The organism is Acinetobacter sp. BIGb0102 (genome assembly GCF_003815055.1).
GTDB classification, from domain to species: domain Bacteria; phylum Pseudomonadota; class Gammaproteobacteria; order Pseudomonadales; family Moraxellaceae; genus Acinetobacter; species Acinetobacter vivianii.
In genome coordinates, this window is sequence record NZ_RKQE01000015.1 from 1 (window position 1) to 57,671 (window position 57,671).

The 57,671-nt window shown below is 41.7% G+C and carries 62 protein-coding genes (1 of these 62 running past the window's edge); 31 read left to right on the forward strand and 31 right to left on the reverse strand.

Features of this window, described 5'->3' with window-relative positions; all coding sequences use genetic code 11:
- Positions 1-387: 387 nt before the first annotated feature.
- From EC846_RS14560 to EC846_RS14570, 3 genes are read right to left on the reverse strand one after another with little or no spacing between them, the layout of a single operon-like run.
- Positions 388-1,446: a DUF6670 family protein gene (locus tag EC846_RS14560; protein WP_123775610.1), complete on the reverse strand. Its 1,059-nt coding sequence runs from the start codon at positions 1,444-1,446 to the stop codon at positions 388-390.
- Positions 1,447-1,463: 17 nt separating this feature from the next.
- Positions 1,464-2,297, reverse strand: coding sequence for a CDP-diacylglycerol--serine O-phosphatidyltransferase (gene pssA, locus EC846_RS14565; RefSeq protein WP_004774322.1), 834 nt, complete (start codon positions 2,295-2,297; stop codon positions 1,464-1,466).
- Between the two features lie 38 nt (positions 2,298-2,335).
- Positions 2,336-3,193 (reverse strand): 23S rRNA (adenine(2030)-N(6))-methyltransferase RlmJ, encoded by an 858-nt coding sequence (locus EC846_RS14570; RefSeq protein ID WP_004774321.1) that lies wholly within the window; start codon positions 3,191-3,193, stop codon positions 2,336-2,338.
- Between the two features lie 382 nt (positions 3,194-3,575).
- Here EC846_RS14570 and EC846_RS14575 point away from each other — a divergent pair, with 382 nt between their 5' ends.
- Positions 3,576-4,187: a 2OG-Fe(II) oxygenase gene (locus tag EC846_RS14575; protein WP_123775611.1), complete on the forward strand. Its 612-nt coding sequence runs from the start codon at positions 3,576-3,578 to the stop codon at positions 4,185-4,187.
- Positions 4,188-4,251: 64 nt separating this feature from the next.
- Complete coding sequence (locus tag EC846_RS14580) at positions 4,252-4,779, forward strand: hypothetical protein (protein ID WP_004774318.1); 528 nt, start codon at positions 4,252-4,254, stop codon at positions 4,777-4,779.
- Positions 4,780-4,804: 25 nt separating this feature from the next.
- Here EC846_RS14580 and EC846_RS14585 read toward each other — a convergent pair whose 3' ends face one another.
- The 4 genes from EC846_RS14585 to EC846_RS14600 form a co-directional block, all read right to left on the reverse strand.
- On the reverse strand, positions 4,805-5,047 hold the full coding sequence (locus EC846_RS14585; protein ID WP_005255278.1) for a DUF2789 family protein: 243 nt from the start codon (positions 5,045-5,047) through the stop codon (positions 4,805-4,807).
- A 157-nt stretch (positions 5,048-5,204) separates the two neighbouring features.
- Entirely contained in the window at positions 5,205-6,191 is a 987-nt protein-coding gene (locus tag EC846_RS14590; RefSeq protein WP_004655942.1) for a malate dehydrogenase, read from the reverse strand.
- Between the two features lie 167 nt (positions 6,192-6,358).
- On the reverse strand, positions 6,359-7,045 hold the full coding sequence (locus EC846_RS14595) for a ribonuclease I (RefSeq protein ID WP_047431178.1): 687 nt from the start codon (positions 7,043-7,045) through the stop codon (positions 6,359-6,361).
- 26 nt (positions 7,046-7,071) lie between these two features.
- The gene (locus EC846_RS14600) at positions 7,072-8,979 is read right to left on the reverse strand and encodes a lytic transglycosylase domain-containing protein (protein WP_171248599.1); all 1,908 of its coding nucleotides are present in this window, start codon (positions 8,977-8,979) and stop codon (positions 7,072-7,074) included.
- A 299-nt stretch (positions 8,980-9,278) separates the two neighbouring features.
- Here EC846_RS14600 and miaB point away from each other — a divergent pair, with 299 nt between their 5' ends.
- The 4 genes from miaB (at position 9,279) to EC846_RS14620 (ending at position 12,709) form a co-directional block, all read left to right on the forward strand.
- Positions 9,279-10,730 (forward strand): tRNA (N6-isopentenyl adenosine(37)-C2)-methylthiotransferase MiaB, encoded by a 1,452-nt coding sequence (gene miaB, locus EC846_RS14605; RefSeq protein WP_123775612.1) that lies wholly within the window; start codon positions 9,279-9,281, stop codon positions 10,728-10,730.
- Between the two features lie 40 nt (positions 10,731-10,770).
- Positions 10,771-11,847: a PhoH family protein gene (locus EC846_RS14610; protein ID WP_032863741.1), complete on the forward strand. Its 1,077-nt coding sequence runs from the start codon at positions 10,771-10,773 to the stop codon at positions 11,845-11,847.
- A 65-nt stretch (positions 11,848-11,912) separates the two neighbouring features.
- A complete protein-coding gene (ybeY, locus tag EC846_RS14615; protein WP_069579924.1) occupies positions 11,913-12,398 on the forward strand; it encodes an rRNA maturation RNase YbeY in 486 nt (161 codons plus the stop codon).
- A gap of 11 nt (positions 12,399-12,409) precedes the next feature.
- The gene (locus EC846_RS14620; RefSeq protein WP_123775613.1) at positions 12,410-12,709 is read left to right on the forward strand and encodes an antibiotic biosynthesis monooxygenase family protein; all 300 of its coding nucleotides are present in this window, start codon (positions 12,410-12,412) and stop codon (positions 12,707-12,709) included.
- A gap of 148 nt (positions 12,710-12,857) precedes the next feature.
- Here EC846_RS14620 and EC846_RS14625 read toward each other — a convergent pair whose 3' ends face one another.
- Positions 12,858-13,745, reverse strand: coding sequence for an energy transducer TonB (locus EC846_RS14625; protein ID WP_123775614.1), 888 nt, complete (start codon positions 13,743-13,745; stop codon positions 12,858-12,860).
- 244 nt (positions 13,746-13,989) lie between these two features.
- Between EC846_RS14625 and EC846_RS14630 the strand changes: the two genes are divergently transcribed.
- The 3 genes from EC846_RS14630 (at position 13,990) to EC846_RS14640 (ending at position 16,235) form a co-directional block, all read left to right on the forward strand.
- Positions 13,990-14,670, forward strand: coding sequence for a hypothetical protein (locus EC846_RS14630; protein WP_005255299.1), 681 nt, complete (start codon positions 13,990-13,992; stop codon positions 14,668-14,670).
- 196 nt (positions 14,671-14,866) lie between these two features.
- Complete coding sequence (locus EC846_RS14635) at positions 14,867-15,571, forward strand: DUF3108 domain-containing protein (RefSeq protein ID WP_123775615.1); 705 nt, start codon at positions 14,867-14,869, stop codon at positions 15,569-15,571.
- An 88-nt stretch (positions 15,572-15,659) separates the two neighbouring features.
- Positions 15,660-16,235: a xanthine phosphoribosyltransferase gene (locus EC846_RS14640; protein WP_004774302.1), complete on the forward strand. Its 576-nt coding sequence runs from the start codon at positions 15,660-15,662 to the stop codon at positions 16,233-16,235.
- A 50-nt stretch (positions 16,236-16,285) separates the two neighbouring features.
- On the opposite strand, the gene EC846_RS14645 is transcribed toward EC846_RS14640, so the two are convergent.
- On the reverse strand, positions 16,286-17,110 hold the full coding sequence (locus EC846_RS14645) for a YwqG family protein (protein ID WP_123775616.1): 825 nt from the start codon (positions 17,108-17,110) through the stop codon (positions 16,286-16,288).
- Between the two features lie 171 nt (positions 17,111-17,281).
- Between EC846_RS14645 and thyA the strand changes: the two genes are divergently transcribed.
- The 5 genes from thyA to msrA all read left to right on the forward strand — a co-directional run bounded on the left by thyA (position 17,282) and on the right by msrA (position 20,961).
- A complete protein-coding gene (thyA, locus tag EC846_RS14650; protein WP_004774299.1) occupies positions 17,282-18,124 on the forward strand; it encodes a thymidylate synthase in 843 nt (280 codons plus the stop codon).
- Between the two features lie 20 nt (positions 18,125-18,144).
- The gene (locus EC846_RS14655; protein ID WP_004774297.1) at positions 18,145-18,654 is read left to right on the forward strand and encodes a dihydrofolate reductase; all 510 of its coding nucleotides are present in this window, start codon (positions 18,145-18,147) and stop codon (positions 18,652-18,654) included.
- An 18-nt stretch (positions 18,655-18,672) separates the two neighbouring features.
- The gene (locus EC846_RS14660) at positions 18,673-19,728 is read left to right on the forward strand and encodes a DUF4105 domain-containing protein (RefSeq protein WP_123775617.1); all 1,056 of its coding nucleotides are present in this window, start codon (positions 18,673-18,675) and stop codon (positions 19,726-19,728) included.
- Between the two features lie 126 nt (positions 19,729-19,854).
- Positions 19,855-20,331, forward strand: a complete 477-nt coding sequence (locus tag EC846_RS14665) for an META domain-containing protein (protein ID WP_123775618.1) — start codon at positions 19,855-19,857, stop codon at positions 20,329-20,331.
- Positions 20,332-20,436: 105 nt separating this feature from the next.
- The gene (gene msrA / locus EC846_RS14670) at positions 20,437-20,961 is read left to right on the forward strand and encodes a peptide-methionine (S)-S-oxide reductase MsrA (RefSeq protein WP_123775619.1); all 525 of its coding nucleotides are present in this window, start codon (positions 20,437-20,439) and stop codon (positions 20,959-20,961) included.
- A 51-nt stretch (positions 20,962-21,012) separates the two neighbouring features.
- Here the strand turns inward: msrA and EC846_RS14675 are convergent, their stop codons facing one another.
- The 5 genes from EC846_RS14675 to EC846_RS14695 form a co-directional block, all read right to left on the reverse strand.
- Positions 21,013-21,417 (reverse strand): ExbD/TolR family protein, encoded by a 405-nt coding sequence (locus EC846_RS14675; protein WP_004774290.1) that lies wholly within the window; start codon positions 21,415-21,417, stop codon positions 21,013-21,015.
- A gap of 1 nt (position 21,418) precedes the next feature.
- The gene (locus EC846_RS14680; protein WP_004774288.1) at positions 21,419-22,039 is read right to left on the reverse strand and encodes a MotA/TolQ/ExbB proton channel family protein; all 621 of its coding nucleotides are present in this window, start codon (positions 22,037-22,039) and stop codon (positions 21,419-21,421) included.
- 43 nt (positions 22,040-22,082) lie between these two features.
- Positions 22,083-22,838 carry an energy transducer TonB gene (locus EC846_RS14685; RefSeq protein ID WP_123775620.1) on the reverse strand — a complete coding sequence of 252 codons (756 nt, stop codon included), beginning with the start codon at positions 22,836-22,838 and terminating at the stop codon, positions 22,083-22,085.
- A 208-nt stretch (positions 22,839-23,046) separates the two neighbouring features.
- A complete protein-coding gene (purU, locus tag EC846_RS14690; RefSeq protein WP_123775621.1) occupies positions 23,047-23,910 on the reverse strand; it encodes a formyltetrahydrofolate deformylase in 864 nt (287 codons plus the stop codon).
- 84 nt (positions 23,911-23,994) lie between these two features.
- The gene (locus EC846_RS14695) at positions 23,995-24,693 is read right to left on the reverse strand and encodes a TetR/AcrR family transcriptional regulator (protein ID WP_004655980.1); all 699 of its coding nucleotides are present in this window, start codon (positions 24,691-24,693) and stop codon (positions 23,995-23,997) included.
- Positions 24,694-24,814: 121 nt separating this feature from the next.
- On the opposite strand from EC846_RS14695, the gene EC846_RS14700 reads away from it, so the two are divergent.
- The 4 genes from EC846_RS14700 (at position 24,815) to EC846_RS14715 (ending at position 28,817) form a co-directional block, all read left to right on the forward strand.
- Positions 24,815-26,269 carry a coniferyl aldehyde dehydrogenase gene (locus tag EC846_RS14700; protein ID WP_004774283.1) on the forward strand — a complete coding sequence of 485 codons (1,455 nt, stop codon included), beginning with the start codon at positions 24,815-24,817 and terminating at the stop codon, positions 26,267-26,269.
- Between the two features lie 200 nt (positions 26,270-26,469).
- Positions 26,470-26,706, forward strand: coding sequence for a 50S ribosomal protein L28 (rpmB, locus tag EC846_RS14705; protein ID WP_004649871.1), 237 nt, complete (start codon positions 26,470-26,472; stop codon positions 26,704-26,706).
- A 12-nt stretch (positions 26,707-26,718) separates the two neighbouring features.
- Complete coding sequence (gene rpmG, locus EC846_RS14710; protein WP_003654787.1) at positions 26,719-26,874, forward strand: 50S ribosomal protein L33; 156 nt, start codon at positions 26,719-26,721, stop codon at positions 26,872-26,874.
- 227 nt (positions 26,875-27,101) lie between these two features.
- Positions 27,102-28,817 carry a cation:proton antiporter gene (locus EC846_RS14715; protein WP_123775622.1) on the forward strand — a complete coding sequence of 572 codons (1,716 nt, stop codon included), beginning with the start codon at positions 27,102-27,104 and terminating at the stop codon, positions 28,815-28,817.
- A gap of 55 nt (positions 28,818-28,872) precedes the next feature.
- Here the strand turns inward: EC846_RS14715 and EC846_RS14720 are convergent, their stop codons facing one another.
- Positions 28,873-29,151 carry a hypothetical protein gene (locus EC846_RS14720; RefSeq protein WP_004774280.1) on the reverse strand — a complete coding sequence of 93 codons (279 nt, stop codon included), beginning with the start codon at positions 29,149-29,151 and terminating at the stop codon, positions 28,873-28,875.
- A 112-nt stretch (positions 29,152-29,263) separates the two neighbouring features.
- Positions 29,264-29,767: a DUF6586 family protein gene (locus tag EC846_RS14725; protein ID WP_004774279.1), complete on the reverse strand. Its 504-nt coding sequence runs from the start codon at positions 29,765-29,767 to the stop codon at positions 29,264-29,266.
- Positions 29,768-29,852: 85 nt separating this feature from the next.
- Here EC846_RS14725 and EC846_RS14730 point away from each other — a divergent pair, with 85 nt between their 5' ends.
- Positions 29,853-30,179: an EF-hand domain-containing protein gene (locus EC846_RS14730; protein WP_069577080.1), complete on the forward strand. Its 327-nt coding sequence runs from the start codon at positions 29,853-29,855 to the stop codon at positions 30,177-30,179.
- 11 nt (positions 30,180-30,190) lie between these two features.
- Here the strand turns inward: EC846_RS14730 and EC846_RS14735 are convergent, their stop codons facing one another.
- The 9 genes from EC846_RS14735 to EC846_RS14775 form a co-directional block, all read right to left on the reverse strand.
- Positions 30,191-30,568 carry an ASCH domain-containing protein gene (locus EC846_RS14735; RefSeq protein ID WP_123775623.1) on the reverse strand — a complete coding sequence of 126 codons (378 nt, stop codon included), beginning with the start codon at positions 30,566-30,568 and terminating at the stop codon, positions 30,191-30,193.
- 6 nt (positions 30,569-30,574) lie between these two features.
- Positions 30,575-30,820, reverse strand: coding sequence for an RNA recognition motif domain-containing protein (locus EC846_RS14740; RefSeq protein WP_032810903.1), 246 nt, complete (start codon positions 30,818-30,820; stop codon positions 30,575-30,577).
- A 65-nt stretch (positions 30,821-30,885) separates the two neighbouring features.
- Entirely contained in the window at positions 30,886-32,865 is a 1,980-nt protein-coding gene (locus EC846_RS14745) for an ATP-dependent helicase (protein WP_123775624.1), read from the reverse strand.
- Positions 32,866-32,982: 117 nt separating this feature from the next.
- Positions 32,983-33,555 (reverse strand): HdeD family acid-resistance protein, encoded by a 573-nt coding sequence (locus EC846_RS14750; protein WP_004774274.1) that lies wholly within the window; start codon positions 33,553-33,555, stop codon positions 32,983-32,985.
- A 171-nt stretch (positions 33,556-33,726) separates the two neighbouring features.
- Positions 33,727-34,485, reverse strand: coding sequence for a hypothetical protein (locus EC846_RS14755; RefSeq protein WP_123775625.1), 759 nt, complete (start codon positions 34,483-34,485; stop codon positions 33,727-33,729).
- Between the two features lie 89 nt (positions 34,486-34,574).
- Positions 34,575-37,214 (reverse strand): type I DNA topoisomerase, encoded by a 2,640-nt coding sequence (gene topA / locus EC846_RS14760; RefSeq protein WP_047431237.1) that lies wholly within the window; start codon positions 37,212-37,214, stop codon positions 34,575-34,577.
- Positions 37,215-37,247: 33 nt separating this feature from the next.
- A complete protein-coding gene (locus EC846_RS14765) occupies positions 37,248-37,697 on the reverse strand; it encodes a hypothetical protein (protein WP_004774271.1) in 450 nt (149 codons plus the stop codon).
- Positions 37,698-37,787: 90 nt separating this feature from the next.
- Positions 37,788-38,609, reverse strand: a complete 822-nt coding sequence (locus tag EC846_RS14770) for a hypothetical protein (protein ID WP_123775626.1) — start codon at positions 38,607-38,609, stop codon at positions 37,788-37,790.
- A gap of 17 nt (positions 38,610-38,626) precedes the next feature.
- Entirely contained in the window at positions 38,627-38,872 is a 246-nt protein-coding gene (locus EC846_RS14775; protein WP_004774270.1) for a SlyX family protein, read from the reverse strand.
- 32 nt (positions 38,873-38,904) lie between these two features.
- On the opposite strand from EC846_RS14775, the gene EC846_RS14780 reads away from it, so the two are divergent.
- The gene (locus tag EC846_RS14780; protein WP_123775627.1) at positions 38,905-40,818 is read left to right on the forward strand and encodes an ATP-binding cassette domain-containing protein; all 1,914 of its coding nucleotides are present in this window, start codon (positions 38,905-38,907) and stop codon (positions 40,816-40,818) included.
- 59 nt (positions 40,819-40,877) lie between these two features.
- Here the strand turns inward: EC846_RS14780 and EC846_RS14785 are convergent, their stop codons facing one another.
- Positions 40,878-41,405: an O-acetyl-ADP-ribose deacetylase gene (locus EC846_RS14785; RefSeq protein WP_123775702.1), complete on the reverse strand. Its 528-nt coding sequence runs from the start codon at positions 41,403-41,405 to the stop codon at positions 40,878-40,880.
- A gap of 133 nt (positions 41,406-41,538) precedes the next feature.
- The gene (locus EC846_RS14790; protein WP_123775703.1) at positions 41,539-42,081 is read right to left on the reverse strand and encodes a DUF4334 domain-containing protein; all 543 of its coding nucleotides are present in this window, start codon (positions 42,079-42,081) and stop codon (positions 41,539-41,541) included.
- Positions 42,082-42,291: 210 nt separating this feature from the next.
- Between EC846_RS14790 and EC846_RS14795 the strand changes: the two genes are divergently transcribed.
- Entirely contained in the window at positions 42,292-43,227 is a 936-nt protein-coding gene (locus EC846_RS14795) for a hypothetical protein (protein WP_004774266.1), read from the forward strand.
- Between the two features lie 62 nt (positions 43,228-43,289).
- Here the strand turns inward: EC846_RS14795 and EC846_RS18235 are convergent, their stop codons facing one another.
- Complete coding sequence (locus tag EC846_RS18235; RefSeq protein ID WP_148087539.1) at positions 43,290-44,870, reverse strand: PT dipeptide repeat lipoprotein; 1,581 nt, start codon at positions 44,868-44,870, stop codon at positions 43,290-43,292.
- A gap of 134 nt (positions 44,871-45,004) precedes the next feature.
- Between EC846_RS18235 and EC846_RS14805 the strand changes: the two genes are divergently transcribed.
- From EC846_RS14805 to EC846_RS14815, 3 genes are read left to right on the forward strand one after another with little or no spacing between them, the layout of a single operon-like run.
- Complete coding sequence (locus tag EC846_RS14805; RefSeq protein WP_123775628.1) at positions 45,005-46,246, forward strand: cupin-like domain-containing protein; 1,242 nt, start codon at positions 45,005-45,007, stop codon at positions 46,244-46,246.
- Positions 46,247-46,295: 49 nt separating this feature from the next.
- Complete coding sequence (locus EC846_RS14810) at positions 46,296-47,177, forward strand: DUF6502 family protein (RefSeq protein WP_123775629.1); 882 nt, start codon at positions 46,296-46,298, stop codon at positions 47,175-47,177.
- Positions 47,178-47,179: 2 nt separating this feature from the next.
- Positions 47,180-47,890: a hypothetical protein gene (locus EC846_RS14815; protein WP_123775630.1), complete on the forward strand. Its 711-nt coding sequence runs from the start codon at positions 47,180-47,182 to the stop codon at positions 47,888-47,890.
- Between the two features lie 341 nt (positions 47,891-48,231).
- On the opposite strand, the gene EC846_RS14820 is transcribed toward EC846_RS14815, so the two are convergent.
- The gene (locus tag EC846_RS14820) at positions 48,232-49,341 is read right to left on the reverse strand and encodes an endonuclease/exonuclease/phosphatase family protein (RefSeq protein ID WP_123775631.1); all 1,110 of its coding nucleotides are present in this window, start codon (positions 49,339-49,341) and stop codon (positions 48,232-48,234) included.
- 188 nt (positions 49,342-49,529) lie between these two features.
- Between EC846_RS14820 and asd the strand changes: the two genes are divergently transcribed.
- From asd to truA, 5 genes are all read left to right on the forward strand, one after another.
- Positions 49,530-50,648, forward strand: a complete 1,119-nt coding sequence (asd, locus tag EC846_RS14825) for an aspartate-semialdehyde dehydrogenase (RefSeq protein WP_004774257.1) — start codon at positions 49,530-49,532, stop codon at positions 50,646-50,648.
- Between the two features lie 141 nt (positions 50,649-50,789).
- Entirely contained in the window at positions 50,790-52,253 is a 1,464-nt protein-coding gene (locus EC846_RS14830; protein ID WP_123775632.1) for a FimV family protein, read from the forward strand.
- A 61-nt stretch (positions 52,254-52,314) separates the two neighbouring features.
- Positions 52,315-53,556, forward strand: coding sequence for a FimV domain-containing protein (locus EC846_RS14835; protein WP_123775633.1), 1,242 nt, complete (start codon positions 52,315-52,317; stop codon positions 53,554-53,556).
- 44 nt (positions 53,557-53,600) lie between these two features.
- Positions 53,601-54,569 carry an asparaginase domain-containing protein gene (locus tag EC846_RS14840; protein ID WP_171410039.1) on the forward strand — a complete coding sequence of 323 codons (969 nt, stop codon included), beginning with the start codon at positions 53,601-53,603 and terminating at the stop codon, positions 54,567-54,569.
- A 15-nt stretch (positions 54,570-54,584) separates the two neighbouring features.
- Positions 54,585-55,382: a tRNA pseudouridine(38-40) synthase TruA gene (gene truA, locus EC846_RS14845; RefSeq protein WP_123775634.1), complete on the forward strand. Its 798-nt coding sequence runs from the start codon at positions 54,585-54,587 to the stop codon at positions 55,380-55,382.
- A 67-nt stretch (positions 55,383-55,449) separates the two neighbouring features.
- Here truA and EC846_RS14850 read toward each other — a convergent pair whose 3' ends face one another.
- Positions 55,450-56,457, reverse strand: a complete 1,008-nt coding sequence (locus EC846_RS14850) for an AraC family transcriptional regulator (RefSeq protein ID WP_004774248.1) — start codon at positions 56,455-56,457, stop codon at positions 55,450-55,452.
- A gap of 230 nt (positions 56,458-56,687) precedes the next feature.
- Between EC846_RS14850 and infA the strand changes: the two genes are divergently transcribed.
- Entirely contained in the window at positions 56,688-56,909 is a 222-nt protein-coding gene (gene infA, locus EC846_RS14855) for a translation initiation factor IF-1 (RefSeq protein ID WP_001284370.1), read from the forward strand.
- A gap of 72 nt (positions 56,910-56,981) precedes the next feature.
- Here the strand turns inward: infA and EC846_RS14860 are convergent, their stop codons facing one another.
- Positions 56,982-57,353, reverse strand: a complete 372-nt coding sequence (locus EC846_RS14860) for a lysozyme inhibitor LprI family protein (RefSeq protein ID WP_123775635.1) — start codon at positions 57,351-57,353, stop codon at positions 56,982-56,984.
- 152 nt (positions 57,354-57,505) lie between these two features.
- Between EC846_RS14860 and EC846_RS14865 the strand changes: the two genes are divergently transcribed.
- Positions 57,506-57,671, forward strand: the 5' end (the start) of a protein-coding gene (locus EC846_RS14865) for a hypothetical protein (protein ID WP_123775636.1). The gene runs 224 nt beyond the window's last position; 166 of the gene's 390 nt are visible here — the first part of the coding sequence; the start codon lies at positions 57,506-57,508; its stop codon lies beyond the right edge, outside the window.

Below are 57,671 nucleotides of genomic sequence, written 5' to 3' on the forward strand. Positions count from 1 at the left end.
ACAAATCTTGGCTCATCAATTTTCTGACTAAAAATTCGCTCAAATAAACTTCGAGAAATTTCTACCATTCAATCAATGAAATATTTTCGATTGATTAACCAGTAAAAATCCACACAAGTTGTTCTTCTGTTCTCTTAATGATCTTCTCGATGATTCGTCATCATCAAGCTAGGTCGGCTATATTACTCTAAATTTCTTCAAAGTCAACAGGTAATTTCGATATTTTTAAAACTTATCAATCAACCCAAGAATCCAACCTATTTAGCCAAATCCTTGTTTCTCAACAAGTTTTTATCTGCATCACCGCCGATGGATGTGCATTCTACAGCATTCCCAACCCAATGCAACACCCTTTTCCAAATTTATTGGAATTATCTTACCGAGTGTTTATTTTTTACACAAATAAGGCTGAAAATGCGGAATTTGGTCGATTATTTGCTCAGTTTTATTCTTTTCTTGCCAGTGTAATGGTCGACAATCGATATATTCACAGTATCCAGAACCCTCATAGTTTTTATTTTTCCATACAAGTCGGTAATTAAAACTACCTACATAGCCTGCAGCGAGACCAAATTTATAATCCCCCCTGCTCTTGGCTTGTAACTGAAAAATCACCTCTCCTTTTTCTTGATACTGCCAAATGAACTCTCGTGGCAAATACATTTCACGTCCATTCGGTGTTTTGACTTTCGGATAAACCCGTGTGATATCCAGAACAACTTGCTGCTCATAGAGAATAGCAGCCGCTTTTGTTTGTATTTCTATCCGTGAAAAAATGATGTTATTCCATTGATTCCTGAGCTCAGACAAAATAATTTGCAAGTCAGCGTTGATCTGAATAATTTGGTAAGTGAAGAAATGGAAAGCAATGAATGGGAAATAAATTGCTCTGGCGTGTTTTAAAACGCCTGATGCTTCGATTTGGTATTTTTGTTTTTTATAAATGATTTCACCTTCGCACTGGCAAGAAACATACCAGTAGTCAGCTATTCCCCATTGCAGAGCCGAATGATTTTCAATGTCGGTGCAGATTTTCACTTTGAGTTGGCAACTGAGTTCTTCATCATCACGCTTAAAATAATAGTTGGGAAAATCGGCTTGAATATGATCGACATCAAGAAACTGATAGCGATCTACTTCTAATTGACATTGTTCTTTTGCACTATAACTTTTGAGATGCCCCACAGTTGATGCGCTGCTACTGACCAAAACAGTAGCTGTATCAATCGCGGTTGTGGTAATGGCACTGGCGTTATAGCAAATCGGAATACGAGGCTGCCCAATCAGGCTAATAAAATTGAAATAATGAAAAGGCTCAGGCAAATTTGGCAGGATCAAGGCCTGATAAACAATTTTAAAAAGGCCTTTAGGCGGGTGAAAAGTTAAAGCATCTGACTTATTGAGGTTCAGCTGCTTTAATTGATTATTACTCATCAATATTGGCATACTGAACCTCCTGAATTTTAAGTTGTTATTTTTTCATCATTCTTTTTGGCAAACAAGGTCGTTACAAATCCAGAAAGTACATAGAGAATACATACAATCAGGATCCCTACAGGAATGTTGTACGTGATTGCAGCAAAAATCAAGACTACAGGCAACATCACGACAAAAGGTACACGTTTACGATCCATTTGTTTAAATGAATAGTATTTGATGTTTGAAATCATCAATAAACCAACGGCAACCATCACAACAGCATTGATGACCTGAATTACAATATCTCTTAAATCAAAGATAAATGGGAAATCACGACCGACCCATACCAATGAAATCACGGTGACAGCAGCAAGCGGGCTGGCAATTCCAATAAAGTAACGCTTATCTACAACACCAATCTGTACGTTGAAGCGAGCCAAGCGGAATGCAGCACAAGCGGTATAAATAAAGCAACATGCCAAACCAATACGCCCAAGATCGTGCAGACTCCAGCTATACATCAAGATTGCAGGTGCGACACCAAAGGCCAACAAATCAGAAAGTGAATCATATTGTTCACCAAATGCACTTTGTGCACCAATTGCACGTGCAACTCGACCATCTAAACCATCAAGCAATGCAGCCAAGAAAATTGCATAGATCGCTTGGTTAAAATTGCCATTCATGCTCGCAATAATTGAGTAGAAACCAGAAAGAAGTGCGGCTGTTGTAATTAAATTAGGCCACAAATAAATGCCACGACGTTTCACTTTTTGTCCTTCGTGCGTATGCTCTTCTTCTTCTACTTCAAAAGTGATGCCATCAAAAGAATGAGCATCTTTATTTAAATCAGAATCAGGTTTAAGAGAATTTGTCATTATTTTCAATTCCTCGAGAATCTTTGGACGTTGATGGGTTATTCACCCACCAACCAACGCACTGCAGCATGTCCACCATTTTCACTCATGCGCAAATGTGGAAATAACCATTGTAATGCTTGATCCGCATCTTCCGAGAATTTCCAAGGTGGATTAATTACCAATAAACCACAACCATTCAAACCAACTGGTGTGTCATCTGGCCATACGCAAATTTCACAAATCAATTGACGGCGGATACCAGTTTTAAACATTTTCTTTTCAAAACGGTCAATCATCGCGCGATCTTTGATTGGATACCAAACAGCGAATACACCTGTTGGCCATTTTTTATGTGCTGTTTGCAGCAATTCAACCAACTGCGGGAAATCTTTACGCTCGATTTCATAAGGTGGGTCAATCATGACCAATCCGCGCTTTTCTTTAGGCGGAATGACACCCATCAGGCCTTCATAGAAATCACGCTCATGCAAGCCCGCACGTTTATCGCGAATATTAAAATATAATTGTTGAAACACATCACGCTGCATTTCAAACACAGTCGCTTTATCCATTTCACGCATGCCTTCAAGGGCAAACCACGGTGAACCTGGATAAGCACCTTTACCCGAACCCGCACGCATATCTTCAACAATTTTAAGATATTGCTTTACACCTTCAGGCGCATTACGTTTAATCGAATCGTCAAGTTTAACCAAACGATGGATACCCGTTAAGAATTCACCTGATTTTTGTGCTTCAGAAGTCGATAAATCATATTTACCGGCACCACCATGGGTATCTATATAACGATAAGGTTTATCTTTAGCATTTAAGCGAGCAAGCAGTTGAAGCAAAAGTACATGCTTCATAACATCGGCAAAGTTACCTGCATGGAAATGGTGACGGTAATTCATGTTGACAATTATTCCTCAATTCAAAGGATAGTTTAACATGAAAATAGGGGCCGATGACATTTCACAGATGCTTGCGACTGTTGACATTTTTTAGCTGATACAAGGCATGGTTTTCGAAATTTAGCATTCTAAATGAAAAAAGCATAACGCCGAAGCAGCAAAAAATGTCGCAGTCCCGAAGGGTTATAGCTAAAACTGCCCTAAACTTCGTTATGAAACTTGACAAGGGGATCGCCATTGCCTACGTTCCATGCCTCGTTTATGTCGTTTTAGCTTATAACGCAAGGCATGGTTGAAATATCAGCGACCCCTCAACTATTCTTTAGCGTTGATGTGATCATCTAAAATCATACTGCAATCTAACCAACAGAACTGGAGTTCTATGCAACGAACCTCTCTTGCTGAATCATGGAATCTAGACCAAATTCTGGATGATTTAAATGAATTTGGCTTTGCCTTAATTGATGATGTCTATTCAAATGAATATATACAATCTCTTGTTCATGAATGCACCTCTCATCTTGCTGAATTCAGAGCAGCTGGAGTACAAAACGGCGTTGTCAGTCATATTCGTAGTGACCATATTCTCTGGATTGATGGTCAATTACCGATTGCCCAACAACACATCAAAGCTTTAGAAGAGTTCTCACAAGCTTTAAATCAAGCGTTTTATCTTGGGATCAAAGAAGTAGAAGCACATTTTGCCTGCTATAACGCCGGTGAATTTTATGCTTTACATCGTGACAATCCTCAACAAAAAAATGACCGGATGATTTCCACCGTATTCTATGTGCATGAAAGCTGGCAAGAAGATTGGGGCGGTCAATTACGTTTGCAGGATAAAAATGGTCAATGGCATATTATCCAGCCCTCGCCTAATCGTCTGGCGATTTTCCAAAGCGATTTATTGCATGAGGTTCTACGCTCAAAACAACAGCGCTTGTCGATTACTGCATGGTTACGTAGTGGAGGCTCGATCTGGAATCAAGGCTAAGCCCTTTAAATTCCTGAAAACAGCCTTATATACCTAGGCATAACTGACGATTCTGGATCAATACATGTCGAACGAGACGAAACAAGTCATTGCACGAATTGGTGAAACTGACCAACTCTTTTTAGAGAATAATAGCCCTGAACTTGCTTTAGAGCGTGCAGACCTGCGTTTACAGCTGGTCGTACTCAGTCATGTGCGTCAGGAACAATTACACTTCTTACAGGAAGCAATCGTACTGCTGGAACAAGCACGAATTGAATATGACGAAATGCCATTAAGCCTGTATCTCAATCTGTCGTTATATTTGGCCAAAGCCTATATGATTTATTTCGAGCTGACCAAAGAGCAACGTTTTGCCCTCATTACTCAGCAGATCTTAAAGCCTTTGGCATATACAGAACACTTAGATATTTATTTCTTCTTGGCTTACGCTTCGGCCTCTAAGCAAGAACTCGCATTAACACGACATTGGCTAACGAAATACGTATCTTGCTTGGATCATGATTTAGAGTTATTACAACTCCACCCTGCTTTTAATCAAGCACGTCAAGAAGACTGGTTTGCAGCCCTTATAAAAAATAAAGCTCACTGATGTGAGCTTTATTTTTATTGAATCATTACTTGGTACTGTCTACATGCAACTGTTGATTCAGTTCATCAATCACAATGGCCCATTCATCATCTTTGTCCCAATGACTTTTTAGAAAATCTCGCTGACCCGCACTCCAGAATTCAGCCTCATGCAATTTCTGATCCGCACTAAGCTGATGTGCTTTCACAAAACTTTCAATTGCTGCTTCATCTGCCCCAAGCCCAAGTTGCTCAAATAAAAGTTCTAATGTGGGTTGCTGTTCAAACATTGTTATTCTCCATACAGTGCTTCCGATCAAAATAATTTATCAGTAAACGCATCGAACATGCTTAGGTATGTCTATATTTTCTTGTTGTTTTTTGTGTGCTATGTATAAAAAAAGCACTCTCAGGGAGAGTGCTTTTTCAATTTATCAAACTGATAAATTATTTTACCATGTCAGCAATTGCTGCACGTTCTTCTTCAAGCTCATTCAGCGTGAAGTTGATACGCTCACGGCTGAATTCGTCAATTTCTAAACCTTGAACGATTTTGTATTCACCGTTTTCAGTTGTTACAGGGAAACCGAACATTACGCCTTCTGGAATACCATAAGAACCATCAGATGGAATACCCATAGTTACCCATTTGCCGTTTGTACCAAGCGCCCAGTCACGCATATGGTCAATTGCAGCATTCGCAGCTGAAGCAGCTGAAGACAAACCACGCGCTTCGATAATCGCAGCACCACGTTTACCAACAGTTGGAAGGAACACATCTTTGTTCCAAGCCGCATCGTTGATTTTGTCTTTTAAGCTTACGCCATTTGCAGTTGCAAAACGGTAGTCAGCATACATTGTTGGAGAGTGGTTACCCCAAACAGTCATATCTTCGATGTCAGAAACTGCAACACCTGCTTTTTGAGCAAGTTGAGTCAACGCACGGTTGTGGTCAAGACGTAACATTGCTGTGAAGTTTTTCGCTGGAAGATCTGGAGCAGATTTCATTGCGATATAAGCATTTGTATTTGCTGGGTTACCAACAACCAATACTTTAACGTCACGGCTAGCAACTTCGTTCAATGCTTGGCCTTGGCCAATAAAGATTTCGCCATTTACTTTTAATAAGTCAGCACGTTCCATACCTGGACCACGTGGACGAGAACCAACTAATAACGCATAGTCAGCATCTTTAAATGCAACTTTAGGATCATCAGTCCCGATCATGCCTGCCAATAATGGGAAAGCACAGTCATCAAGTTCCATCATCACGCCTTTAAGCGCTTGTTGAGCTTTCTCAAAAGGAACTTCAAGCAATTGTAAAATGACTGGTTGATCTTTACCTAACATTTCACCGCTTGCGATACGGAATAATAAGCTATAACCAATTTGACCAGCAGCGCCTGTAACGGCAACACGAACGGGTTGCTTCATGTGATATTCTCCAATGAGATGCGTTAGCACGATTGAACTTTATTGTTATTCAACCGAATTATCATAAACGGCAAAGATTGTACTCTAAAGCGAATGCATATGCATGTAAAAGAGAATGAATTTCAACGAAAGTCTAATAGAAAATACAAATCAAACTAGGTAAAAGCCTAATAACTGCCTTTAATCGTAAACTCACTTGGGCAGCCTGTCACAATATGGCTAGCACATTGTTTATATTGACCATTTTTCTGATAACAGACGCGAATTTCAGTCAAAACCGAATTAAATTTTGAAGATTGGCAGGTAAAACGAATGCCATTTGGCGGCAACGATGGATTAAGCTTGGTAAATTGCTGTCTAAGACTTTCTTTTTGTACTTCAATGGTATTTGGACTGGTCAAATCAGCTGGTATTTTCAAGCGTTCAGCAAAATTAATAATCGTTCTAAAATATTGGCTGGCATTCATTGGCATACAACCGCCAACATCTTGCCACAATTGCACCCGTGCATTTTCATCAGGCATGACCCGTGCAACTACTTTCGCTTGCAAAGGAGATAGTCTTGCAGATGTTTTAGTGGAACAATCCCGATTTGGAGATACTTCGGGCAGTAAACTGGCAATGGTAAGCGAATAACCTTCTAGACATTTACGTTGTTTTTGTCTTGATGAATCAAAGGAACAAGCAGCAGGTGTCATTTGCACATGCATGACGTAACCTGCAACATCCTGTTTATCAGCTGCATATAATGGTGCAGCGAATGATAGAGCCAGATAACAGATCAATGCCTGTATAGCTCTTTTCCACTGCCCTTTAAATAAGTCGACTGCTTTCATCAAATGCAAAAACTTCATTATCTCAATTAAACATCTTCGTGTGTTTAAGGACTATTGCGAACAGGAATTGTACTCATCCGTTTTTCTAACGACTGTGCACCCTGCCCCAGCACCACACCATAATGTGTCGCATTGGTCATGACATGTTTCACATAGTCACGTGTTTCCAGTAACGGAATGGTTTCGGTGTACTGATCTGCCGCCATGGTCTGGATATCAGGCTGCCAACGGCGTGCACGATTCGGACCTGCGTTATAGCCAGCAGTTGCCAATACTGAGCTACCACTCAATTGACTCTGGATCATTGAAAGGTAATAAGTACCGTAACGAATATTGGTATTCATTTCACTTAATGCCGCAGGGTTATAGGTTTCACCCATTTGTCGTGCAATCAGTTTTGCGGTGTTTGGCATAATCTGCATTAGGCCACCTGCACCCACATGCGAACGAGCAGAAGTCACAAAACGACTTTCTTGGCGCATTAAACCATACGCCCAAGCGGGATCAATACCAGCATTGTAACTATGGCTGGTGACATTGCTGCGATGCGGTGTTGCATAACGATAAGTGTCATTATGACGAGAGGTGGTGCGGTCAGCTGCATAAATGGCACGATCATACCAGCCCATATCATGCGCGCGTTTTGCAGCCGCAAGTAACAAGCCATCATCGTGTTGCAAATAAGCCTGTCGAACAGCCCAGTTCCACTCACGGTTGGTATACGTTGCAGGTGCATTAACATTTCTTAGCGCAAAGGCACGTCTAAAGTGAATATTTTGATTGAGACGCTGAGTATCTTGGGCACTCGGCTGTTCATTATAAGGCTGATGGTTATAGCGTTCGCCGATACGGTCTTTGGCTAACAAATTATGATAATCATCGCCACCTTGTGCGAGCTTACGATAAATCTGCTGAGCAGCCTGCTTTGAGCCACCATCTGAACGTTGCTCAGATGCACGCGCTAACCAGTATTGCCAACGATCTTCCTGCTTTTGTGTCACCGACATCGCATCAATGGCACGAATCAGACTTTCCCAAGCCCCGAAACGAATCGCTTGACGCGCATAAATTTCAGCTTCTTCCGGGCTAAACGGATAACCATAACTTTGATCGAAAGCATTGAGTACTTCCCGGTTAAAACCATTTTTCATCACGGTCGTACCGCCAACATAGCCAATGGTACGGTATAGATATTTCTGTACCGGTTGAGGCACATCCTGTACAACGCGTTGCACATTTCCCAACGCATTGGTTAGGTCACTATCTGCCACACGGCCTAAAGCAAAAATCAGATAAGCATAATCAGCATCATTGGACTTAGGTGCACTCCACAAATAGCCCAATGGATTGGCCTGAATCTGGTTAAACTGAGCCAGTGAAAGATTTAAACCCATGGTTTGGGCTGTTGCAACGGCCTGACCAGACTGTCCTGCACGTAATTGTCCCCACAAACGTTGTTGACGATCCTGTGACGTCATGAGTGGGCTAGACAACATTAAGCGACCTAAGCCATTACATGATTCAGGTTGAGTATTGGTGGTTAACCAGATGTCTTTATATTCAGCAAAAACCAGACTATCGCCAGTCTTGGCGCGTACTTGTGCCACGGCACAACTTTCTTCCTGATCTGGATTCGTGACATAGCTCAATACAGGCTTGGCATCGGCAAAGCTGGCCTGTTTGACTTTTTCTTCGACATAATCGGCCGCAAGTTTTTCAGCCATCGCTGATTGCGGGTAACGCTGAGCAAAACTGATAATGGATGTGGCAGGCTGAAAGCCGAGATTGGTATTGAGTTTCCAGTATTCTGGATAATAACCTAATGCATCATTCTGCATTTCATATTGATATTGGTCGAGCAGAGCCGTGTTACCCGAATTGGCAGCACGTAGAGCATCATTGAATTGTTCATCCAAAGCATAGACCGATGAGCAGGCAATCATTCCACTCATGGCAATAAAACGACGGAAACTGTTCTTATTATTCGATTTACGTCTTCCTGTTGTTATTAAATCACACTGCTTTTTCATCTTCATCAATATCTATGCCCAATTTTGCCTGCTTACATAGTGTAATAAGTCTAGCTTCTCACTATTGTTGTGTTATGTAAATTACTGATTCATATTCATTAAAATTCACACAATTTTATTCACAAACTGTCCATTTTTGTCAGTTTTTTATTCTCTGCGCGCAACTAAAAATACTGCTATAATCCGCGGTTTATTTAAATCCACCTTGTTTAGGAGCCTGCATGACGGTTCAAACATTCATTCCCAGTGCTGTAAAAGCTGCCTCAGAAAACACTGTTACCCAGCCAATGCACACCGCTGATGTTTCAATTAAGAAGTTATATATTGAAACTCAAGGGTGTCAGATGAATGAGTATGACAGTCATCGTATGGCAGATTTGTTAGGTGATTCACATGGTTATGTGCTCACTGACAATCCTAATGACGCTGATATTCTGCTCATGAATACCTGTTCGATTCGTGAGAAAGCGCAAGAGAAGGTTTTCAGTGGTTTAGGACGCTGGCGCAAGCTTAAGGAAAAAAATCCTGATCTCGTCATTGGTGTCGGTGGTTGTGTTGCCTCTCAAGAAGGTGACAACATTCAAAAACGCGCACCTTATGTCGATATGGTTTTTGGTCCGCAAACCTTGCACCGTTTGCCACAAATGCTGGATCAGCATAATGAGCAAGTGGAAAAGCCAAAGAAAGAAAAAATCAAACTGGTTGATATTTCTTTCCCAGATATCGAAAAGTTCGACTTCTTACCTGAACCACGCGTAGAAGGCTTTAAGGCATTTGTCTCTATCATGGAAGGCTGTTCTAAATACTGCTCTTTCTGTGTGGTTCCTTATACACGCGGTGAAGAAGTTTCGCGTCCACTCGATGACGTGTTGGCTGAAATTGCAGGCTTAGCTGAAAAAGGCGTACGTGAGATCAGCTTGCTCGGTCAAAACGTGAATGGTTATCGCGGTGAAACCTTCGAAGGTGGCATCTGTACCTTCCCTGAATTATTGCGCTTAGTTGCAGAAATTCCTGGAATTGGTCGTCTACGCTATACCACCTCTCATCCGCTTGAATTTTCAGATGATCTGATTCAGTGCTACCGTGATTTACCACAAATGGTTTCGCATCTACATTTGCCAGTACAAAGTGGTTCGAACGATGTATTACAAGCAATGAAGCGTAACCACACTATTGATGTTTATATTGATAAAATTACCAAGCTACGCAAAGTACGTCCGGATATGCATTTATCAAGTGACTTTATTATCGGTTTCCCAGGTGAAACTGATGAACACTTTGCTGAAACCTTGCAATTCATTAAAGATTTAGATTTCGATCATTCTTATAGTTTCGTTTATTCAAAACGTCCGGGAACACCTGCATCAGACTTACCAGACAGTACACCTGAGCAAGTGAAAAAAGATCGTCTTGCACAAGTACAAGAAGTGATTAAGAAATCAAGTATCGATAAAACGGATGCCATGCTAGGTAAAATTGAGCGTGTCTTGATTGAAAAAGTATCTGATAAAGATCCAAATGTTTTAATGGGTACAGCGGATAATACACGTTTAGTGACATTTATCGGTGATGCAACGTGGGTTGGACGTTTTGCAGAGATTGAGATCACTGAAATTAAAACTTTAAATTTAGTTTACGGAGAACTCTTGAATCTTGAACCTGACGTGGCGTAATGTAAGGGTTATTCCTACAAAGCAACAAAAAGGGTTTATCTTGACTGCAGCGATTCGACGTACAGTAACGTTCCCTGAAATTCCATTGGAACGATTGAAAAGCATGCTCGGTGCGTATAACGGGCATTTAAAACAAATCGAACAACGTTTAGATGTCAAAATTACTCACCGCGGCGATGCCTTTTATCTCGATGGTGATATGGAAGCAGTCGAAAGAGCCGAAGCACTATTGCAACGGCTCTATCAAGAATCAGAAATTTCCTCACAAATCAGTGCCGATGTGATTCATTTGATGATTCAGGGTTCACAGACCGACCGTGAACTCATGGATGATTCAGAACAAGAGCATACTGGCCTTGATAGTGTTTGGTTGCAGACCCGCAAAGGGCGCATCAACCCACGTGGCGCCAATCAAAAACGCTACGTACAACGTATTCTACAAAGTGATATTTCATTCGGTATTGGCCCCGCAGGGACAGGTAAAACTTATCTGGCGGTCGCTGCTGCGGTTGATATGCTGGAACGTAATGAAATTCAGCGGATCCTGCTGGTTCGTCCAGCAGTTGAAGCAGGTGAAAAGCTCGGTTTCTTACCGGGCGATCTTACCCAGAAAATCGACCCTTACTTGCGCCCACTTTACGACGCCCTGTATGAAATGCTGGGCTTTGAAAAAGTGGCTAAACTGATTGAACGCCAAGTGATTGAAGTTGCTCCCCTCGCTTATATGCGTGGACGAACCCTCAATCACTCTTTCGTCATTTTGGATGAAGCGCAAAATACCACGCCTGAGCAGATGAAAATGTTCCTCACCCGCTTAGGTTTTGGTTCTCGTGCCGTGATCACGGGTGACGTTACTCAGGTTGATTTACCACGCGGTCAGCAATCTGGTTTGGCTCATGCATTACGTGTACTTGAAAATGTACATGAAATTCATATCACCCGTTTCCACTCGCGAGATGTGGTTCGTCATCAACTGGTACAAAGAATTGTTGAAGCTTACGAAGGCTGGGACAGCGAACAGCAACGCTTGTCAGCAGAAGCCCGTGCCGAACGCAAAGCAAAACAAGAAGCACTGATTGCAGAAAATGATTCTGCGGCAGATGCGCAACACTCTTAGCAAAATCTCCAATCCACCTGCGGTGCTTTAGTCGCATCTCAGGTGGATGATTTTAAGGATCTATTTTGAAAATCAATTTAAGTCTTCAACAAGACTTTCAAGCTGCTGAATTGCCACTCAAACGTGGTCAAATCAAAAAAAATATTGAAACTGCACTCCGTCATGTCGGTTTCGATGTCAATTGTGAAATTGGGATTGCCTGTGTTGATCTCGCAGAAAGCCATGAACTCAATTTACAATATCGTGAAAAAGACAAACCCACCAATGTCTTGTCTTTCCCAAGTGATATCCCAGAGGAAATGCTCAGCTTACTTGATGCAGAGCCACTCGGTGATTTAGTGATTTGTATTCCTGTGGTTTTACAAGAAGCTGCTGAACAGCAAAAAACGCCAAATGATCATTTCACTCATTTACTGGTTCACGGCGTTTTACATTTACTCGGTTATGACCATGAGACCAGTGAAGCCGAAGCTGAAGAGATGGAAGCTTTGGAAATTGAGATTCTGAAAAAACTGGGTATCGCCAATCCTTACCAAGCTGATGAAAGCTAATCCAAGGTTCTATGTATATCGTTATTTTTAAAGCCACGATCAAAGCACTCGATACAACTTATTCAGAAATGGCACAAAGGCTCAGAAATAAAGCCTTAAGCCAATTTAACTGTGCCAAGTTTGAAGCATGCAGTGAAAATGGTTTTGAAATAGCCCTGTCTTACTGGCATAGCCTTGAAGATATTAAACTTTGGCAACAAGATGCAGAGCATCAAGTGGCTCAGCGCCTGGGTAAAGAGAAATGGTATCAGGACTTTAGTGTTGAAATCTGTAAGGTTGAACGCGCCTATTCCAGTCAAAAGGAATTGTGAATAAATACAAACTTATCCACAAACCTCTTAAAAAAAACGGCTAAATCTAGCCGTTTTTTTATTATTTCTTCTCTAACCGTAGATAAGGAATAACATTTTATTCAGTATGTTACTCATCTAAAGATCATTAATGCACTTCTAAAGATCATTAATGCACTTCAAATTCTGCATCGACTGGGTCAAAACGCCAAGTCCGTATAATTCGCAACTCGGAAATATCCTTTTTCATTGCTGCATCAAATACTCCAAATGGTGCACCACGCCGTACTGACGCTTTAGCAGCTTCATCCAAAACGGAATGCCCCGAACTTTCGATTAAACGAATCGCCCGAATCCCACCCTCTGCATTCAGAATCACCATTAAACGGACTTCCCCCACTAAACGCTGCTGTTTTGCTTCATCAGGATAATAACGGTTGCCATACAATTCGACTTTCTGACGGAACTTATCCAGATAAGCCGCAGATGCATCTTGTTTGGCCTGAATACCATCTACTGTTTTAATGCGTTGTTTACGGCTAAAATTTTGCTGACGTTGTAAATATTGCGCCTCTAAACTAGCCACCATTGCGGCTTTGGCCTGAAACTGGCTTTGTAAATCATCCAGAGTCTTTTTTCGTTCGCTTTGTTCTGCCTGTTTTTGCCAGCTTAAAACGGTCATCAACACTTTTTCTTCAAACTTGAGCTCACGTTTTTGCTGAACTTTTTCCAGACTTTCTAGCTCAGCCTCCCCTGTTGTCGCATCTGCTTGCATGGGAGCAGGCATATCGCTCGCCATACGATGCGCTTGACGGAAATCCCCCGAACCGTGTTGATCTGCCTGTGCCAGAAAATCAGCATCTTTAACTTTATCCGTACTTGGACGCACAGTGACTGCAATTTCTTTGGTTGAGGTGTCTGAAGGAGATGGCATAGTAAAATGAATAGCCAACACAGCTCCATGCAGCAGCATTGCCAAAGCAACTGCACCCACAAAAACTGGATCTTGCCACCAATAAGGAGACAACGCTGAACGAAAATTTATTTTATTCCACATGGTATTAAAGCGACAAAAAATGTCCCATCCCCAACGGTGATAACCGTATAAAAACCAAAACAATATTCAAAATTTTACAAAAATGTGATCCACTTATAGTTACAGTGTTTCCATACCATCATTTTATGAAAATGTAGCAATTAATTTTGCTACACTGCAAGTTAGAAATTTATTTTTATTTTTTAGTTAATACAAAGATCGTGGCATTGCATGACCTATCAATTCACTTTCTGGAACAACTTTTATGCAAACGCTAATCTCATCCGTTTTTAAACGTCTACGTAAAGTTTACCAAAAAGCAGAAGAATTCATCGAAGAAGAAAGAGAATTTTCGCTTTCACAAGTTTTTGTGAATGCAACCATGGAACGTTATGTCACCGAAAATGTCGACATGATGCAAGACCTGCATGCCGATTTATATGATGGCTGGTTACGCTTATATACGACACTGGATGTGAAAGGCTTACATACCACCCTTTCGGTCGACTTGAAACTGATTCAGATGGAAATGAATCAAAACGTACAACTAATGGTGTTTGAGCAGATCAGCAATACTCAGGTGATTGAAGCAAAATTTAAGAATATCTTTCAAAAATGGGGCTTTTACATTGCCATCTGGTATTACCAGAAATTCCGTGAAGAAGATCCACTAGGTAAAATTCTGGAACATTTTGACATCGTAAAGGTTAAAGATGACTTACTTTATCTGGACCTCAACCGTTGGCTAGGCAAGAAAGCAAGTATTATCGAAACGCTGAGCAAAGTGCATGTGAATCGTGCCCGTGTTCGCCCAGCAGAACTTATTGTGTGGGGCAACGTCAATCTAGCCGCAATTCTGTCACCGTCAAACGATGATGACTTTGATGAAGACAGTCTGGAAGATACTGAAGTCACTCCAATTCAACAAAAAGCCCCAAACAAATAGCAAATCGATTGCTCGGTGGTATGTTGTACCATAACGCATACCACGCATATACACAACTTCATGATTTATACGAAAAATTAACAAGCGCTTAGTAAAAAGCCTGATCTTTTCTTCACAATCTACAAGCATAATAGTCTTAAATCGTAGTGATAATTGAGTGATTGACTTATCAAGGTCACTCAGAGGATAGAATGTTATGACCAAGAAATTATTGAAAGTAGCGGGTATTACCTCTGCGGCCATTCTAAGTGCAAGCTTATCTAGTCATGCATTGGCAATGGCTCCTTTTCAGGCCAGCTATCAATTTAGCTACAACAATAAGAATTTAGGTTCTGCAACACGTACCCTTTCTCAACAAGGCAATAACTGGACGTATAAATTCAGTGCCAAAGCGGGTGCGATTGCATCAGCCTCTGAAACAAGTCAGTTTAATTTTGCCAATAACAAAATTACCTCACAAAACTTTAGCCGTAGCAGCAAGATCCTGATTCACAGCAATACGATGAGTATTAACTTTAATCCAAGCAGTAAAGTTGTGAATACCAAGAAGGATGATCAGACCCGTTCATTTGCATGGCAGGCAGGCGCGCTGGATGAGCTCAATGCCGAGTTGCAAATCCGTGAAGATTTGAAAAATAACTCTCTGAAAAGTAAATATTTGATCGCGGATGCCAAAGCGCTGGATGAGCGCCGTTTTGTGAAGCAAGGGACCGAAAGTGTCAAAACACCTTATGGCACATTTAATACCATTAAAGTAGTTATGCAGCACGATAAACCTGAACGTAATACCGTATTCTGGTTAGCACCAAAACTCGACTATCTGCCAGTAAAAATGGCACATAATGATGGAAAATCGTCATACGGATTGTTATTAACAGGCTATTCGGGCAAAACAAACTAAGCAACTGGTCAATTTTGGCTTGCATTTTTTTTGATGCTTTTTAAAATATGCCTTTGCTTGAATAAGCATCCGTTTAGAGGATTCTCCCGTGTACGCTTTAGAACAGAAAATCTTAAATGAAGGTATCGTTCTATCTGATCAGGTTTTGAAAGTTGATGCTTTCTTAAACCACCAAATCGATCCTGTGTTAATGCAGCTGATTGGTAAAGAGTTTGCCGCTCGTTTTAAAGATGCAGGTATTACTAAAATTATTACCATCGAAGCTTCAGGTATTGCACCTGCAATCATGGCAGGTTTAGAACTTGGCGTTCCTGTTATTTTTGCTCGTAAATACCAGTCATTAACACTCAAAGACGACCTTTACCGTTCTAAAGTGTTCTCGTTTACCAAACAAACTGAAAGCACCATTGCAATTTCAAACAAGCACATCAGCTCAAGTGACAAAGCGCTTGTAATTGATGACTTCCTTGCAAATGGTCAAGCAGCACTCGGATTAATCGACTTGATTCACCAAGCCAAAGCTGAAGTGGTTGGTGTGGGTATCGTGATTGAAAAATCATTCCAGCCAGGCCGTGATGTTTTGCTTGAAAAAGGCTACCGTGTTGAATCACTTGCACGTGTGAAGTCTTTAACAGATGGCAAAGTTACTTTTGTCACTGAATAAGATTAAAAATCCAGAAAAAAAGCGGATGAATTTTCATCCGCTTTTTTTATTTAACAACAATCCCAGTTATAGACAACTTTAGAAAAATCTCGTTTCTTTAAATCTTCTGGGTGAATAAAGAAATTACCAACACCCGAATCTCCCCACATAATATCGTTTTCAGCATCATCGGTATCTAACTGGAAAAGTAAAATATAGTCTTGAATCTTTTCATTGTACTGACGTGGATCGGTTTGGGTAAAAAATGGATATCCGCCTAAACGATGCCCGCTTGCAGAAAGCAATTCATGATAAGGCTCAATAAAATCATTTTCGAAATCGCCACCCTCGAATTGATCTTCAAAATCGTAAAGCTCATCAACATTAAGAATTTTCTTTCCAAAAGCAAAATCTTCCAGACTAATGACTTGCTCAGCACGCTGAAATTCAATTGAATATTGCCCACTAAAAGGCAAATATGCCTCTTCATCGAACTCAAGCTCTGAAAAATCCTGTTTTAATTGCGTAAGATCTTCAATCACCTGATCAAAATATAAAACCTTAAAGCCCGATTGCAGCTGTTGGTCATCAAAGTTCATGCCATACAAATCATCGGCAGCAATGTAGAACTGCAAAATTCCTGTGTCTGGAAAATGAGGTAAATCGGGAATTTCAGCAAAATTGAACTGTGCCAATAAAACCAATGGATTACCATCCGAGTCAACCGGATAGGCGACCTCTAGCGGTAAGTAAGGCTGTCCCCCAATCTTACTTTGCCATAATGCCAAGTCATCACTTGCTGTTAACTGCATAGAGACCGTCGGCAAAATCGTTGCTGAAATTTTTTCTAGGTATGGATGTAAAGTATTCGGTAAATTCTCAGCTTGAAGATTCATTATGTTGCTTGTCCATGTCGTTATTTATAGAACTTAATATAAAACAAGCAGCTAAATTAAAATAGAGAGCAAAGTCTGTACTACGACAATTAATGACGCTCAATTGACCCATTATTTATCACATAAATTCTGATAAGATTAGCCCGAGCAAAATCTGCGATAGGAATGACGATGCGTACATATTTAGACCTTTTACAACATATCCTCGACAATGGCGGCGACAAAGGTGACCGTACAGGAACAGGAACACGTTCAGTATTCGGTCATCAGATGCGCTTTGATCTTTCTAAAGGTTTTCCCTTACTGACCACGAAAAAGGTGCATTTCCGTTCAATCGTGATCGAGCTGCTCTGGTTCCTCAAAGGCGACACCAACGTTCAGTATCTTAAAGACAATAAAGTTACGATCTGGGATGAATGGGCAACTGCCGAACAAACAGCGCGCTTTGGCCGTCCCGAAGGCGAACTTGGCCCTGTTTATGGCCACCAATGGCGTAACTTTGGCGCGACTCAAAATGCGGACAGCAGCTATCAACAAGACGGTTTTGACCAGATCAAATGGTTGATCAATGAAATCAAGACCAATCCAAACTCACGTCGTTTGATCGTGTCAGGCTGGAATCCAAATGAAGCTGGAAAAGTGGCTTTACCACCTTGCCATACCTTGTTCCAGTTTTTTGTACAAGATAACAAATTGTCATGCCAACTTTATCAACGTAGTGCCGATGTCTTCTTAGGCGTACCTTTTAATATTGCCAGCTATGCTCTGCTGACTCATATGATTGCGCAAGTATGCGGTTTAGGCGTTGGCGATTTTGTCTGGACAGGTGGCGACACACATTTATATGCCAACCATTTTGAACAGGCTCAATTACAGCTTTCGCGCGAACCATTGCCATTATGCGAATTAAAGTTAAATCCAGAAATCACCGATATTTTTGACTTTAAATTTGAAGATATTGAAATTGTGGGCTATGAATCACATCCAGCAATTAAAGCACCCGTCGCAGTTTAAAAGATTAGAGAGAATATAAAATGGCATGGCAAGGCACTGAAGTTGTTCACGTAGTTGCGATGGATAAAAATCGCTGTATCGGCAAAGGCAATGCTTTGCCGTGGCATATCTCTGCTGATCTGAAACACTTTAAGGCGATCACGCAAGGCGGCGTAGTGATCATGGGCCGAAAAACCCTTGAGTCTATGGGCCGTGCCCTTCCTAATCGTGTCAATTGGGTGATTACGCGTGATCCTGAATGGCAGTTTGAAGGGGTTAAAGTCGCGCATAGTATCGAAGAGGCATTAAACGGCGCACTTACAGATGCACAACACGCTGAAAAAGCGTCTTTATTTATTATTGGTGGTGGAGAGATTTTTACTCAAACACTTGCCATTGCAGATCGCCTAGAGTTAACCCATGTGGATCTTGATGTTCAAGGCGATGCGCATTACCCAGAAATCTCTGAGGATTTCCATAAAGTAAACTCAGAACAACATACAGATGAAAAATCTGGTGTAGCTTTCGAGTTTGCGACCTACCAAAAATAATAATGGATCGCATTTGCCATGCATAACATTGGATCACGTGAGTTTTTTATTGCTTTAGGGATTGGACTTTTACACGGTCTATTCACCTTGTGCGTGGTTCTTTCAAGTGTCTGGCTTTGCCTTGCGTTGTGGATTCAACAGCCGCTCGGCACCCTGTTTAGCCGAGTCGCGATTGTACTTTGGGGCTTGTTTGCGCTGAGCCTGCTTGGCGTGTATTTCAGTGGTCATCTCATCAGCCGTCGTACTGATATCATTATTTATTGTGTTGCTTTTGCTTGCTCATTGTTTTGGTATTTTTCTATCGAAGCCAGACAAGACCGTGACTGGAATCCAGAAGTTGCAGAACAGCTTAGCTATAGCAGACAGGGCGACCTGGTTACCTTACATAAAGTTCGTAACTTTAACTGGCATGCAGATGGCACTTATGACATCCGCTGGGAAGATCGCACCATTGACCTGAACAAGATTACAGGGATCAATGTCATCACGTCCTACTGGATGGGCCCTCAGATTGCACATACGCTGGTGAGTTTTGATTTTGCAGATCAAAAGCCTTTGGTATTTTCAATTGAGATCCGCAAAGAGAAAGGCGAAGATTTTTCTGCGATTGGCGGATTTTTCCGTAAATATGAACTCAGCTTAGTCGCTTCAGATGAAAAAGATATTGTGTATACCCGCAGTAATATTCGTCATGAACAGGTTTATTTATTCCCGGTTAAAATGCCTGCGGCAGAGCGTAAAGCCCTGTTTATTGAATATCTCAATCAGGCTGATGAGCTCCGCAGTGAAGCAAAATGGTACAACACCTTAACCAGTAATTGCACAACGCTGGTTTTTGATATGGTACAGGCCATTAATCCACAAAAATTACCGAAAGATTATCGCTTATTGGCTTCAGGTTACTTACCGAATTATCTCTATGACTTGAAAGCGCTCAATCAAAATTACAGCATGAATGAATGGTATCGTCTGGCGCACATCAATCCGCGTGCCGAACAGTATGATCAGCAGTCCAATAAAAGTAGCGAGTATTTTTCAGATGTAATTCGCTCAGGCATTCCAAAAGTTGAGTGATTTTTCCACTAATTTTATTAAAAGTATCTGAACATTTACAAAAGGATACGCAATATACCGTTCAGCTCCACGTTTTTTTATTTTAATAACGCTTATAGAAACACAATGATTCGGATTTAAAATCTTATGTTAAAGCCTCTTTTAGCTTCTTGTACTTTGGCAATTGCCGTAGCAATGACGGGCTGTGCAAGCTCAGAATCTCTCCAGACTTCACCAAATGCATCTCAAAAACAAAGCATTGATCTGTACAACCGTACTTGGATTGCAACTCAGATTAATGGCGTTGAAGTCAAAACTAATGATCTTTCGAATAAACGCCCTGCGATCCAGTTTGATGCTAAAGCGAAACGCTTCTTTGGTGCAGATGGATGTAACCAGATTCAAGGTACCTTTGAAAGCCAAGGCGCTGTATTACGTTTAGGTCCAATTGCATCAACCATGATGGCTTGTCTAGGCAATGACAACAGTGCGCTTTCTCACCAATATAGCCATGCTTTGGCAAGCACAACCAGTTATGAACTAAAAGGACATGAGTTGAAATTCCTTGATGCTTCAGGACAGGTACTCGTAAGTTTCGTAACTGTTATTCAGCCGCTGCCTTAATGCGATGATGATAAAAGTAAAAGCTCGTTTCAAACACGGGCTTTTACTTTTTGAGTACTTCGTTTAATTTAGTAGCATTCTTAAAATTAAAAATTGGGAAGTTTTATGCAACAGGCAATGTTAGGTGGTGGATGCTTTTGGTGTGTAGAGGCCGTATTTCTACAACTTAAAGGCGTTGAAAAAGTGGTGAGTGGCTATGCGGGCGGGATTACCCAAAATCCGACCTATGAGCAAGTCTGTCAGGGTAATACACAACATGCCGAAGTGATTCTGATTGATTTTGATGAGCAACAGATCAGTTATACCCAATTGTTGAATGTATTCTTTACCACTCATGATCCAACGACATTAAACCGTCAGGGTAATGATATTGGCACACAATACCGTTCTGTGATTTATTACTTCGATGATGAGCAAAAGCAGCAAGCTGAGCAGGTCATTCAAAGTCTGGAAGATGAAGGGCTTAATATTGTGACTGAACTCAGTCCAGTACCAACCTTCTACCCTGCTGAGGAATATCACCAGAATTTCTTTGCCCGTAATCCATCACAAGGTTATTGCAACTTTAGTATTCCGCCTAAGCTTTCTAAACTCCGAGCCAAGTATCTTGACCTGCTCAAAGATGAATAAGCAATAAAAAAGCAACTCACCGAGTTGCTTTTTTATTGCGATCACGCTGTCTTAGTTTTCACTAACAAACGCAATATCACTTAAGCCTGCTTCACTGGCACGCGACATCACTTGTGCAACCGTATCATATTTTGATTCTTTATCTGCACGTAACTGCACTGTCGGTTTTGTCTGAGCCTGACCCGCTTCTTGGAAACGCTTCTCTAGCTCGTCTAAGCTAATGATTTGTGCATCCCAAGCCACTTCACCTTTGTTATTAATACTAATGGTGATTGCTTTTGGTGGTGGATCAACAATTTCAGCAGTTGTTTTTGGTAAACTTAATGGAATTGATGGGTTAGCAACCGTTGCTGTGACTAAAAAGATAATCATCAATACCAACATAATGTCGATCAGAGGAATGAGATTCATCTCATTCATGCCACTGTCGTGGTCTTCACCCAATTGAAAGCCCATCTTAAGCTTGACCTCCAACTAAACTTTGTTGAGTCGCTTTAGTTTCTGTTTTTGCCGCTGTTTCTTGCTGCAACATGGTATCGATTAACAGGCTGTGCGCTTGATCTTGTAAATCATGTGCCAAACCACGGTTGAAACGTACACAAATGTTATAAGCCATTACCGCTGGAATCGCCACTGCAAGACCAAGACCTGTCATGATCAAGGCTTCACCTACTGGTGTTGCAACCTGAGCTAAACCAGCCTGTCCGCTTTTACCTACCGCAACAAGCGCATGGAAAATCCCCCACACTGTACCGAATAAACCCACAAACGGTGCTAATGAAGCGATTGTTCCAAGAACTGATACACCTTTTTCTGCTTGAGATTTCTCAGCAGAGATTTGGCGAAGTAATGCTTGTTCAGCAACAGCTTTACGTTGTTCAAACGATAAAGGCTGTAATTTTGACTTAAGCGCCGCCAAAGCTTGCACCAGTTGGTTATAAGCCTGTTGTTTTAACTGGCGTGTTCCTAAAATGCGCAGAATGAAAATAGTCCACGTTGCAATCGACATTGCTAATAGGATGAAATACAGTGTTTTACTTACTGCATCTGCATGTTGCCAATAAACTGAAAAGTTCATATACGAACTCCTGATTTAATCTGTCGCAAGGACTCAAATTTCATTAAGGACTAAGATCAAACGGCTGCTCTGCTCGAATCGGGTAAGCAACACCATTTTCCATATACGGTTTAAATTTCGCACTTCTCACAGCACGTAAAACTTTTTCATCGAGATTCGGTAAACCACTGCTACGAGTAATACGTACATTGGTAATTTTACCTTTCTCGTCAGCTTCAATCATGACCATCACTGAACGTGTTTGGTTATCCAGATCTTTCGCTGTTACAGATAATTTGGGTGAACGACTCCACTGTACACCAGAACCACCAATCGCGACGCGTTTTGGTGCTGGATCAGCAGCAGGTTGAGGTTTTGCAACTTCTTGTACAGGCTGTGGTTTTTCCACAACTTTTTCGGTCACTCTTGTCGTGACCACGGTCGTTTCAACTTTTGGCTCAACTTTCGGTTCAGTTTTTTGCAGCACAGGTTTTGGCGCTTCTTTTACCTGTTGAACCTTTTCAATCTTTTTCGGTGGAGGTGCCATTGGTTTTTCAACCACCTTGACCTCTTTCACTTCTTTTTTAGGTTCAGGTCTTGGCTTTTCTTTTGGTTTAGGCGGTTCAGGCTTTGGTGGTTCCTTGATTTTAACGAACTTCACCTTAAGCGGCTCTTTCTCGACGGGCTTAAGCTCCATCGTTTTCATGTGGCTAACCGCCCACAGAACTCCTACATGTCCAATCACAACCGCAACTAAGGCAGTGATGATTTTCTTTTTCATCGGGTGTGGCGTGTTGAATGTAGCAGGAGATTGACTCATAAGAATCTAAGTACCTAATAGATGGTGGCGCTTTCAAAAAAGCGATTTCACTCATCGGATAGAACAATGAAAGTGCCGTAATAATAAATGAGAAGTGTTTTCATTTGCAACCGTTTTTTCTTGTATATTTGCTAAGCTTTTAAAAACAGACATAAAAAAACATGCCTGACGGCATGTTCTTCTTTATACAGCGGAGCAAATGTTTTTCTTAGAAAACCACAGTCTTGTTACCATCAACAATAATACGGTCTTCTAAATGCCATTTCACGGCGCGTGCCAAGACATTACGCTCAACGTCCTCACCTAACTCACGTAGCTGCTCAACGTTGTAATCATGGCTCACACGTTCAACGTCTTGCTCAATGATCGGGCCTTGATCCAGATCAGCAGTGACATAGTGTGCTGTTGCACCAATCAACTTCACGCCTTTCTCATAGGCTTGCTTATATGGATTTGCACCCACGAAAGCTGGCAGGAATGAATGGTGAATATTGATGATCTTCATTTCCCATTTCGCAACAAAGTCTTCGCTCAGAATCTGCATATAGCGTGCCAAGACCAATAAATCGTTGCCTTGCATCATTTCATTGATCTGAGCGTAAGCTTCAACTTTATTGTCTTTATTGACAGGCACAACGTGGAAAGGAATACCGAAGTTTTCAACCGCTTCACGCAAATCTGGATGGTTTGAAATCACTTGGGTAATTTCACATGGTAATGAACCACGCGCATGACGCCACAACAGTTCTAATAAAGCATGGTCAACTTTCGAAACCAGAATACCGACTTTTTTCAACTCGCCAACGAAATTCAATTTCCATTGCATTTCATAACGTTCAGCCACATTTGCAGCAAAAGTCTGCATTAAGGCTTCTTTACGAGATGGCAAGTTATCAAGTTCAAACTCAACACGCATGAAGTAACGCCCGCCCTGAGCTTCTGTTGCGTACTGATCAAGTGCGGTAATGTTTGCTCCCTGATGATACAAAAAGCTCGATACGGCTTGCACGATCCCCGGCTTGTCTTCACAAGTAATCAGTAATCGCGCTGTGTGGGCTGTAGTCGTGTTCATTTGGTTAATATCACTTATTCGAATCAAATTAAAATCAAGCCGAGCATTCTAACCTTTTTTTGCCCTTGACTAAATAGCTAAGGCTCACTCGTCGTCATTTTTAAGATTAGATAAGCTGGCGAACAGGTCTGATGGCCCCAGTGATTTCAATAATTGTTCATAAGTCTGGCGGCTTTCACCCATCAAATATGGCCCTTCCAAGAACACCATTTGACGTAAGGCTTGCCATACCCATTTTTCTTCTAGACGATTGTTATCACTGATATGACCCGACATATACAAGAAGTTGGTCCAGTTGGTGAGCACAATCCACAGGTTAATAATCAAGGCTTCGATTTCAGAATCAGTCATTTTCATCAGACCCGCATCCACAAAGGCACGATAAATTTTTTGCCCCTGCTGCATCACCTGCCCTGCAAAACGCGGATAGATTTTTCTAAAGTCTTCATTATTTTCAACCAGATGATACACATCACGGTGAATAAACCGATACGCCCACAACTGATTACTCAGCACCTGAAAATAGCTGATTTTATCATTGGCATTCAATGGACGATCTGTCGGTAAGGCCAGCATTTCCAAGGTTTCAGCCTGATATTGCTGCGCCAGTTCCTTGATAATTTCCTGTTTATTACGGAAATGATAATACAGGTTGCCTGGGCTAATCCCCAGCTCAGCCGCAATATGGTTGGTTGTGACCGAACGCTCTCCACGCTCATTAAACAACTGCAAACTGATTTGCAAAATACGATCTTTTGTTTTGTTCGGTTTAGCGTGTGACATTGATTTTAACCATCTATAACATTATCAATAGGTTATAAAACAAACCTATAAAGCGACTTGACACTTTAGAGTATTTACTCTAAAAATTAAAAAATAATAAGCTTTCTTTTGGTCCACTCCTATGAACAGTCAAACAAAAACAACCGCTATGACACCTCATGTTGATGTGAAACGGCTACATGATTTGCTTGAGCAGCAAAAAGCAGCTTACCAACGCCATCCTGTACCCAGCGCCAAAGAACGTCTTGAACGCTTAGCTCGACTTAAAAGTATCTTGGTAAAATATCAAGATCAATTTGCTAACGCAATTAATCAAGATTATGGCAACCGTGCCATTATGGAAACTAAGATCGGCGAAGTCCTGACTTGTCTAGAACATATCAAATACTATAGCAAGAACTTGACGGAATGGATGAAGCCATCTAAACGCCATATCAGCATGTTACACCAACCAGCAAAAGGCTGGGTAGAATATCAGCCATTGGGTGTTATCGGCATCATTGCGCCATGGAACTATCCACTACTGCTTTCGGTCGGCCCACTGATCTGTGCGCTGGCCGCAGGCAACCATGCCATGATCAAAATCTCAAGCGCATCGTCAAACTTTGGTTATGTACTTGAAAATGCCCTTTCAGAAGCATTTCCTCAAGAACTCGTCGCGGTGGTAAATGGCGGCGGTGTAATTTCAGATGCATTCAGTCATCTTGCTTTTGACAAAATGATTTTCACAGGCTCAACCTCTGTGGGTAAAACTGTTATGGCAGCGGCGGCTGAAAATCTGGTGCCTGTGATTTTAGAATTAGGCGGCAAATCACCTGCACTGGTTCATTCAGCCATGAATATTCGTGATGTGGCACAACGTATCGCAGTGGGTAAACTCTGGAATGCAGGTCAAACCTGTGTTGCGCCCGACTATATGTTCCTGCCTAAAGGCAAAACTGCCGAGTTCACCAAGCACTACAATGACTTTGTGACCACCATGTATCCAAGCTTGCGTGATAATAATGACTATACTTCTATTATTAATGACAAGCAGTACAACCGCCTGCAAGGTTATCTGGAAGATGCCCGTGATCAAGGTGCCAATATTGTTGAGCTCAATGCCAAAAATGAATCTCTGACCGAAGTTCGTAAAATTGCGCCAACCTTATTAACAGGCGTAACCACCGAAATGGAAATTATGAAGCATGAAATCTTTGGTCCAATTCTGCCTATTCTGGAATACGACCATATCGATGATGCACTTCAGTTCATTAATAGTCGCCCACGTCCACTCGCCTTCTATTATTTCGATACGGATAGTGCACGTGCAGATTATGTCGCAGGTCGCACGCATTCAGGACACTTTGGTATTAACCAGACGCTGACTCACGTCGCGCAGGATGATTTACCATTTGGTGGTATTGGTGCGTCAGGTATGGGCAAATATCATGGCAAGGAAGGTTTCTTTAGCTTCTCACACGAACGCTCAATGATGTCGAATCCTGTCAGCCCTAAACTTTACAGTTTAAAATTCATCCTACCGCCTTATAATAAAGCAACCCACAAGCTGCTTTTAAAAACACTATTTCGCTAGAAAAGGGCTGTTAGCATATTAACAAACCCTTACTTGGTTAAGGCATGATCTATCACACCAGATGATGCCTTGTTTTTACCAAATTCGCTTGTCTTTTAATCGTATTTTTGGTATAAAACGCCCCTTGAATGATTTCATCCGTTTACTTGAATGGCTAGTTGCACGAAATTGTGCTGTATAAACTAGCAATGGAGTTCACCATGTCTAAGGTTTGCCAAGTTACCGGCAAGCGTCCTATCGTTGGTAACAACGTGTCGCACGCAAACAACAAAACCAAACGCCGGTTCGAGCCGAACCTGCACCACCACCGTTTTTGGTTAGAAAGCGAAAAGCGTTTTGTACGTCTTCGTTTAACCACTAAAGGTATGCGTATTATTGATAAATTGGGTATCGAGAAAGTTGTTGCTGATCTCCGTGCTCAAGGTCAAAAGATCTAAGGAGTCTGAACAATGCGTGATAAGATTCGCCTCGTTTCTACAGCTGGTACAGGTTATTTCTATACCACTACTAAGAACAAACGTACTATGCCGGAAAAAATGGAAATCAAAAAATTTGATCCAAAAATCCGTCAACACGTAATTTTCAAAGAAGCTAAAATTAAATAATTTTAGTTCTTTAAAAAAACGACTTCTTTTGAAGTCGTTTTTTTTGCCCGAAAAAAACGGTATAAATAGAAAAAGAAATGAATAAATCACTTACATAATTTTTTTTGATAATTAAAAAAATTATCATCAACAAATTCGATTTTAGTTGTTACAATTTATTCGCTGTTTTCTTGGCATGTTTTATGCTCATTTATTTCTACCTTAACCGCAACGATTAAGGAGCTCCGATGCCACATGATGTTGATTTAATTATATTACTTGCTGTTGGTTTTGGTATGGCCCTTATTTTTGGCTATATCGCAGCACGTCTACGCCTCCCCCCTCTAATTGGTTATCTCGTTGCCGGCATTATTATTAGTCCCAATACGCCCGGTGTCGTCGGTGATATCCAGCTTGCCAATCAATTGGCCGAACTCGGCGTCATGTTCCTCATGTTCGGCGTTGGGATGCATTTCTCCCTCAAAGATTTACTCCAAGTTCGACGTATCGCCTTACCCGGTGCGATTTTACAGATTGCCGTGGCAACATTACTGGGTGTTGGCGTCTCCATGTATTGGGGTTGGAGCTTTGGTTCTGCATTAATCTTCGGTTTAAGTTTATCGTGTGCCAGTACCGTTGTATTACTCAAAGCATTAGGTGATCGAGGTCTACTGGACTCGGTTAACGGAAAAATTGCGGTCGGCTGGCTCTTGGTCGAAGACCTTGTGATGGTGTTAGCACTGGTACTTCTCCCTGCAACGGCGGTATTGCTTGGTGGACAGGCACTTCCCGGAACAGATTCATCACAAAGTATTTGGGTCACTATTGGGATTACCCTACTTAAAGTGACGGGCTTTATTGCCTTCATGCTGATTATTGGCAAACGTCTTGTGCCTATGATTATGCAGTTTGTAGCACGTCTAGGTTCTCGTGAACTCTTTACCCTGACTGTGGTTGCGGCTGCGGTATCAATTGCTTATGGTTCGTATGCAGTATTTGGCGTATCAATGGCACTTGGTGCCTTCTTTGCGGGAATGGTCGTTAAAGAGTCTGACTTTAGTCACCGTGCCGAAGAAGAGACCCTGCCACTACGTGAAATCTTCTCGATTTTATTCTTCGTTTCAGTGGGTATGTTATTCGATCCAAGTATCTTGGTCGAAGCACCATTAAAGATTTTAGCGGTTGTTGCCATTATTATGGTGGGTAAGACCTTGGCTGCGATGGCTCTGGTACTTTTCTTCCGCTATCCGATTAATACCGCTTTAACAGTAGGTGCAAGTTTGGCCCAGATTGGGGAATTCTCTTTCATTCTGGCAACACTGGGCTTATCACTCGGTTTACTGACACCTGATGCACAAAACCTGATTCTTGCAGGTGCGTTATTCTCGATTACCCTCAACTCATTTGTGTTCTCCGCAATTGAACCTGTGCAACGCTGGATTCGTGAGCGCTCGCATTTGGCTCGTTTACTGGAACGTAGCGGTGACCCACTGGCAATGCTCCCAGATGAGGTAGATCAGGCGTACCTGCGCGATCAGGTGGTGATTATCGGCTATGGTGGCGTGGGTCGTCGTATCAGTGAAAATCTGATGCAGCAAAACATCAAAGTGGTGATTGCAGAAGAAAATCGGGAAATCGTTGAAAAATTACGTACTCAAGGCATTGCTGCGGTGAGTGGTGAAGCGACTGAACCGAATGTCTTGATTCAGGCACATATTCAACATGCCCGTCTGCTGGTCATTTCACCGATGGATATTTTAGATATTCATCGTATCGTGGATATTTCCAAACAGCTCAATCCTGAAATTCAGGTCTTGATTTGTGCAGAAAGCAAAGAAGAAGCTGTGATTATCCGTGAGGAAAACATCGGTGAAGTGTTCTATGCGAAAGAAGAAATGGCGAAGAATATGAGTCACCATATTCTGAATCAAATCGAACTTGCCCATCAGTCCGAAGCACATTAAGAAATTTCTCAAAACGAAAAAGCGTACTCAAGGTACGCTTTTTTATCTTTCAGGATTAGCTAAAATGTGAAGGTTGCTCGTCTAGCACTTCTGCTTGCCACTGATTCATCTGCTTTTCCAGCAATCCAAACAAAGCCGCTTGAATCATATGCTGAGCGACGGTTGGCGTCTGGTCTCCGAGAATGGCTTTCACCTCGTCACTAAACTGAATCTTGACCAAAGGCTCATTTTCAGAACCCGCATTGCGCAAAGCAAGCTCACCACCTTCGAGTTGAACCAATTCAAGAATTGCTTCCTGATTACCAAATAATTCTTTTAACTGTTGCATTGACATAAATTTTCTCCATGTTTCAACATGGTGGCAAAGTATTTGGCACTTTGCGCTCTCACGTCTTATTTATATAAGTGCTGATGCTGTAGATTTCAAGTCGCCTTAAAGTTTCGACTTAGAACTCCACCATTTCATTACGAAAACCATCAATTAAATGACTTAATTCACGATGCCATTCACGTAAGATTTTGGCATCAGGCAACCATGCTTGCGGACTCTGGGTCACCTTAATGATCAGATTAGAAGACGTTTCATTTTCCGGTTCTGGCGCAGAGGGCTCAGGCGCATACTGACACATGCGATATGCACGCTTCAATTCAGCGACAAACCCATCTTTTGCCAGTTGTTGTAATACCAGAATTTCTGGAGAGACCTGTCCTTTATCTGCCATATGTTCTTCAATCGACTTAAAGGTCGGTTGCAAATCATTGAGACGATAATAGCGAACCAGCTCCTGCAAAAACGCTAATATTGCACCATGTAAATGAAAAACAGCGGCTTCACGATAAGCCTGTGCCTGCTGAATATGTTCTGTTTGCTCGGCTTGTTGACATGCGAGACGAGCGAAATACAGTTTCTGATTGGTACGATCTGCATGATAACGAGCAACACGGGACATAATATTTTCCTTAAAAACCCTTTCTCTTGGATAGCTTAAGATTAAATGCTTTAATGATAAAATCAATATCCTTTTGAGCCTGTCCATGCGTCATATCAAACAAGCCATCCTGAGCTTAATATGCTGTATGGCAATTTCAACAACTTATAGCTGTGAACCCACAGGCTTAGACTGGGAAAAACTTTATACAGATTATGATATCAATAGCGATCAAATGATTGATATAAAAGAATGGACAAAACTGATTGAGCTTAGAGGACAGTCCGTTTCATGGCAGAAACAATTCTTCTCGCTAGACCATAAACGAATAAAAATTTTTAAATCACTTGACCAAAATAATAATGGCCTGATTGATCAGCAAGAAATCACCAACATTTACCACTACTTTATCAATCCCTGCCAAAATAAATAATTTTCGGGCAATCAGTTTGATATCAATCCTTCAAGATCGAGTTCAAGCGTATACAGTTTTCGCTGGGCCAAACAGGCAATAGGTTGAGAAAAGGGACGAACGTTACTCATTGTCCAGGCAAAATATCCTTCTGCCCAATACGATGCACAAGCTGCATCTATTTCATCTGCTTGCCAGACATGTATCGACTCAATATCCACCAAGGCCAAAGCTCGGCCAATCTCTTGCTCTCCTTCGTTCCGAAGAAAATGCTGATTTTCGACAATAACAAGATTTTTAAGCGGAATAGTTTGAGGTTGCCATGAGCGAATCTCCAAGGTTTTCTGGCCTTGAACAATCCGCTCAGCGCTAGGCGCAACAACCGATAAAGCGGTATATTGCTTTAACATACAGAATTAAGCTTGATCTTCCGCAATTTTCACACGGATGCCATAGTTTTTTACTTTCAAGGTATTTAAACCTTTCACTGCTTTGACCGCTTCACGTGGATTCGGCATTTCAACAAAACCAAAACCTTTTGATTTTCCTGTTTCAGCATCTTTAACCACCACACAAGAATCGACTTTGCCATAGGCTTTAAACAAGTCGAGCACTTCTGCATCGGTCACGCTACGATCTAAATTACGAACTAAAATTTTCATGCTAAAACCTAAAACATGATTCACTCTCAAATCGGTGAATCAAAAATAAATTGAATCTGGGTAGTTTAATCGAAATCGATCCCAAAACCTAAATTGATTGCAGCCGAACGCGAGCGACTGGCTTGCCCATAAGCACGGGGAATATCACGATGGATCTGCGTCTCAACTAAATGTTGAGGTAAATCATTCAGAAAATAACTTTCTATTTTGCGCCCTAACTCATCATATTGATCATGTGCCCACAAATTTAAATTCTGTTTCGTCAGAATTAATTCATTTTCAGCACGCGTCAAGGCAACATACAGTACACGGCGCTCCTCCTCCACATCATCAAAATCACCCTGTGCGCGTGCATGCGGATATTGTGTTGGAGAGACATGGGGAACATAACAGACTTTTTGCTCAGCACCTTTAGCCGAATGGATGGTAATCAACGTCACCAAATCCTGATCTGGGGTTTTATCAATTTCTGAGACGGAGATTGGATCGAGTACATACTCCTCCAGAAATTCTCCAAGTGAACTGTGCTTACGCGCCAGTTGCTTAACCAAGTCAAAATCTTTGATACGGCGTGTCCAGTCTTTAGTTTTATAATTATTTTCCAGCTGTTCATTCAATGCATCTAGCGCCAGCCCAATGCAGGCTTCGACATGTTGCTGCAACACATCCAATTGCATCAAGATCAGAATGGCCTGTTGCGGTACTTTGCCATGACGCTCTAAACGCTGGCAACGTGCCTCAATATCGGGCAGTTGAATCAGTTCCTGAGCTAGCTTGCTGGCACCAACATCCCCCACGCCATCCCAGAGCGTCAGAAAGCGCATCCATGCCAGATCATCCTGCGGATTGACACTAACACGAAGCAGACTCAATACATCTTTAACATGTGCCGATTCGAGCAGTTTCACCCCACCAATAAAGCGGTATGGAATATTTGCTGCAATCAAAGCCCCTTCCAGATAACGTCCACTAAAACCTGAACGTAACAGCACCATATGCTCTGCCCATGCAGCACCCTGCATATGACGTCGATTTAAATCCTGAATAATCCAGTTTGCTTCTTCAAACTCATTACTGAGGATATGCAACTGAGGCTTTAAGCCCTTACCACGATACGCTTGCAGATGCTTATCATACTCAATCGGACTTTGATCCAGCAACCAATTGGATAAATCCAGAATACCTTGCGTGGAACGATAATTCATTTCCAGCGTCAGTACTTGGGCATCAGGTACACGTTCTTTAAAATGATGGATATTTTCAAAATCGGCCCCGCGGAAGCCATAAATCGATTGTGCATCATCACCGACACAAAACAGTTTCACCTTGCCGACCAAAGGTTGCAGCAAAGCCCATTGCAAAGGATTGGTGTCCTGCATTTCATCGACCAGTAACGCTGAACAGAAGCCTGTGACCCATTTCACCAACTCAGGTGAATTTTGCAAATGCACTGCGACAATCGACAAGATGTCATCATAATCAAGAAAATTGCGCTCTTGCTTACGTTGCTCATACGCTTTCATCAGTTCCGCAATTTGAGCCTTATACTCAACCGCTTGCGGCAACTGTTCTAATAAGGCATCTGAAAGTTTGGTCTTGGTATTACGAGCATAAGAATACAGATCACATAACTCAGCCGCTTTAGGCAACACATTGCCCTTATCTTTTCCGCGTAGTAAACGGAACATCAGCAATTGATCATCACGATCAATAATACTGAATTGAGTCAGACCAAAAGCGCGAGGATTACGACGTAACAAGTACATGCAAAAAGTGTGGAAGGTGGATGCACGCAAACCTTTGGCTTGGGCACCCATATGCTGTTCGACACGGGTGACAATTTCACTTGCTGCCCGACGGGTAAAGGTCAGAATCTGGATCTGCTGTGCAGGCAAACCTTGATCAATTAAATATGCCGATCTCGCCACAATTGTTTTGGTTTTACCACATCCCGCTCCTGCCAGAACCAGACAATTTTGCGCAGTCGTGGTGGCAGCCTGTTTCTGTTGTGGATTGAGTTCATCAATTAGCTTGGCAAGCGTCATACAATCGGTCAATTAAAAACGAATCGATATTTTAACAGACTAAACCCATGCAAATGTTTCTTGCTACAAAACAAAAAGAGCATGCGATATGCATGCTCCAAAATTTTAAATAATGACTTATACGCTAGTCGAGCTATGCGGCAATTGTTTAATCGCTCCCGCAAAAGTCAGATAGTTGATGCCTTGAAATAAAATATCAATCGCAAGGAACATTCCCAGCACCCAGAACGGTGAATCAGGAGATGAGAGAATCAGAATCCCGGTGAGTAAAGTTAATATGCCTGAAAACAGCACCCAGCCCCAACCAGAAACGGGTCTCAGGATAAATGCATTCACCGTGCGGATAATCCCTGCAATAATCAGGGCAATCGCCAGAAAACTGGTTAATACCACCGCAGTAATCACAGGTGTCGTAAATGCAAAATAACCTGCTACCAGATATAGCACGCCAAATAATGCCCATAACCAGCGCGTGCCGCCTTTAAAAACGGTAAATGCGGCAATAAAATGCAAAATGCCGCCCAGCATCATCAATACGCCAAATAGAAGTACGGCAGACAAGGTGGCGAATGGTAACGCAGCTAAAAGAACCAAGCCAAAAATAACCAATAAAACGCCCAATAACAGATACCATTTACGATCAGCGTGTAGCTGATTGCGAATCAGGTCGTTACCCACTGTTTTCATCATTATTTACTCTTTTATCATCAATGTTATAAGCCTATATTGGGCCTGTTCAGCACTAAATTCTGTATAAGGCATGTTGAAAATTAATGACGGAATGTCAGAAAACTTGTGTTTTATTTCATATTTTTGAGCGTTCTGTTTAATGCTATGGATAAATCTGAACTTATCCACAATTTACTTCATCCAACCCACTTCTCTGGCCGTTAAAATGCTGATCACCGTTTCATTCAGGTCATTTGGCATTTTACTTTTGTGTTCAGACAGTGGAATTCTTCCTCCCATAATTTCTGCTTCAGTCTGAGGATACAAAGGTTGCCGATCTGCTTGGGCATAACCGATGGGGAAAATAGGCTCGCCATTACTCAAATTATATTTGTCTGTCGCGCCAAACCCGTGTAGTAACTCATGCACCAACACGACATTATTCTGTGCGGCCTGTTTGGATGAGGCAAATAAGTTCACCGAACCAATCCGCCCACGCTCCAGCGCAGTCGAATGTTTCAGTTCCCTGCTCTGCTTGGGATCATAGAAATTCAGATATAAAGTCAAACTCGGAGAGCCATCCACAGACTGATGCTGTTTCCATGCATAGAATCTAAACTTTAGGCTCCACAAGATATTGTTCAAAATGCTCGGCTGTTCAGACATCTTTGGTGGTGTTTGCTGTAACTCACGTCCAATCTGAACAATGAAATAGCTGCTTTGCCCGCGATACTGCTGGCTATTTTTCTCTAAATACGGTTTTACCTCAGCAAAGTCATCTTGCTGTAATTTTTGAATATAATGCTGTGTGGTCGCTAAACCATCAGCATTAATCGGATGCAATAAAATATGAATCGGTTGATTCCAGTTCTGATTCTGATCACGATAGGCATTTACGGCGACCACTAGCAACACGACCAGCAAAATCGCGACCCGAATATTTTTCCACATCTCATTTCCCCAATAAAAATATATTTCTTGTTTTTCTTAATGCTATAAAAAATGCTAGCAAGTGCTAGCATTTTTTTAAATCTGAATGTTTAAGCTTCAACCCATTTTCCGTCTTGGAAAACTAGACTCCACTTGGTTTGTTTGCCTTCTGCCGTTTCAGAACCTACGTATTGTGACTGATTCTTACGACTAAATTTCACCACGGTTGGATTGCCTTCAGGATCAACATCTGGCGCTTGCAGCAAGAATTGATATTTCGGATCAAGTTGTTCCGCAACGCTACGTAACTCAGCCACTTTTGGTGCACGTGTTTCACGAATTTTCGGGAATTTACTTGCAGCCAGGAATAAGCCAGCAGCACCGTCACGCAATACAAAGAAATCATCATGCTTGGTTGAGCGCAGGTGTTCCATTTTGATCGGATCAACACGCGGTGGCGCAGGTTGACCGCTCTTTAACACTTTACGGGTATTATCACAGCTTGAGCAGGCGAAATATGGACCAAAACGGCCTGTTTTTAACTGCATTTCACCATCACATTTATCACATGGAATGGTTGGGCCATCATACCCCTTGATCTTGAATTCACCTTCTTCGACTTCGTAGCCATCACAATCCGGGTTATTACCACAGACATGTAATTTACGACCACCATCAACCACATAGCTGTCCATTGCAGTACCGCATTTAGGACAACGATGTTTCGACATCAAATCGGCTGTTTCAGCACCATCATCATCAGATAATGCAGCTAAAGACTCAACTGGTGTTAGATTCAGTGTACCTTTACAACGCTCTTTCGGAGGCAGGTTATAACCTGAACATCCCAAGAATACGCCTGTTGTTCCTGTACGTACCTGCATTGGACGAGCACATTCAGGACAAGGGACATCGGGTACTTCGACAGGCTGGTTACGGCGCATGCCGCTTTCGCCTTGTGCATTGGTCAAACGCTTTTTAAAGTCGCCATAGAATGTATCCAGCAACTCTTTCCAGTTACGCTCACCTGTCGCTACACGGTCTAACTGACCTTCTAAATCTGCGGTGAAAGCATAATTCATCAGGTTATTAAAACTTTCATCCAGACGATCTGTAACGATCTCACCCATCTTCTCAGCAAAGAGACGACGGTTTTCCAGTTTCACATAACCACGTTCTTGAATCGTTGAGATAATCGCAGCATAGGTCGATGGACGACCAATCCCTTTTTTCTCAAGTTCTTTTACTAAAGATGCTTCGGTAAAACGTGCAGGTGGTTTGGTAAAGTGCTGGCTTGGATCAAGCTTTTCTAACTTGAGGACTTCGCCGACTTTCACTGCTGGCAGTAACACATCATCATCTGATTTGTTGGCACCACGAACACGGGTAAAACCATCAAAGACTAAAGTACGGCCTTTTGCCTTTAACTCAACATTTGCCGCTTCAACCGTCAAAGTCGAAGATAAATATTCTGCTGGTGTCATTTGACAAGCGACAAATTGACGCCAGATCAAATCATATAAACGCTGAGCATCACGCTCAACACCTGCAAGTTTGTCACCCGTCAATCCTACATCTGATGGACGAATCGCTTCATGGGCTTCTTGCGCGCCTGCTTTATTGCCATAACGGTTTGGCTTGGCAGGAACATATTTTTCACCAAAATTTTGTTGAATATGATTACGTACCATATTCACCGCGTCATCACTCAAGAAGGTTGAGTCCGTACGCATATAGGTAATAAAACCACCTTCATACAAACGCTGCGCCAGCATCATGGTTTTCTTCACAGAGAAACCTAGACGGGTACTTGCTGCTTGCTGAAGAGTCGACGTGATATACGGTGCACTTGGATTAACCTTGGTCGGCTTATCTTCACGTAATGCAACTTTATATTCAGCATCTTTTAATACGCTTAATAGCGCATCAGTTTCAGCTTTATTCTTGAGTTTAAGCGTCTTACCGGCTTGTTTAACCGCTTCAAGACGAATGTCATCTTTCTTCGACAAAGTATCTGCAAAAACTTGCCAGTATTCTTCTGGGATAAAGGCACGGATTTCACGTTCACGCTCGACCACGAGTTTGACCGCAACCGATTGCACACGGCCTGCCGATAATCCACGAGCAATTTTTTCCCACAACAGTGGTGACACCATAAAGCCCACCACACGGTCAAGGAAACGACGTGCCTGTTGTGCATTGACACGGTTCAAATCGAGGCGTGTTGGCTGTTTAAACGCTTCCTGAATGGCATTTTTAGTAATCTCGTTAAAGACCACACGGTGGTAACGGCTGTCATCCCCACCAATCACTTCTCTTAAATGCCAAGCAATCGCTTCCCCTTCTCTATCCAAATCCGTTGCGAGATAGATTGCATCGGCATCTTTGGCGAGTTTTTTCAGCTCGGCAACCACATGTTCTTTGCCAGGCAGCACTTCATAATGGGCAATCCAGTCATGTTCTGGATCAACCCCCATACGGTTAATCAGTGCAGATTGGGCTTTTTCAGCTTTTTGCTGTTCAGTCAGTTTGACACGCGTTGCAGGCTTCTTTTCAGTCGACTTCGCTCCGCCTCCTGTCGGTAAATCACGCACATGACCGACCGATGACTTCACTACAAACTGTGAACCTAAATATTTATTAATTGTTTTCGCTTTTGCAGGCGACTCCACAATCACTAAGGCACGTTTCTTTGCAGCAGATGCGGAAGCTGCTGTGCTTTCTGAAGCAGAGCGTGGAGTTTTCGCCATAATAAATCGTTTTTCCTGTGTTCAATCAATAAATTAGCGCTGAGCTAATTCATGTAAATAAGTTTTTATCTGTTCAAGCTGTGTGGCTTTTAAGTCAGTTTCTTCATCCCAATATAGCCCAACACAGTTTGCCTGCATATCAATAGCATAAACTCCTTTTAATGCAATGGTTAAATCATTAAATTTCTGATCACCTTGCACCACCTGAAGCTTGCCATCTACCACTCGTGCACGCATAAGCGGCAAACGGGCATCTGGAATCAGGACACTATAATAGGCCACCATACTGGCACGCTTTTCCGATGCCATTGGAATTTTTGTCCATTCTGGCGCTGCGATTAAGCGTGGATGCAAGCCCATTTTCCGTGCCTGATCACGCATCATGCCCAATGCTTTTTCTCGTGGACTAACACGTAAGCCAAAAATCGAGCCAAGTACAAACAGTACAATCGCAACTGTGATCCAAATTCCAATATTACTCATAAAGTTGCCCAAAACATCCTTTTACTAGCGTTACATAAGTTGAATCAAAAAGGCAAGACTGTTTTATTCGCTAATTTAGATTTTATAAAGTTAGCTATTTAATTGTTGTTCCAATTTATATACGACATTATCTGTATAGATCACCGCTTTGTTTTTTCCAGAACTTCCCTCTACCATGACTAAATAGCCATTTCTAGTCTTAAAAAGATATCTACACGAAACTCTCTCGACTTTCCCACCTACCTGTAAGTAAATGTTATGTGACATATTTTTAGTTTGTAATTGCTGTACTTTATCTTTAGCAACAACTCCAAACTCTAGTAACCAAAGTAGCCACCCTAAAAATAATCCAAGAGCTATTATTATCCAAAATGACCCTTTCTCATAATCTTTGTAGGCAAGCTCCATCTCATACTTTTTCTGAATTGCTAGTCTCTCCTCCTTCATAGCATCATCAATTTTTTTAATGCAATTAGCCATGAAAGTTATTATTTTTTTGGGGCTATCAAATAAAATCCAATTAAGGACAACAAATAAGCAAAAAATAATTATAAAAAATGATAATACAAAAAAAGATAGAGGTTCTTTAATTCTATTTAGCAGCTTTAAGAGTCCTAAATAGAAAAAATGAGAAATTCCTATAAAAAAATAAAAGGTCCTTGGAAAAAATTCAGCAGTAATAAACAATACAATAAAAGCCGTCAGTCCATGACCAATCAAACCAAATTTATCCCCAGTTAGAAAGGCTATAAAAACACTATAAAAATCAATATCAAGCAAAGTTATATTGTAATTAATCTCATTCAAAAAGGTATCAATATATATAAGTCCGCCTAAAGTGATCGATACGATAAGAAATGTAGAAAAAAAAGCAATATGTCCTATAGACGTACTCAGTTTCTTTAAAAACATTTTTTAACTCATTAAGGTCAATAATGCGGCGGTTTATCATTCACAGGATCAAAAGCTGCAATACCTTCCGATAAATCTGAAGATTCAACCCGACGATATAAAAGTTGCATCTGTTTTTTTAAATCGGCAATTTCTTGCGTCTGAATTGCCAGTTGTTGATTTAATTGTTCAACTAAATCATCTAAAAATGCAATTCGGACTTGCAAATCTTCAATGGGTGCGGAAAATGACGCGTGATCATCAAAATTTTGTGGTTTAGTCATTTCAGACCTCATCTGAACTTTTAGGAAACATTATGGCCTATATTACTTTAAGGGATGTCCATCTCGCATTTGGCGGACCTGCCTTACTCGACGGCGCGAACTTTAACCTGGAACGTGGCGAACGAGTCTGTTTAATTGGTCGTAATGGCGAAGGTAAGTCTACTTTATTAAAACTGATTGAGGGAAGCCTGTTGCCTGATAACGGCGAAGTTTCCATTCAAAACGGCTTAACTGTTTCAATGTTAGCCCAAGATGTCCCAATGGACTCTGGTAAAGTTGCTGATATCGTTGCCGAAGGTGCAGGCGAAGCAGCCAATGTCTTAAAAGAATATCATGAAGCCAGCGATGCCTGCGTGCTAGGTGATATGGAAGCCTGTGACCGTATGGGCATGCTTCAGCACAAACTCGATCAACTCGATGGCTGGGCACTCGAAAATAAGGTCAACTCAATTCTCAGTAAAATGGGACTTGATCCAAATGCGGATCTTGCAGATTTATCAGGCGGACGTAAACGTCGCGTATTGTTGGCGCGTGCCTTACTGACTCAACCAGATGTACTATTACTCGATGAACCAACTAACCATCTCGATGTTGAAAGTATCGAATGGTTAGAAAAGTTTTTAATGGATCAGAATAACCTGACCCTGCTCTTTATCTCGCATGACCGTTCATTTGTTGACAGCATCGCAACTCGTATTGTCGAACTGGATCGCGGTATTTTGCGTAGCTACGAAGGTAACTATTCACGTTATCTCGACCTCAAAGCACAGCAAATGGAAGCAGAAGAAAAGCAGAATGCTCTATTCGATAAAAAGTTAGCTGAAGAAGAAGCATGGATTCGTCAAGGCATTAAAGCACGTCGTACCCGTAATGAAGGTCGTGTCCGTGCCTTGAAAGACTTGCGTGAACAGTCTAAGGCACGTCGTTCACAACAAGGCAAGGTTAGCATGGCAACCCAAGAGGCGAATCGCTCTGGTAAGCTGGTGTTTGAAATTGAAAACTTAAGCGTGAGCTACGACAGCAAAGCACTGATTAAAGATTTCTCTGCAATCGTGTTGCGTGGCGACCGTATCGGTTTAGTGGGTGACAACGGTGTCGGTAAAACTACCTTGATCAAAGCTATTCTGGGCGAAATCGAGCATGGCGGTTCAGTCAAGACAGGTACGCAACTTGAAATCGCCTATTTTGACCAGTTACGTAATGCGCTAGATCTTGAAAAGACTGTGATGGCGAACGTTTCAGAAGGCTCAGACTTTGTCGATGTGAATGGTAACCGCCGTCATATCTATAGCTATTTACAAGACTTTCTATTCTCTCCAGAACGTGCGCGTACACCAGTAAAAGCGCTCTCTGGTGGTGAACGGAACCGTATTCTTCTCGCAAAATTGTTACTTAAGCCATCGAACCTGATTGTAATGGATGAGCCAACCAATGACCTAGATATGGTGACGCTTGAGTTGCTTGAAGAAATGTTATCTGAATACAAAGGGACCTTGCTGCTGATCTCGCATGACCGTGCCTTTATGGATAACGTTGTGACCTCAACGTGGGTATTTGATGGCAAAGGGAATATTGATGAATACATCGGTGGCTATCAGGACTATCTAGAACAACGCCCAGACCAGAAAGTCGTTGATCAAAAAAGTGATGTCAAAAAAGCGCAGGCAAAAGCTGAAGCGGCTGCCGCAGCTGCTCTCGCTCCTGCACCGAAAAAAGTGAAGTTGAGCTATAAAGATCAGCGTGCACTTGAACAGCTGCCTGCTGAAATTGAAGCATTGGAAACTGAACAAGCCACATTATCAGCGAAACTGGCTGATGGTTCATGGTTTGTCAGCGATGCCAATGCAGCGACTCAAGCCAGCCAACGTCTCGCAGAAATTGACGAATTATTGCTAGAAAAGTTAGAGCACTGGGATGAGCTAGAAAATCTAAGCAAAGGTAATTAAATCTTATATGAGCATCTATCTATTGAGGATAGATGCTCAATTCAAAATCAAATCGAAGATTAAATCTTAAAATTATCTTTTAATGACTGATAAATATTAAAATTCTCATCATCAAAACATACAAAAATGACTTCTGTTATAAACTGACTCTGTTTTAATTGCTCAGCAATTGTTTTTAACGCAATTTGAGCAGCAAGCTGTTTAGGAAAACGATAAATTCCTGTAGAAATATTCGGAAATGCCACACTTTGTAGTTTCAAATTTTCAGCCAGTTTAAAACTGTTCCGATAAGCATTTTCCAATAATAAAACTTCATCGTGCTGTCCATCGACCCAAGTGGGCCCAACGGTATGAATGACATATTTCGCAGGCAAATTTCCAGCCGTCGTCATGACCGCTTCACCAATAGCACAACCGCCCTGTTTTGCTCTTATTTTTTGACAATCTGCCAAAATCGCTGCGCCGCCTTTTCGGTGAATTGCGCCATCTACACCGCCTCCACCGAGTAACGAGGTATTCGCAGCATTCACAATGGCATCGGCCGTAATCTGAGTAATATCTCCCTGAATGATGTTTATCGTTTTCACCATGATCTCCTGATCGAAATAATGATTGATCTATCGACAAAAAGCATGCGCTTTATCTTTTAGATTTAAAAGTGTACGCACAACTTGATCTAAGTTCCAATTCGCAAAAGATAAATCATCACAGAGAGTTGGGTTATTCAAAGCCAAGCGAGCTTTGATTATCGCGTTGCAGAATAAAAAAATAGGGCTGGGCTTGCTGTTTTAAATCCATCCAGCCCAATACGGTATTTTCATCTATTTTTCGAAACACATCGTGAATGGGCTTTTCATCGTAAATCATCGTCGCTGATATTTTCCCCCGAAACTCAGTCATTCTTAAGCGGGCTTTACTGTCTTTGGTTTTTAATAGTTTCAAACCACCAGCCAGATACTTACTGTTATTTTTCAAAAGGCTAAAATCGAGATTTAGAGGCAACCATTTCGGATCAAGGAAAAATAACGCTGTTTTCTTCGAATTGAGGAGCACTAACGGATATACCGTTTCCTGATCAATAAATAATTTCCCATACCAGTTTGCCTGCTCCAATAGACCATTCATCGGATGACCTGTTACCACCTCAAACCCTTTCCAGCGACCATACATAAATGGACAGTCAACCTCACCCAATTGATCATAAAACTCGATCATTTCCTGAGCGTCGATTTTCTTCCCTTGTGATATTTCCTGAATATTCATCATCCCTTCCCTTTTTTGTTTTATTGATCCTCAACTCAATCTGGATTGAGTCAGGTATGACCTGCATTGTATTACAGCTAAAGTAGAAGCAGAAAATTTCTCATTCAATTTCCGCCGAGTAGCAACCGAACAAAAGCGTGTTGGCATATTCTCAGGCTCACTTCATGTTACACTGCTCCAAAATTCAACATTATTCACTCTACTAAGTTTATGAGTCAAAAGCAGTCTTATATACCTGGCGAATTTCAATGGGAATTTCTATTACCCAAATATTGGAAAATTTGGATCGCCATTTTTTTTCTTATGTTATTGGCCATTCTCCCATGGGCAATTCAGTGGCGCTTGGCACATGGCTTAGCAGGATTATTCTGGCATCTACTCAAGTCACGCCGAAAAACCACACTTCGAAATCTGGAACTGTGTTTTCCAGAATGGTCACCTGCGGAAGTCGAAGCCCAAGCAAAACAAGTTTTTGTCGATATGATGCTGGGTGTTTTTGAAACCCTGAATGCATGGTATTGCCCACAATGGTTTAAAGATCGTCATAGCATTGAAGGCCTAGAACATATTCATGAGGCCAAAGCTCAAGGCAAAGGCATCTTATTACTGGGCACACATAGTACCTTGCTAGATGCGGGCGGTTATATCTGCGCCCAGTATTTCGAGCCAGATGTGGTGTATCGACCGCAGAATAATCCGATGTTGGATATGCTGATTTATCGTTGCCGTGCAACCATTTATCAGCACCAGATTGATCATGATGATATGCGTGGTTTGATTCGTCGCCTAAAAGACGGTGGTGCAATCTGGTATAGCCCTGATCAGGATTTCGGTCTCAAACAAGGCGTGATGGCCCCTTTCTTTGGTGTCCCTGCCGCAACGGTCACGGCACATCGTCGTTTATTAAAAATCTCGAAGGCTGTCGCGATTCCGTTGTATTTCTATCGGTACGGAGATGTGCGTAATCCGCAATACAAAGTCCTGATTGAACCGATTGTGGACAACATGCCAAGCGAAGATGAAGTGAGTGATGCGATCCGAGTGAATCAGATTATTGAAGCGCAATTACGTATCGCACCGACGCAATGGATGTGGTTCCACCGCCGTTTTAAAACTAGAGCCGAAGGCTACGAAAAAATCTATTGATACGCAAAGAGCCGATCCATTGTAATGAATCGGCTCTTTTTTCAATGAGGAAAAGATAAATATTAGTTCGGGAAAATCACGCCTGAGCTTAAATCATAATAAGTTGGATTATTGCTATAAACCGATCCTAATTTCACATTAATAAACCAGCCTAAATTACCCTGATCTTGTAAGCGGTTTTGAACCTCGCTTGGTAGATCCAGTTTATAAATCGCATCTTCCTTAAAGACCTTAGATTCAATATTGGCTGTGCTCGTACTATCACGTTCAAATAAATAGCCTTTGGTATTAAAGAACACAATTGCATTGTCCTTATCAATCAGGTGATAGCCTTCTGCAGCCTGCTGCTTGAGTAACAGGTCTAGTTTGGTAGGATTATCATCATAAAATCCGGCTTCTGTTTTTGGCATTTCGAAATAGCGATATGCATAGGTTCCATTATGGGTACTACTGTTCACACAGGTTGGCACATAAAACGTACCATTGGTTGTGCCGTTATTGGTAAAAGTGCTGCCAGCATAAATTAACTTACAACCCTGTGCCCCCAGCTCATTAAATGTTGCCAGAATATTAGCGCGACTGGTATCGGTTAAGAAGCGGTTGTCATAAGTATAAGTTGCTGGTTTTTTATCATTTTTAACAAATAAATATTTATAAGTATAGCTTGGTGACTCACCCAATGATGACTTATACGCAAAGCCAGCTTTACCTTGTTTTTTAATCTCAGCCAACCAGAACAGATAAACATTGGCAAGCACATTGGTTTTGACATCAACAATTTTATAGCTGTAAGTATCCGTCGAAGCATTATTTTTCACATATAAGTTTTTAGGTTCTGGAAAATCACTATTGGCTTTTTTTACATCCAGAGAATTACTAGCTAAAGCAAAGCCCTGACGCCCCTGCTCATTGGCTTGCGCCAGAAAATTCTCAAAAGAGCTTTGGTTATCTAACAAGCGATAACTTGCAGTTGCATTTTTTACAGTCGGTTTGAATAGGCTATAACCATCTACATTGGTACGGGTATAGCAAGTGACTGTCCTCGATGGATCAATAGCATCCATATACGCCTGAATATCTTTAATATTCGCTTTTTCATTCACCTCACACATCCCATCTCCTTTAAAGGCATAGGCCCATGCACTTCCCGTGCGATATCGATCACTATATTTCACCCGATTTGCCGTCGTGGTCCCACTGGTTTCAGTTGGCAAAATGTCAGTAATCAACGCATCATCAGAAGCAACCGCATAATTTTTAATAATGGCACCTGTGCAATCTTCTTTTTCAAATTGACGCGTTTCTTTCGTAAAACGAACGCTGTTATCTGAAGTCTTATACACAGTTAAGTTTGTTCGTGCCCCTTCATGGCAAAAGCCGCCTAGCCAAGAACCGACAAAGCGATCGGCCACGACTGGGGTCGGTGTTGGAGTTGGTGTAGGTGTTGGGGTCGGTGTAGGCGTTGGAGTCGGTGTAGGTGTTGGGGTCGGTGTAGGCGTTGGAGTCGGTGTAGGCGTTGGAGTCGGTGTAGGCGTTGGAGTTGGTGTAGGCGTTGGTTTGGAATCAGAATCATTATCCGAGCCACACCCGACCAGTACAGCACATGTCACGCTTAATGCAAGTTGTGTCCATATTTTTTTCATTATTCTACCCTCTGTGTGATTTTTTCACATAAATTGCATGTGAAAATTTAACACTTTTATGCTTGAGTGCAAATATATTTCTGCGTAAATTAATAACGAAAGGTCAAAAATATTTTTACTCATGGTCAGAATGTATGGATGCACAAGAGAACTTAGCCAGACAATTCAGTGCCTTACCAAAGGAATGGCAGATCTGGCTAGAAGAAAATTTAGAACGTGGCTGTCGCCCCACTGATTTAGTCAATATTTTGCTACGTGAAGGCTTAATTGATCTTGGTCAGAACTTTGCAGCTCAAGTACCGCTAGAACCACAACACGATCATCAACAAGAACAAACTGTGCTAGAAAAACAGGCACAGCTCCGCATTACGTTCAATCAACAACAGCAAAAATGGCTTGCGCAGGCCGTTTTGAATGGGACAGACCAGGCCTGTATTTATCAAACTTTGCAACAACAAGGCTTAAGTGAAATTGATATCACACTGGAATTGGCTCAGCTAAAACAACATCCTTATTTTCAAATCGCCCAAGAACAGCATTTTTTAGTGCGGAAAAGAAACTGGTTGCTCAATACTCTCGATTGTTTTGCCCGCCTGAATCCCCAATATCAGCATATTAGCCGGATCACACTTCCCTCATTCGAGCAATTTATTCAACAATATTACAGTCGAAATTTACCTGTCATCCTCACAGATTCAGTCATCCATTGGCCTGCCTTACAGAAATGGTCACCTCAATATTTCAAAAAAATAGTCGGGAATCAGGAAGTTGAGGTGCAGTTCAATCGTGAACAAGATCCAATGTTTGAACGCAACTCGATTCAACATAAAACCAAGATGCTGATGAGTGAGTTTGTCGAATTAATTGAACAAACTCCTCACTCTAATAATTTTTATATGACGGCTAATAATGCCAAAGCCAGTCAGTCAAGTTTAGCCACATTATTTCAGGATATTGATCATTTTCATGGCTATACAGATCATACACAGGTCTACGATCGTAGCTTTATCTGGTTTGGACCGAAAGGTGCCTTTACGCCCCTGCATCATGATTTGACCAATAACATCCTTGTTCAAATCTATGGACGTAAAAAGGTCACCTTAATTCCCGCGCTACAAGTGCCAAATTTATATAATGATGTCGCAGTTTTTAGCAAAATTGCTGATCCTTATCAAATAGATGTAGAAAAATCATTTCCAGACTTTGCACTGAGCAGCAAAATCGAATGTATTCTCGAACCGGGTGATGCTTTATTTATCCCTCTCGGCTGGTGGCATTGTGTCGAAAGTCTGGATATTTCCATGAGTGTTTCATTTACTCATTTTAATATCGACAATGGTGGTGCTGAATCATTTCCAACAACCAACTATTGTTAAAATCAGATCAACCCATAATTAATCACGCTTTAACTCTTCAGGTGCTTTAATGGTAAAACCAACAAATCAGGTCATGACCGAAAACGAATTAACAGCGAATGATACGCAAGGTGTTATTGCTCAAGAAGCAGAAACAACCTTGGAAAGTATTTTTCCAATGATGCAGCATATTGCGCGCTGGTTGATTCATTCTGGCGTAGGTTATACCGACTTTGTTGCCGCATTGAAGCCAATTTTTTATGAACAGGCACTCTCAGAATTAGATCGGATTCAACAAAATAAAACAGATTCAGCCGTGAGTTTATTATCAGGATTACACCGTAAAGATGTCAGTGCTTTTCGGCAACAAGCCACTCAAACTACGATCGAAGCTCCCAACTTTGCCATTAGTGTTCCTGCACGTGTCATTGCACGCTGGATAGCACTTGATCTTCCTCATCAGATTCCAGTTTCTGGTGAAGAGAACAGTTTTGAAGCTTTGGTGAAACACATCTCGACAGAAAAACATCCCCGTTCAATTCTATTTGAATTACAACGTTTAGGCGTGGTTGAACAACAAGGACAACAGGTTATCTTACAGCAAAATAGCTTTACACCAGATAATCAAATGCAGGAAAGTAAAGCCCTATTTTCTGCCAACCTCACAGATCATCTGGCAGCTGGAATTGATAACTTTATCAGCGAAAAACCTTTTACTCATCTCGAACAGGCAGTCCATGCCGAGAAATTAACACCACAATCGGTTGAGGCACTTCGACAACTCAGTATCGAACTCTGGCAAGATATGGCAAAACAATTATTAAATGCTGCCATTCATCATTGCGAACAAGACCAGAACAAAGCAGATGCGACTTATCAATTTCGATTTGGGGTCTATCAGTACGATACACAGATAAAACTACAAGTGCCTTATATATTTAAGGATAAATAAAAATGAAAACAATACTTTTCCCGAGCATTATTTTAGTTTCAGCGATTGCTTTAACCGCCTGTGGAGAAAATTTTTCTGCGGCCAATGTCAGCTTGGGAGGCAGTGGTTCTGGTACCCAAAAACCCTTACCTGGTGGGGGAAATAATGGAGGTTCGTATCCCTCGACTGGAGATAAAGGTGAATTTTATGAATATGTCGTCACAATCCCGCAAGAAAGCCAAAGTAGCTGTACGGGGGTACAACGCAGCATGCGATTTATCGATGCTGAAACCAAACAACCTTTAGCTGTAAACTCCCTTCAGAGCTTAGCCTTGTCACCCCTGCAAATTGAAATTAGCAACACCACCCCAAATTATGTCTATCAGCTCGTACCGCTGTGCCGTCCTATTGAGTTTCAAGTAGGTGAAACTGTCATGTTTCATGGACAATCATTAAGATGTGCTACAGATCAAGATGAAATACAAGTATTGCGTCCTTATGAAACACGGACTTATGAGCTCGATCTCAGCTTTGCGGAGACTGAACTTCCCTTAATCATAAACTATAAAGCTTTTTATCGTACTGACTTGCCTAGTATTGGGACAGCATGGGAAAAATGTGACGCAGCCCAGATCACTGTGCCTATTTATAAGAAACGTATTCCTAAAGAGCCTAAACATATAGAACCACCGATCACGGTTCCTGAACAACCTGTCGGGGAAAAGCCAGAATAATGCTAATCATGAAAAAATTAAAACCCGAGTCCTGCATCCTGCAAAACTCGGGCAAATGAGGTTGTGCTTTCACGTTATTTTTATTATCTTGCGTCCATCGCATGCATCATATCCATGATGACTGTTCCATCTCAGCGCTGCTTATCCTTAATCGGAAATCCATTCCTGCGTCCTTGTGCTGATGTATTTAGAATAAATCTTTTACGGCTGTAAGACTATTCGTTACAAACTTAAATCTATGTACGAAATAACGTACATTAATTAGCTAAAGTTTAAAATCACGCAATTCCTCAAATCACTGAAATCTAAATAAATCACGTAATTTAATCTTATACAACCCACTATTTATGAGGTTGAGCCAAAGGATCAATGACCTCTTTCTCCTCTTCCTCAGCCTTCTCTATGCCTTCCTGTATCGCCTTTTGAGCTTCCTGTTCATCTTCGGCTGTCTGTTCCAGTGATTCCTGCTGTTGTTCAAATAGACGATCTGTTTGTAACACCACATAAATCGGAAAATGATCTGAACCGATATGCGACAAACGTTTCATTTTGACTAAACCAAAATCCGTACTATGAAACAGATGATCCAGTGACCAACGTAGTAAAGGATAATCGGCATGGAAAGTATTCATGAAATAGCGCCCAACCCGTGGATCAAGCAAGCCGCTAATACGCTGGAATAGGCGGGTTGTTCTCGACCACGCCACATCATTCAGATCTCCCATCACAATACAGCTCTGATCTAGGTCTTTAATTTGGTCACCCACAATCAAGAGTTCGGCATCTCTTAAAGTTGAGTCTTTGGCCTCAGTTGGACTCGGAGGCTTAGGATGTAAACAGTACAACTTAACCTGCACACCCGACGCTAACGTCAGACAAGTGTGAATCGAAGGAATCTCGTCACTTAAGATAAATTTCACTTCGGTGCCATTTAACGGCAAACGACTATATAGATGCATGCCATATAGATTGTCTAAAGGCACAGGCACACGGAAAGGATAATCTGCTTCGATTTTGCTCAGCGCTTGTTGCCATGCAGCATCCGACTCAAGGGTCAGTACCACATCAGGTTTTAAATTTTCAATATGCGCTAGCAAAAGATGATATTTATCGTTTGGGGTCAGTACATTCGCAACCAGTAATGAAACTTGCTGTTCAGGTTTTAACTGCGCCTTCTTTACTTTTTGAACCTGCTTTTTCCATAACGGCGTATAGGGCAAAACCATTTTGAGCTGATAGGCAATCGCAGCCATTAAACCAAGAAAAAATAGCTCCGTGCTCAAAGTCCAGTCCGATACACCAAATAACATTGCACAAGCGGTCAAAATCCCCAATGCCAAAATTTGTAATCTGGGAAAATCCGCCCCTCGAAACCACCACTCATCTCGAGGGATCAAAGACCAAAATGAAAGCCATATCACTACTGCTGCGCAAATCTGAATCCACATCATGTTCATTTTTCTCTTTGGGATAGCATAGATTTACAATAAAGCTGTAGCTTTATCAATTTTCTATCTAATATAAACAAGATATTCCACTCAATAAACAGGCTGTTTTAGCGAGGTAACGCTTGCAGTTGTGGACGCTTTTGATACACTCAAACCCCTTTTAATTTTTTTACATACCGAGGCACAATGACATGAAAGTAGGTCTGGTCGGTTGGCGTGGGATGGTTGGTTCTGTCCTTATGCAACGTATGGTTGAAGAGAATGATTTTGCTCATATCGAGCCATTCTATTTCTCTACCAGTAATGCAGGTGGTGAAGCGCCTGCATTTGGTGGTAAGACTGCCCCAGCACTTATGGATGCAACGGACATTAAGAGTCTGAAGCAAATGGATGTCATTTTAACCTGTCAAGGTGGTGATTACACATCTGAAGTTTTCCCGAAACTCAAAGCTGAAGGTTGGGATGGCTACTGGATTGATGCAGCTTCTACCTTGCGTATGGCTGATGATGCAATCATCGTACTTGATCCAGTAAACTTGAACGTGATCAAAGATGGTTTAGTGAATGGCACTAAAACTTTCGTTGGCGGTAACTGTACTGTTTCACTGATGCTGATGGGCTTGGGTTCATTGTTCCAGAACAATCTGGTTGAATGGGCAACATCAATGACTTATCAGGCAGCATCGGGTGCCGGCGCGCAAAACATGCGTGAACTGATCACAGGTATGGGCTATCTGTATAACAATACCAAAGACTTACTGGATGATCCTAAATCTGCGATTCTTGATATTGATCGTCAAATTGCAGACTTGCAACGTGGCGAAGGTTTCCCGAAAGCAAACTTCGGCGTGCCATTGGCAGGTTCATTGATTCCATATATCGACAAACAGCTCGAAAGTGGTCAATCAAAAGAAGAATGGAAAGGTCAGGTTGAAACCAACAAGATCCTCGGTAACCAGCAAATTGTTCCAATCGATGGACACTGTGTCCGTATCGGTGCGATGCGTTGTCACTCTCAAGCGATTACATTGAAATTGAAAAAAGATGTGGCGCTGGACGAGATCGAAGACATGATTCGCAACTCTAGCCAATGGGCAAAAGTGGTTCCGAATACACGCGAAGCATCAATGACTGATCTTACCCCAGTTGCAGTAACAGGAACTTTAACTGTTCCAGTGGGCCGTTTACGCAAACTGAATATGGGTAAAGAATACCTAGGCGCATTTACAGTTGGTGACCAGTTGCTTTGGGGCGCTGCTGAACCATTGCGTCGTATGCTTCGTATTCTGGTTGAATACAAGAACGCTTAAGCAAAAATCCCGAAAAATCAAAAGCCGATCACATTTGATCGGCTTTTTTATGTGGATGGAAAATGAAGAATTTACAATTCATTTACATCACGGTAATGTATACTTTTTTCTGACCATAACATCACTTTTTCATGGATCGAGATGACTGTTTATAACAAATTAAAAATTGCCATTTTAACCATAATTTCTTCGCAACATCTTTATGCAATTACACTTGATCCATTGCAAATTCAGTCTGCTCCGGGTGAGTTACTTTATGCGGAAATGAGTTTTCATCAAGCTGATATCAACTCGAAATTTGATGTGAGTCTGGCAACGCCTGAAGACTTATTGATGATTGGCGCCGCACATCAGCCCCCTTCAAACCTGAACTTTTTTACACGTCGCAACAATCAGGGAGAAGGTGTCATTGTGATCACCTCTTCCCGTCCAATGACGGATGCCGAACTAAACATTATTATCAAAATCCAAGAAGGTGGTGCTTCTCATTTAAAGCATATTCGACAATCTATGCGTCAGGCAGCAAAGCCATCGCTCAGCGCAAAAAGTAATAATGAAAAGTCACTCACACCTAAATTTATTGTCAGTGAAAAAGATATTGCCTTAAACCTGCCTGAAAGTACCCGTTTCAATGTTGCAGACACCAATACCAAAGCGGCCGCTAAACAGGAAACGCTATTAAATGCGCCCTTTGCCTTGCCGCCAGCATTAAAGAAACAGCAACCTTCTGTATCCGAAGCAGCCGCAATATCTGTTGCTGTGCCTGTAAAAGTAGAACCCTCTGTTGCAGCAGCACCACTCCAACAAACAGCGTCGAATGTAAGTAGCAAAGCAGAGAAAGCAACTGAAGCTCCTGCAATGAAACAGGAAAATATTCAAACGGCACAAGCAGCGACACCTGCAACAGAGAGCGCTCCACCTACAAATGAGTTAAAAAATACGGCATTAAAGTCTGTTGAAGATGGCGAAATAACCAAAGCGCAATATCAGGCTAAAGAGCTTTCAGCCCCTGCGAAGAAAAAAGCACCTGTTCAGAACACGCCAACGACATCAAGTGAAACAGCACAACAACATGTTGTACAACGCAATGAATCCCTTTGGAGTATTGCACAACGTATTGCGGGGCAAACCCAGCAACCTGTCACTCAGGTGATGCATCAAATCAAGGCACAAAATGAGCATGCATTTATTGGAGGCAATGCAAATCGACTCAGACAAGGTTCACATTTGAATTTTAATTTCAGCGCGACAGCAACGAAGCAGAATAAGAATATCAATCAAATCGCGGCTCAAACCCAACGCCCTACCGCTGCTAAAGCCAAATATCGCTTACAACAGGCGGAAATGTCCTTAGTCGCTGAAAGTAATCAAGATTCAAGTACGGGAAGTGCCAAAAAAGACACATTACAACAAAAAACCAGTGCAGACTTGTCATTAAAAGTTATGACAGCACGGGAAAAAACCGTTACATTACAAAGAAACGTAACACAGTTAGAACTGGCACTGCATCAAAAGGAACAACGTATTCAGCTGTTAAATGCTCGGCTTGCCGAACTACAAGATCAGTTAAAAGCGCAGCAGGAAACTAAAAAGTCAACACGCTAGGTTACGAGAAGATTCTCATAAATTTGCATAAAAGCGGCTCAATCTTTAAGGGGTAAAGATCATGTCAAATATAATCATCGTACTACTGGTCATTGTGCTGGTGGTTGCGATCTTTTTAAAAAAACGTGAAAGTAATCAAGCCAATGCTGCACCAAAGAAAGGTACAGCTAAAACACCGAAAAAATCTGCGACCAAAACAGCTTCACGCACAGCTTTAGTTCGTGAAGAACAAGAACTTGCCCCTCAAGTTAGCACTGCAATTTCTGAAAGCCTTCGCCAACAGCTTGAAAAGCAAATTCAGAGTGGCAATTTCCAAGCCGCTGAAGCACAAATCAATCAGGCTTTAAAACAAGATAATTCTCAACATGAGCTTTATCTTTTTTTACTTGAGATTCATCTTAAACAGAAAGATGATTTTGCAATTGATCAACTGATCAAGCATGTGCATGCACTGAAACTTGAAGATATTGCGCAAGCCGCTGAAATCAAACATCGTGAATATCTACAGAATAAACAGCCTGACTCTATTGATTTTAATTCGGCAAGCTTTCATCAAACACATACAACCACAGAACCTGTCGCTCAAAACAATAGTGCAGATTTCGATGCATTAGTTCAAACACCAGCAGCACAGTCTTTTGATGATTTACAATCTGAATATACGGCTCCTGCGGAAGAAGCTCGAACAGTAGAACCAGCGCCTGAAGTACAACCTTTAGATTTCAACTTTTCATTTGAACAAAAGGAAACTGTTGAACCAGCTCCTGCACCAGTTGAAACACCTGAAGCAAAACAAGAGCAACCACTTGAGTTTTCTTTTAATCTGGATTCAGCAACACCGAAGACTGAAGAAACCAAAGTTGCAGACAGCAAGCCAGAATTAGACTTTAACTTTGCGGATTTAGAGGTTGTTGCAAATCAACCTGAAGCCAGACAGCAAAGTACAGAAACAGCACCGAGCCTTGATTTCAATTTTGAACCGTCTCAAGCGCAGGTTGAAGAAAAAACCTCGATTGAAAAGACTGAGTTTTCATTTGAAGCTGTAGCACCCGCGCCTGTTGCTGAACCTAAAGTTGAATTTACTCCAGCACCGTCTCAAACTTCAGCAAGTCATGATCCACTAGTACAATCATTCCCAGATTTGCAACAACTATATGAGGCACAGCTCAATTTGGAACTGGCTGAACAATATGTTGAACTGGGCGCCTACGAATCTGCCCGTGAATTGTTAAAAAACACCTCAGCATTCAATCCAGAGCAACAACAACGTTCAGAAATTTTACTGAATAAAATAGCTTCCTGAATTTGATCAGTCTAATATAAGCAGTCTCTAAGACTGCTTTTTTTATGATGAAAAAAATCGCTTTAATCTATATGGGTGGAACTTTTGGCTGTATTGGCGAACCGTTAATGCCAATGCCAGAACAGGACTTTTTACCGCTACTTGGCAAGGTGATCCCACCGCATTTACATGTCGAATGCTTCGCTGCACCCAGTATTAAAGACAGCAGCGCCTGTACGGCAACCGACTGGCTCAAACTGGTCCAACAAATCCAGCAACTACAACTGAATGGCTTCCAGCATTTTGTGATTATTCACGGTACGGATACGCTCAGTTATGCTGCCGCTACACTGGCACGATTCTTAGGCCATTCTTGCCATGCGATTATTACGGGCAGCCAATATCCATTACTGAATATTGAAGGCAATGACACACGCGAGTTTACCGATGCTATCGGTAACTTATATCTGGCCCTAGAGCAGGTATTGAGTTTAGCAAGCGGTGTGTATCTGGCCTTTCATCAACAAATTTTCCATGCCCAAACTACGCTAAAAGCACATACAACTGAGCTGGATGCATTTGTCGGGATCAAGGCAGAGCAAAGTTGCAAGACCACGGCTGATCCTTTTGTCATCCACAATGAGCATATCGAAAAAGCAGCACAACTGAGCATGCTCAATCTGATGTTACAGCCGATTGCAAAAGAGCAGCTCATCATGCAGTTAAAAAATCTTGCAACTGCTCCACCAGACTTTCTGGTTTTACAAGGTTTCGGAACAGGCAATATTGCCGTCAATGATGAAATTCTTGCATTATTCGACACTTTTTATCAGAAACAATGTCTGCCAATTATTAGTACACAGGTCACCTTCGGGCAGCTGGATCAGCGTTATGCAGTCAGCTCATGGATTCAATCTGCCAAAGTTTTGGTCAATGATTGCCATAGCCATGCCGATTTATATGCAAAAGCCCTGCAAATGTATTTAAAATACCCGACCCACGAACAATGGTTCGAACATTGGCATCAACACTAATATTGAGGTTAGAACATGCAACGTTATGCAATTGGTATTGAATTTTGCGGTACTCAATACCGTGGTTGGCAAACCCAACAGGCTGGCGTGATCACTGTTCAGGAAACCGTAGAAAAAGTGCTGAGTACCATTGCCAATGAACCTATCGTGTTACATGGCGCGGGCCGTACCGATGCAGGGGTGCATGCAACCAATATGGTGGCGCATTTTGATACCGAAGCGATCCGTCCAGAACTTGGCTGGATTCGCGGTGCCAACAGTCAACTTCCCAAAGATATTTCCATTCAGTGGATTAAATGCATGGATGAAAATTTCCATGCTCGTTTTAAGGCAGTAGCGCGTCGTTATCGTTATGTGGTGTATAACGCCCCTACTCGCCCTGCGTTGCTATACAAGCAGGTCACGCATCTCTATCAAACGCTTGATGTCCAGAAAATGATTGCAGCTGCATCCAAGTTTGAAGGAACACATAATTTCGAAACCTTCCGTGCTGCGGCGTGTCAGTCGAATCAGCCTGTGCGTCATGTAAAACATTGCCGCTTGTTTGAGCATGGCCGTTATTTAGTTTTAGATATTCAGGCAGATGGTTTCTTACATCACATGGTGCGCAACATCATGGGTTGCCTGCTTGAAATCGGTCAAGGCATGTATGACATTGACCATATCGATACCATGTTTGCAGCAGAAGATCGTACCGCTGCCGGTATTACCGCGCCTTCCGATGGTCTCTATTTTATTCAGGCCTATTATCCAGATGAGTTTGAATTACCGAAGATGCCTTTAGGGCCTCACTGGTTAAACCTACCTGAATAATGCAATGCACTAAACACATAAAAAAGCCTGATCGATTTGATCAGGCTTTTTTTTCATTTTAGACAGTTTAACGCTGTTTACGCTTACGATATTCAACAGGCGTTTCATTGGTCCAGCGCTTAAAAGCACGATAAAAAGTACTTGGCTCAGAAAAACCGGTTAAATACACAATACGTTCTACACTTTCACTGGTATTCGCCAAGAGTTTTTTCGCCAGACGACAACGATAGTCTGAAAGAATTTGCTGGAAGCTAGTATTGGCTTCACTCAGTTGCGTTCTTAAACGACGCGGTGTGATATTCAATTGTGCAGCGACCGTTTCCAGTGTCGTTTCACCACTTTCCAGAGTTGAACCAATGGCACGGCGCACTTCACCAACCAGATCGTATCGCGCAAGTTCCTGTAATTTCTCAATCGCCAGTTGCTCGTGCAATTGCAGTAATTCTGGCTCAGCTTGCCATAATGGATAGTCCAGTACCGCAGCATCAAAATAAAGACGGGTTTCTTTTTGTCCTAAGCTGACCGGACAACCATAAACCCTGAAATATTCATCATCAGCAGCGCCTTCACTGAAATTAAAATCAATGTAGATTGGCTCAAACTGCCCTTCGGTAATAAATTTAAAGAAACGTAAAATGCCAGACATGGCACATTCAGAAAAATGGCGATTGACCAAATTATCCGACCAGAACTGTTCACCATTGGTCAAATAGCAACGTCCATCTTCAATAATCAACTTGGCATCAAAGGCATCACTAATCAGACGCTGGTAAGCTAAAGCGCGCTTTAAGCCTTCACCAAAAGTTTCACTACTAATAAATAAGTGTTCAATGACTTGCCCACGGTATAAAGGCAAGTGCTCGCCGAGATGTAATCCAATATCTGGATCTTTACTCACGTCCTGTGCCGCAATCCAGAAGGCATTTTGTGCACTCAGTGGCGTTCTCGCATTGGTATCAACCTGATTTAGCGCCACGCCGGCTTTTGTTAAAATCTCTTCGGTTGGTAATCCTGCTTTACGAATTGCCTGATAACCAAAGCGCAATACAACTGATGCATCTGTTAGCTGACCCACGCAGTGCCCTTCCCTGTAGATACGTTATTATGACAATGAACAACAATTTTAGATTAACGTTGATTGACCAAACTGACAACAATATTCTGCTTATTTTGTTAAAAAAAATCCCAAATTGTCCGACAGTTTCTTTCGGTTAATATCTGACAGCCTTACCGCGACTTGATCTTGTAAATTTCAAATAAATTGACTATAATTTGCGCCTTCCCAATTTGATCATCAGGTAGGCTATGGCCAATAAAGAGGAACTCATTGAGTTCGAAGGCGTTGTCACCGAAACGCTTCCTAATACGATGTTCCGTGTACGTTTAGAAAACGGTCACGAAGTTATTGCTCACATTTCTGGTAAAATGCGTAAACACTATATTCGTATTTTGACAGGTGACAGTGTAAAAGTTGAAATGACACCTTATGATTTAACCAAGGGTCGTATCACTTATCGTGCACGCTAAGTCAGATTAGTGAATGCAAAAAAGCCACATCTTTATGTGGCTTTTTTTATTTCAACAGGACATAACCTGAACTTATTCGCTTAAGCGTGTAGTTTTACACGCACCCGCTTCACACTCACGTAAGCGCTCTTGTAGCCAGTTGTTACGGTCTTGAGTCATGTTCAAACGACATTGAATATTCGCCGTGCTTTGCAAGTCTTCACTACACTCAACATCACGATAACGGATCCACGCCAACTGGGATTTCTTCAAAATTTTTTCTTGTGTTTCATTCAGGTATTTACGTAATAGTTGATAGTTTTTATTTAAATCCGTATCCGCACTCACATAGACTTTATTGGTACAGTAAACATCATCAAAACCATTACGTGTGTTATCACAATTATCCGCATAACTTAGTGTCGCCATCACACTACCCATCAATCCGAATATTAACCTGTGCATCAAACTTTCCACATCTCTTAACTCTCGGGCTCATCTAAGCATATTTTGCTTCTCTTTAGTATTACCCAAAAGTAGACAAGTTTGTACGTTTTTGTCTTTGTTTGTCTATATCGTTAGAATAGAGAGATGGGCTAAAAATTAAGGAAAATAAAATGGCAAATTATAAAATATATTTGGCTGCTTTCATTTTAGGTTTACAAGGATGTGCAACTCCTGGATGGCGATCCGTACAACTGCAAGACTATTTACAGCCTTATGTGGGCCAATCCGCTGATCAGATCCAACAAAACCTAAACTTACGAAGTTTAGGCTTCCAGA

Coding starts and splice junctions, on each gene's coding strand:
- EC846_RS14560 (WP_123775610.1), bottom strand. CDS start 1,446: ATGCCAATATTGATGAGTAATAATCAATTAAAGCAGCTGAACCTCAAT.
- pssA (WP_004774322.1), bottom strand. CDS start 2,297: ATGACAAATTCTCTTAAACCTGATTCTGATTTAAATAAAGATGCTCAT.
- EC846_RS14570 (WP_004774321.1), bottom strand. CDS start 3,193: ATGAATTACCGTCACCATTTCCATGCAGGTAACTTTGCCGATGTTATG.
- EC846_RS14575 (WP_123775611.1), top strand. CDS start 3,576: ATGCAACGAACCTCTCTTGCTGAATCATGGAATCTAGACCAAATTCTG.
- EC846_RS14580 (WP_004774318.1), top strand. CDS start 4,252: ATGTCGAACGAGACGAAACAAGTCATTGCACGAATTGGTGAAACTGAC.
- EC846_RS14585 (WP_005255278.1), bottom strand. CDS start 5,047: ATGTTTGAACAGCAACCCACATTAGAACTTTTATTTGAGCAACTTGGG.
- EC846_RS14590 (WP_004655942.1), bottom strand. CDS start 6,191: ATGAAGCAACCCGTTCGTGTTGCCGTTACAGGCGCTGCTGGTCAAATT.
- EC846_RS14595 (WP_047431178.1), bottom strand. CDS start 7,045: ATGAAGTTTTTGCATTTGATGAAAGCAGTCGACTTATTTAAAGGGCAG.
- EC846_RS14600 (WP_171248599.1), bottom strand. CDS start 8,979: ATGAGTGGAATGATTGCCTGCTCATCGGTCTATGCTTTGGATGAACAA.
- miaB (WP_123775612.1), top strand. CDS start 9,279: ATGACGGTTCAAACATTCATTCCCAGTGCTGTAAAAGCTGCCTCAGAA.
- EC846_RS14620 (WP_123775613.1), top strand. CDS start 12,410: ATGTATATCGTTATTTTTAAAGCCACGATCAAAGCACTCGATACAACT.
- EC846_RS14625 (WP_123775614.1), bottom strand. CDS start 13,745: ATGTGGAATAAAATAAATTTTCGTTCAGCGTTGTCTCCTTATTGGTGG.
- EC846_RS14630 (WP_005255299.1), top strand. CDS start 13,990: ATGCAAACGCTAATCTCATCCGTTTTTAAACGTCTACGTAAAGTTTAC.
- EC846_RS14635 (WP_123775615.1), top strand. CDS start 14,867: ATGACCAAGAAATTATTGAAAGTAGCGGGTATTACCTCTGCGGCCATT.
- EC846_RS14645 (WP_123775616.1), bottom strand. CDS start 17,110: ATGAATCTTCAAGCTGAGAATTTACCGAATACTTTACATCCATACCTA.
- thyA (WP_004774299.1), top strand. CDS start 17,282: ATGCGTACATATTTAGACCTTTTACAACATATCCTCGACAATGGCGGC.
- EC846_RS14655 (WP_004774297.1), top strand. CDS start 18,145: ATGGCATGGCAAGGCACTGAAGTTGTTCACGTAGTTGCGATGGATAAA.
- EC846_RS14660 (WP_123775617.1), top strand. CDS start 18,673: ATGCATAACATTGGATCACGTGAGTTTTTTATTGCTTTAGGGATTGGA.
- EC846_RS14665 (WP_123775618.1), top strand. CDS start 19,855: ATGTTAAAGCCTCTTTTAGCTTCTTGTACTTTGGCAATTGCCGTAGCA.
- msrA (WP_123775619.1), top strand. CDS start 20,437: ATGCAACAGGCAATGTTAGGTGGTGGATGCTTTTGGTGTGTAGAGGCC.
- EC846_RS14675 (WP_004774290.1), bottom strand. CDS start 21,417: ATGGGCTTTCAATTGGGTGAAGACCACGACAGTGGCATGAATGAGATG.
- EC846_RS14680 (WP_004774288.1), bottom strand. CDS start 22,039: ATGAACTTTTCAGTTTATTGGCAACATGCAGATGCAGTAAGTAAAACA.
- EC846_RS14685 (WP_123775620.1), bottom strand. CDS start 22,838: ATGAGTCAATCTCCTGCTACATTCAACACGCCACACCCGATGAAAAAG.
- purU (WP_123775621.1), bottom strand. CDS start 23,910: ATGAACACGACTACAGCCCACACAGCGCGATTACTGATTACTTGTGAA.
- EC846_RS14695 (WP_004655980.1), bottom strand. CDS start 24,693: ATGTCACACGCTAAACCGAACAAAACAAAAGATCGTATTTTGCAAATC.
- EC846_RS14700 (WP_004774283.1), top strand. CDS start 24,815: ATGAACAGTCAAACAAAAACAACCGCTATGACACCTCATGTTGATGTG.
- rpmB (WP_004649871.1), top strand. CDS start 26,470: ATGTCTAAGGTTTGCCAAGTTACCGGCAAGCGTCCTATCGTTGGTAAC.
- rpmG (WP_003654787.1), top strand. CDS start 26,719: ATGCGTGATAAGATTCGCCTCGTTTCTACAGCTGGTACAGGTTATTTC.
- EC846_RS14715 (WP_123775622.1), top strand. CDS start 27,102: ATGCCACATGATGTTGATTTAATTATATTACTTGCTGTTGGTTTTGGT.
- EC846_RS14720 (WP_004774280.1), bottom strand. CDS start 29,151: ATGTCAATGCAACAGTTAAAAGAATTATTTGGTAATCAGGAAGCAATT.
- EC846_RS14725 (WP_004774279.1), bottom strand. CDS start 29,767: ATGTCCCGTGTTGCTCGTTATCATGCAGATCGTACCAATCAGAAACTG.
- EC846_RS14730 (WP_069577080.1), top strand. CDS start 29,853: ATGCGTCATATCAAACAAGCCATCCTGAGCTTAATATGCTGTATGGCA.
- EC846_RS14735 (WP_123775623.1), bottom strand. CDS start 30,568: ATGTTAAAGCAATATACCGCTTTATCGGTTGTTGCGCCTAGCGCTGAG.
- EC846_RS14740 (WP_032810903.1), bottom strand. CDS start 30,820: ATGAAAATTTTAGTTCGTAATTTAGATCGTAGCGTGACCGATGCAGAA.
- EC846_RS14745 (WP_123775624.1), bottom strand. CDS start 32,865: ATGACGCTTGCCAAGCTAATTGATGAACTCAATCCACAACAGAAACAG.
- EC846_RS14750 (WP_004774274.1), bottom strand. CDS start 33,555: ATGATGAAAACAGTGGGTAACGACCTGATTCGCAATCAGCTACACGCT.
- EC846_RS14755 (WP_123775625.1), bottom strand. CDS start 34,485: ATGTGGAAAAATATTCGGGTCGCGATTTTGCTGGTCGTGTTGCTAGTG.
- topA (WP_047431237.1), bottom strand. CDS start 37,214: ATGGCGAAAACTCCACGCTCTGCTTCAGAAAGCACAGCAGCTTCCGCA.
- EC846_RS14765 (WP_004774271.1), bottom strand. CDS start 37,697: ATGAGTAATATTGGAATTTGGATCACAGTTGCGATTGTACTGTTTGTA.
- EC846_RS14770 (WP_123775626.1), bottom strand. CDS start 38,609: ATGTTTTTAAAGAAACTGAGTACGTCTATAGGACATATTGCTTTTTTT.
- EC846_RS14775 (WP_004774270.1), bottom strand. CDS start 38,872: ATGACTAAACCACAAAATTTTGATGATCACGCGTCATTTTCCGCACCC.
- EC846_RS14780 (WP_123775627.1), top strand. CDS start 38,905: ATGGCCTATATTACTTTAAGGGATGTCCATCTCGCATTTGGCGGACCT.
- EC846_RS14790 (WP_123775703.1), bottom strand. CDS start 42,081: ATGAATATTCAGGAAATATCACAAGGGAAGAAAATCGACGCTCAGGAA.
- EC846_RS14795 (WP_004774266.1), top strand. CDS start 42,292: ATGAGTCAAAAGCAGTCTTATATACCTGGCGAATTTCAATGGGAATTT.
- EC846_RS18235 (WP_148087539.1), bottom strand. CDS start 44,870: ATGAAAAAAATATGGACACAACTTGCATTAAGCGTGACATGTGCTGTA.
- EC846_RS14805 (WP_123775628.1), top strand. CDS start 45,005: ATGGATGCACAAGAGAACTTAGCCAGACAATTCAGTGCCTTACCAAAG.
- EC846_RS14810 (WP_123775629.1), top strand. CDS start 46,296: ATGGTAAAACCAACAAATCAGGTCATGACCGAAAACGAATTAACAGCG.
- EC846_RS14815 (WP_123775630.1), top strand. CDS start 47,180: ATGAAAACAATACTTTTCCCGAGCATTATTTTAGTTTCAGCGATTGCT.
- EC846_RS14820 (WP_123775631.1), bottom strand. CDS start 49,341: ATGATGTGGATTCAGATTTGCGCAGCAGTAGTGATATGGCTTTCATTT.
- asd (WP_004774257.1), top strand. CDS start 49,530: ATGAAAGTAGGTCTGGTCGGTTGGCGTGGGATGGTTGGTTCTGTCCTT.
- EC846_RS14830 (WP_123775632.1), top strand. CDS start 50,790: ATGACTGTTTATAACAAATTAAAAATTGCCATTTTAACCATAATTTCT.
- EC846_RS14835 (WP_123775633.1), top strand. CDS start 52,315: ATGTCAAATATAATCATCGTACTACTGGTCATTGTGCTGGTGGTTGCG.
- EC846_RS14840 (WP_171410039.1), top strand. CDS start 53,601: ATGATGAAAAAAATCGCTTTAATCTATATGGGTGGAACTTTTGGCTGT.
- truA (WP_123775634.1), top strand. CDS start 54,585: ATGCAACGTTATGCAATTGGTATTGAATTTTGCGGTACTCAATACCGT.
- infA (WP_001284370.1), top strand. CDS start 56,688: ATGGCCAATAAAGAGGAACTCATTGAGTTCGAAGGCGTTGTCACCGAA.
- EC846_RS14860 (WP_123775635.1), bottom strand. CDS start 57,353: ATGCACAGGTTAATATTCGGATTGATGGGTAGTGTGATGGCGACACTA.